The organism is Actinosynnema sp. NPDC002837, assembly GCF_040295345.1.
Classification (GTDB): Bacteria; Actinomycetota; Actinomycetes; order Mycobacteriales; family Pseudonocardiaceae; genus Actinosynnema.
Map to the genome: position 1 here is coordinate 1 of NZ_JBEOVG010000083.1, position 40378 is coordinate 40378.

The following is a 40378-nucleotide window of genomic DNA, read 5'->3' on the forward strand; positions in this document are numbered from 1 at the left end:
CCGATGATCGTCTGGTCGATGGGTCCCGTGCCGGAGCCGGTGATGCTCGCGGTGGAGAGGACCTGCTGCGCCGACCACCCGTTCGGGTTGGTGGGATCGGTCGACGTGCGGTAGCTGAACGCCGTCCCGCCCCACTGGTAGGCGAGCACCCAGATGTTCTTCGGGGCGAAGTAGAACAGCGTGGGCGCGACGGTGCTGATGTTCATGGCCTGCTGGGGCGCCGAGGCCATCTCGGACCAGTTGCCGAAGAGCCCGAAGTTCATCGAACCCCAGCGCGTCCCGAAGTCGTGCGTCGTGCCGTAGACCAGGTGCTTGCCGTTGTACGGCACGTAGGTGAAGTCCTTGAGCGACACCCAGCCCGACCTCGGGTTCGCCAGCACGCCCGACGACGACCAGCGGTACGTCGACGGGAGGGAGCACTGGCCGGGCGTCGTGGTGGTGGTGGTGGTCGTCGTGGAAGTGGTGGTGGAAGTGGTGCTGGTCGGGGTGGTCGTCGATGTCGTGCTACCGGTGCACACCACGCCGTTCAGGGCGAAACTCGTCGGAATCGGGTTGCTGCCCGTCCACGACCCGTTGAAACCGAACGACGCCGAACCGCCGGTGGCGATCGAACCGTTGTAGCTCACGTTCTTCGCGGTCACCGCGGAACCGCTCTGCGTCAACGACGTGTTCCACGACTGCGTCACCGTCTGGCCCGCGCCGAACGACCACGTCAACGTCCACCCGGTCAGCGGATCACCCAGGTTGGTGATCGACACGTTGCCGGTGAACCCGTCCTGCCACTGCGAAGCCACGGCGTAGTTCACCGAGCAGCCGGCGGCCGCGGCGCCGGCCGGCAACGCCACGAGGGTCGCAGCCGTTGCCAGCAGTGCGGCGCTCGCCACCGCGGCGCCGACATTTGCTGCTCTGAACCTGGTCGTGAAGCTGCGTCGTAGCATTGACATGACGTCTCCTCTGCGGACTTTGCGCAAGTTTTCGAACAGTGGCCGTCCGCGATCGCGTTTGTCGACGAGAACGGTCATCGGCTCAAGAAGTCGGCGAGATCGGCGGAGTGCCGATATGGCCGGGCGACCAGCACGTCGCTAAACATTTTAGCGATAGTGCTAAATATTTGAGCGCGTTCTCATGGACACCTTCCGGGCACGACGACGATACCGGCGGTTAAGCGGTTGATCTGTTCCCAGAATGGAGTGCGCAAGGCCTCGAGGTCAACAGGGCGAGCTTGACCGTCTCAATGGGCGGGCAAAGGGATCAGTCGTATTCCTCCAGTTTGCCGCGGGAGGAGAGGAGGCGGCGCAGGGAGCCCAGGCGGCCGGGGGAGGCCTCGCCGGTGCGCACCAGTTCGTCCAGCATGCAGTCCGGGTCGTCGGGCGGGCCCTGGTGACCGCAGCCCGACGGGCACTCCTCGGCCATCGCCTTCATGTCCGGGAACGCGCCCACGATGTCGTCCGGCGTGATGTGCGCCAGGCCGAACGAGCGGATGCCCGGCGTGTCCACCGCCCAGCCGCCCTCCGGCAGCGGCAGGGCGACGGTCTGCGTCGACGTGTGCCGGCCCTTGCCGACACCGCTCACCACGCCCACCGCCCGGTGCGCGTCGGGCACGAGCCGGTTCACCAACGTCGACTTGCCGACACCCGAGTGCCCGATCAACGCCGACAACCGGTTCGCCAGCCGCCCGCGCAGCTCGTCCGGGTCCTCGTCGGACCGCGTCACGACCACGGGCAGGTTCAGCTCCGCGTACGCGGCGACCAGCTCGTCCGGCGGCGCCAGGTCCGACTTCGTCAAGCACAGCAGGGGTTCCAGCCCGCCCGCCCACGCCGCCACCAGGCACCGGTCGATGAAACCGCGCCGCGGCTGCGGGTCCGCCAACGCCGACACGATCACCAGCTGCTCGGCGTTGGCCACCACCACCCGCTCGAACGGGTCGGTGTCGTCCGCCGTGCGCCGCAGCACGCTGCGCCGCTCCTCCACCCGCACGATCCGCGCCAACGTGTCCGGCTGACCGGACGTGTCGCCGACCAGCCCGACGTGGTCGCCGACGACGACCGGCGTGCGGCCGAGCTCCCGCGCCCGCATGGCGACGACCATCCGACCCGGGTCGCCGTCCATCGCGCACGTCCACCGACCCCGGTCGACCCCGACGACCATGGCGGGCACCGCGTCCGCGTGCTCGGGCCGGCGCTTGCTGCGCGGCCGGGTGCCCTTGCCCGGCCGCACCCGCACGTCGGACTCGTCCAACCGCCGCCAGTCGCCCCTCGCCACGTCAGCGCGCCCCCGGCAGCGACAGCATGGCCGCCCACATGCCCGGGAAGTCGGGCAGCGTCTTCGTGGTGCAGCCGATGTCGTCCACGGACACGCCCTCGACGACCAGGCCGATGATCGCGCCGGCGGTGGCCATCCGGTGGTCGGCGTAGGCCCGCCAGACGCCGCCGCGCAGCGGTCGCGGCGTGATGACCAGGCCGTCCTCGGTCTCCTCCGCGTCGCCGCCCAGCCGGTTGATCTCGGTGACGAGCGCGGCGAGCCGGTCCGTCTCGTGGCCGCGGATGTGCGCGACACCGCGGATCCGCGTCCGCCCGTCGGCCAGCGCCGCCAAGGCCGCGATGGTCGGCGTCAGCTCGCTCTCGTCACGCAGGTCGACGTCGATCCCGGTCAACCGGTCCGGCCCGCGCAGCACCAGACCGGCGTCGGACAGCTCGACCTCGCACCCCATGCCGCCGAACAGGTCCTGGGCCGCGCCGCCGGGCTGCGTGGTCCGCGTCGGCCAGCCCGGGATCGTCACCCGACCGCCGGTCACGGCCGCCGCAGCCAGGAACGCGGTCGCGTTGGACAGGTCCGGCTCGACGTGCCAGTCGCGGCCCTCGACGACACCCGGCTCGACCCGCCACTCGTTCGGCGACGCGTCGTCCACCACGACGCCGGCCTGGCGCATCATCGCCACGGTCATCTCGATGTGCGGCATGGACGGCACGGGCTTGCCGTCGTGCCGGATCGTCACGCCGCTCTCGTAACGCGCGCCCGACAGCAGGAGCCCGGACACGAACTGGGACGACGCCGAGGCGTCGATGGTGACCTCGCCGCCGGGCACGCCGCCCTTGCCGTGCAGCGTGAACGGCAGCGCGTCGCCCGCCACGTCCGCGCCCAGCGCCCGCAGCGCGTCCAGGATCGTGGTCATCGGCCGGGTCCGCGCGTGCGGGTCGCCGTCGAAGGTGATGTCGCCGACCGCGAGCGCGGCGGCGGGCGGCAGGAACCGCATCACGGTGCCCGCCAGACCGCAGTCGACCTGCGCCGGTCCGTGCAGCTCGTGGGGCGTGACCAGCCAGGACCCGTCCGGACCGTCGACGACGCCGACGCCGAGCGACCGCAGCGCGTCGACCATCAGGTTGGTGTCGCGGCTGCGCAGCGGCGCGTGCAGGGTGGACGCGCGGTCGGCCAGGGCGGCGAGCACGAGCGCGCGGTTGGTGATCGACTTGGAGCCGGGCACGGGTACCGTCGCGTCGACCGGGCCGTCGGCGGTGGGAGCGGACCACTGCTGAGTCATGGCTTGATGATTCCGCATCGGGTGGTCGACAGCTCGCACCGGGCTTTCCGACGTGCGACGATGGCATCGCCCGAGGGTGATCTGTGGAGAGGTGATCGGTGTGTGCGGCAGGTACGCGTCCACCAAGAACCCCGCGCTGCTCGCGGCGGAGTTCGACGCGGTCGACGGCACCGAGGGCGACGCGCCCGGCGCGGACTACAACGTCGCGCCGACCAAGCAGGTGCTCGCCGTGGTCGAGCGGCACCCGCGCGACGACGAGGGCAACCCCGACCCCGACACCACCGAGCGCAGCGTCCGCGTGATGCGCTGGGGCCTGGTGCCGCACTGGGCCAAGGACCTGTCCGGCGCCGCGAAGATGATCAACGCGCGGGCGGAGAGCGTGCTGGACAAGCCCGCCTACCGGAACTCGGCGGCCAAGCGCCGGTGCATCGTCCCGGCCGCGGGCTGGTACGAGTGGCAGCCGGGCGAGGGCCGCAAGCAGCCGTACTTCATCAACCCCGGCGACGACTCCAGCCTCGCCATGGCCGGCATCTGGTCGGTGTGGTGGCAGCAGGAGGGCGACGAGCGCAAGCCGATCATCACGTGCGCCGTGCTGACCACGGACGCGATCGGCGAGATGACCTCCGTGCACCACCGGATGCCGCTGGTGCTGCCGAAGGACCGCTGGGCGGCGTGGCTCGACCCGGACAACGAGGACCCGAAGGACCTGCTCGCGCCCGACCTGGACCTGGTCGACGCGCTGGAGCTGCGCCCGGTGTCGACGAAGGTCAACAGCATCAAGAACAACGACCCGTCGCTGATGGCGGCCGTCACGCTGGGGGAGTCCGAGAAGCCGGAGCCCACCTTGTTCGAGCTGAAATGACCTCGCGGGTGGTCGACACCCCGTACGGCCCCGCGCGGGCCGAGCTGCACTGCGCGTCCGAGAGCCGCGCCGCGCTCCTGCTGGGGCACGGCGCGGGCGGCGGCATCGCCGCGCCGGACCTGGTGGCCGCGACCCGCGCGGCGGTGGACGTCGGCGTGCACGTGGCGCTAATCGAGCAGCCGTACCGGGTGGCGGGCCGCCGCGCGCCCGCGCCCGCCAAGCAGCTCGACGCGGCGTGGCTCGCGGTGGCCGACGAACTGGGCGAGACCTGGTTCGACGACCTGCCGCTGCTGTTCGGCGGGCGGTCCTCCGGCGCGCGGGTGGCGTGCCGGACGTCGTCGGAGGGTCAGGCGGTGGCCGTGCTGTGCCTGGCGTTCCCCGTGCACCCGCCGGGCAAGCCGGAGAAGTCGCGGATGCCGGAGCTGGACGGGGTCGAGGTCGCCACCCTGGTCGTGCAGGGCGAGAACGACCCGTTCGGCAGGCCCGAGGCGGCGCACCACCGCGACGTCGTGCTGCTGCCCGGCGATCACAACCTCAAGGCCGACGTGGGCGCGGTGGGCCGCGCCGTGGGCGAGTGGCTGGACCGCGTGCTGCGCCCGCTCGAGGTGTGAGCGGACCTGACGGCGGACCCCGCGACCTGCGCCGACCCGCCCTCGCGAGCCGGGCGCGGGCGGTCAGGCCGAGATCGGTGCGACGACCGCCTGCGTGAGCCTGACCAGCGCTTCCGGTGCGATCTCGACCTCGAGCCCGCGCCGTCCGGCGGAGCAGTAGATGGTCTCGAAGGCCTCCGCCGAGGCGTCCAGCGCCACCGGCAGCCGCTTCTTCTGCCCCAGCGGGGAGATGCCGCCCGCCACGTACCCGGTGGCGCGCTCGGCCGCCGCGACGTCGGCCATCTTCGCCTTCTTCCCACCGACGGCCGCGGCCAGCGCCTTCAGGTCCAGCTGGCCCGTGACCGGAACCACACCGACGGCCAACTTGCCGTCCACGTCCGCGACCAGCGTCTTGAACACCCGTTCGGGGGCGATCCCCAACGCCTCCGCCGCCTCCAGCCCGTACGACTCGTGCCGGGGGTCGTGCTCGTAGGCGTGCAGCGCGTAGGCCACCTTCTGCTTGTCCAGCAACGCGGTGGCGGGCGTTCCACGACCGGCCATGATCGCGCACGATAGCCGAGGGAATGCGCGGCGACCTCGTCGCGTTGCTGCGAACGTGGCTACCGAGGTGATGGACCAGCAGGTCGGCAGGCAGGTCAAGGCGCGCCCACCGCGTGGCTCGGCTCACTGCCGACCCGGGGACCGCCGCGTATCCTCGACTGCGTCCCAGACAGTGCCATCCACCGCGCTGACCAGCCGGTGGGAAGGGAGCGCGGTGCCAGCCACGCGAACGCAGGACACGCCGACTGACGAGACAACGGCCGAGCGCGCAGCCAGGTTCGAGCGCGACGCGATGCCGATGCTCGACCAGTTGTACTCGGCGGCCCTGCGGATGACCCGCAACCCGGCCGACGCCGAGGACCTGGTCCAGGAGACCTACCTCAAGGCGTACGCCGCCTTCGCGTCCTTCTCGGAGGGCACGAACCTCAAGGCCTGGCTGTACCGCATCCTCACCAACACCTACATCAACGGCTACCGCAAGAAGCAGCGCCAACCGATCCAGCAGCCGACCGACGAGATCACGGACTGGCAGTTGGCGCAGGCGGAGAGCCACACGTCGACCGGGTTGAGGTCGGCGGAGGTCGAGGCGATGGACCGGCTGCCGGACTCAGACGTCAAGGAAGCCTTGCAGCGACTGCCGGAGGAGTTCCGGATCGCGGTGTACCTCGCGGACGTGGAGGGCTTCGCCTACAAGGAGATCGCAGACATCATGGGCACCCCCATCGGAACCGTGATGTCCCGGTTGCACCGGGGCCGCAGGCAGCTTCGCGACCAGCTGGCGGACACCGCGCGCGAGCGCGGCATCATCCGCGACGGTCACCAGGAGGTGGCGGGCCGATGAGCTGCGGCGAACCGCACGAGACGGACTGCTCCGAGGTCCTGTCCGAGGTCTACCTCTTCCTCGACCACGAGTGCGACGAGAGGCGCAAGGAGCTGCTCCAGACCCACCTGGAGGAGTGCCACCCGTGCCTGGAGCAGTACGGCATCGAGGAGCACCTGAAGGCGCTGCTGGCCCGCAAGTGCGGCGGCGAGCACGCGCCCGAGGAGCTGAGGCGGCGCCTGCGCGCCCGGCTCTACCAGACGGCGGACCAGACGACGGTGGAGGTCGAGGTCACCACGACGGTGACGCGGACCGAGACGTCCAGCAGCTGACCGCCGGGGCCGATCGCGGCCGGCGGGACGAGCGGTGGAGAAGGTCGAAGGCCCCGGAGCGGTGCTCCGGGGCCTTCGCACGCCGTGACGTGGAATCAGGCGTTGGGGCGCTTCCCGTGGTTCGCGCCACCCTTCTTGCGGTCGCGGCGCTTGCGGGCACGCTTCGACATGGGGTTCTCCTAGTGCTCGTCATGCTTCATCCCAGTGTGTCACGCGGTCGCCCGGGCACGGCACCGGGTCTGAATCGTGGTTGGATGGACTCGACGAAGGAGGACCATGGCCGAGGAGATCCGGGCCGAGATCGTGGCCAACGTGGCCCAGATCGCCGTCCAGGAAGGCGACGAGGTCACGCACGAGACCACGGTCGTGGTGCTCGAGAGCATGAAGATGGAGATCCCGGTCCTCCCCGAGGGCGCGGGCCGGATCACCCGCATCGCCGTGTCGACCGGCGACGTGGTCCAGGAGGGTGACCTCATCGCGGTGGTGGAGTAGCTGTCCACGCTCACCGACCTCCTCGCCGAGCACACCAAGCTCTCCGGCGGCGCCGTCGACCACCTGCAGCTCGTGGTCGCGGAGTGGCAGCTGCTGTCCGACCTCAGCTTCGCCGACTTCCTGATGTGGGTGCCGCTGGACGAGACGACGTTCCTGTGCGTCGCGCAGGCCCGGCCGACGACCGCGCCGACCGCGCACCCCGAGGACGTCGTCGGCAGCATGGTGGACGTCGAGGAGCACCCCCAGCTGCGCCGGGCCATGGCCGAGTCCCGCATCTGCCGCGAGGAGGACCCGCGCTGGCACCTGGGCGTGCCGGTCCGCCGCGAGGCGATCCCGGTCAAGCGCAACGGCGAGGTCATCGCGGTCCTCAGCCGCAACACGAACCTGGCCGTGCCGCGCGTGCCGAGCCCGTTGGAGATCTCCTACCTGGGCAGCGCCGCCGACCTGTGCCAGATGATCTCGGACGGCACGTTCCCGACCACCGAGCCGTCGCCGGACGTGCACACCAGCCCGCGCGTGGGTGACGGCCTGATCCGGCTGGACGCCTCGGGCGCGGTCGTGTTCGCCAGCCCGAACGCGCTGAGCGCCTACCACCGCATGGGCCACGCGTCCGACCTGGTCGGCGTGCACCTGGCCCCGCTGACGCGGTCCCTGATCGGCGACCCGTTCGACGCCACCGAGGTCGCGCAGCGCATCCGGTCCGCCCTGGACGGCCAGCCGAGCATGCGCATCGAGGCCGAGTCGCGCCGCGGCGCGGCGGTGCTGTTCCGCGCCCTGCCGCTGCGACCGCGCGGCAGCGCGGCGGGCGCGCTGGTGCTGTGCCGCGACGTCACGGAGGTCCGCCGCCGCGACCGCGCCCTGATGTCGAAGGACGCGACGATCCGCGAGATCCACCACCGGGTGAAGAACAACCTGCAGACGGTGGCCGCGCTGCTGCGCCTGCAGAGCAGGCGGACGAGCAGCGAGGAGGCGCGCGAGGCGCTGGCCGAGTCGGTGCGCCGCGTCACGTCGATCGCGCTGGTGCACGAGACGCTGTCCATGTCGGTGGACGAGCGGGTGGACCTCGACGACGTGGTGGACAAGGTCATCCCGATGATGTCGGACGTGGCCGCCACCGAGTCGCAGGTCGTGGTGCGCCGGGACGGGAAGTTCGGCATCGTCCAGGCCGAGCTCGCCACCCCGCTGGTGATGGTGCTGACCGAACTCGTGCAGAACGCGTTCGAGCACGCGTACGCGGCGGGTCAGCGGGGCGAGGTGGTCGTGCACGCCGAGCGCTCGGCGAAGTGGTTGGACGTCGTGATCTCGGACGACGGCCGCGGCCTGCCCCAGGGCTTCTCGCTGGAGCGCACCGACCGGCTCGGGCTGCAGATCGTCCGGACGCTGGTGGAGTCCGAACTCAGGGGCTCGTTGAGCTTGCGGAGGAGGCCCCGAGGCGGTACAGAGGCGGTCCTGCGCGTACCGCTCAGAGCCCGGCGTTAGACTGCTCCCCGTGCACACGTGACGGCCTGCCTCAGCTGGAGTCACGTGGTCATGCGGGAGGGTGTGCAACACAAGCGAAAGGCCCGACACCTGGCACGGTGTCGGGCCTTTCGTCTGCTCGTTCGAGGCGGCTCAGGCGTTGCTGCGAGCCCGGGTGCGAGCGTTGCGGCGCTTGAGGGCGCGACGCTCGTCTTCGCTCATCCCGCCCCACACGCCGGCGTCCTGGCCGCTCTCGAGCGCCCACGAGAGGCAGTCGGAGACGACGGGGCAGCGGCGGCAGACGGTCTTCGCCTCGGCGATCTGCAGGAGCGCAGGACCGCTGTTCCCCACGGGGAAGAACAGCTCGGGGTCCTCGTCGCGGCAGATCGCGCGGTGGCGCCAGTCCATTGGAACTACTCCTCAGCTAGGCGCGCGCGAAGGCGCGCCACTCGTCAGCGGTCGGTTTTGGGGTGCTTGTGAATGCTTTCACGAACGGCCGGGATGTCAAGGGTTTAGCCCCAACCCGGTGAGTGAACTCACCCGAAAGATCGACTGGGTTCACCAGGGGTTTCACACCGCGGTGTCACACCAGGTCACAACATCGCGGATGGGTACCGAGCCGGTCACGCCACGATCACACGGCGACCGTGAGCACGCCTGGCACCCCGGTGAACTCGACCTCGGTGCACGAGCCGAGCAGGTCACCGTCAACCTGCAGGTTGACGGGTTCCGGACTCGTCACGCGGACGAACTCGACGTCGTCGCGCCGGAGCAGGTTCCCGCCTTTGGGGTTCCCATCCGTGGCCAAGAGATGCGCGACGTAGCGAAGAACTGTCGGCAATCCCATCCCGTGCAGCGCGAACAAGCCGAGACCGCCGTCGAAGGACGTGCTGGGGTTGAGCCGGATCGCCTTGTCGCCGAGGTAGGTCCACGGGTCGGTGTTCGAGACGAACGCCAGCCGCACGTCCTCGAACAGCGGTTCGTCGGGAATGCGCACGGTGAGCGTCGGCGGCTGTCTGCGCTGGGTGAAGTAGCTGGTCAGCGCGGTGCGGGCGTAGAGGGTCGGTGACGCCTGGCGGCCCTTGGCGCGCTGGTGCTCGACGGCCGCGACCACGTCGGCGTCCCAGCCGACGCCCGCGTTGAAGGTGAACCAGCGGTCGTGGTCGACGTCCGCGCCGGTGGCCGCGACGTGCCCGACGCTGACCTTGCGGCTGGTGCCGTGCTCGATGGCCTGGAGCAGGCGGTAGGTGGCCTCGACCGGGTCGCGCGGCAGGCCGAGCGCGCCCGCGAACACGTTCGCCGAGCCGCCGGGCACCACGCCGAGCATGGGCAGGCCCGGCTGCGCGCCCTCGCGCAGCACGCCGTTGACCACCTCGTTGACCGTGCCGTCGCCGCCGTGCGCCACGACCAGGTCGTACCCGTCCAGGACGGCCTGCGCGGCGGCGTCGGCCGCGTGGCCGCGGTAGTCCGTCTCGACGATGTCGAGCTTCACATCGCTGGCCAGTGCGTGCGCGAGCACGTCCCGACCGGCAGGCGTGGTTGCCGTCGCCTGCGGGTTGACCACCAGAAGTGCGCGCACTCTTGCAGGGTAGGACAGCGCGTGACCTCCGACAGGTTGCGTATCACCCGGTAGGAGGCTGCAGAGCGCACGAAAGTGGCCGAGGTCTCCTTTCCGTGTCCCGAATCTTCCGGGTCCCGCGTCGTTCCCCGTCTCGCGACAAGTGCACCCCGGCCCGACCGCCGGCTCGCCGAAGAGACTCCTGTGATCATCGCTCCTGGGGCGGTCGAACGGGACACGCCAACCGGGTGGCCTACGATGCGTGACGAGTACGCACTGTGAGGAAAGGCCCAGTTGAGGGCGCAGCTGAAGGGGCGCGGCGTGTCGACCGAAGGCAAGGTCCCACCGGCGGTCCGGGCGGCGGGCGCGCTGACCGCGGTGCAGGGCCTGACGGGGCTGGCGTTCGCGGTCGCGCTGGTGGTGCGGTCGTTCAGCGCGGAGAAGTCCGGCGAGGTGCTGGGCGAGGCGGCCTACTTCGCGGTGCTGTCGGCGGGTGTGCTCGCGGCGGGCGTCGGCCTGGTGCTCGGCAGGCACTGGGGTCGCACGCCCGCGGTCGTCGTGCAGCTCCTGCTCCTGGGTGTCGCCTGGTACATGTACGGGCCCTCCGACCGCCAGCTGTGGGGCGCGCTGCTCGGGGTGTACGTCGTCGTCACGCTCGTGCTGCTGTTCACCAACCCGGTGCGCCGGTGGGCGCTCGGCGTGGACGAGGACGAAACCGACGCGTAGGCGATCCCTGGTCGAGTGGGGCCAATCGGCCGCAGACCATCGTCTGGGCGCTCGCCGACTAACGGCGGGTGGTCGCCGTCACTCAGACAGGTGACGCTGTGGGTGGTGAATTCACCACTCCCTGCGTTCGTTGAGGTGACAACTCCATGCGATTCACTCGCGCCCTGTCCGCGGTGGTCGGAGCCACTACCGCACTGCTGTCCGCGTTCGCCCTGACCGCGATCGCGCCGGCGGCGTCGGCCCAGGAGGCCGGCGGCATCGAGCCGTACATCATCGGCGGCGGCACGGCGAGCAACGCCCCGTGGGCGGCCCGCCTGTTCCGCAACGGCCAGCAGAACTGCTCGGCCACGATCATCGCCCCGCAGTGGGTCCTGACCGCGCAGCACTGCGTGGCGAGCTCGGGCACCTACACGTTCCGGATCGGCAGCCTCGACCAGACCACCGGCGGCACCCTGGCCACCGCCACCCAGATCATCCAGCACCCGTCGGTCGACCTGGCGCTGGCGCGGCTGGACCGGTCGGTCTCGGGCACGTACGCGCCGCTGGGCACCACCACCGCGGTGGCCGTCGGCCAGACCGTGCAGCTCTACGGCTGGGGCGCCACCTGCACCAACCAGCCGGAGATCAACTGCCAGTCCCGCTACCTCAAGTACGCCAACACCCGCGTGACCTCGGTCAACGGGCGCGACTACCGGGGCGGCATCGCGATCTCGGTGAGCCGGATCGACGGCATCGCCGCCGGCGGCGACTCGGGCGGCCCGATGTTCGCCACCAGCCCGGTCGACGGCCGCCGCTACCAGGTCGGCGTCGCCTCCACCAGCGACCGCTCCACCCGGTCGAACTACACCGCCGTCACCCGCTACCGCGACTGGATCCGCTCCTACGCCGGCGTGTGAGCAGCACTCCCCGGCCGAGGGGCAGGCATCTCTCCCCCTGCGCCGCCCCTCGGCCGGGGCACCACGGTTTGATCCGGGCCCACTCACCAGTCACAATCACCCTGCGTGTTCACATTTGGCGGATGGACACGAACGGAGTAGCCAGATACGGTCTGGCAGGCGTTCACGCCGCTCCGGGTGCAGGCAGGGTGAGGTGCGCAGTGCAGAACCCCCCGAGGTGGGTGTCGACCAACGGTGATGTCGAGCGCCCCAACGTGGCCCGGCTCTACGACTACTACCTCGGCGGAGCGCACAACTTCGCGGTCGACCGCGAGTTCGCCGACCGGTCGATGAGCGAGATCCCGACCGCCGCCATGGTCCAGCACACCCGCTCGTTCCTGCGCCGGGCCGTCCGGCTGTGCGTGGCGCACGGCATCCGCCAGTTCCTCGACCTCGGCTCCGGCATCCCCACCGCGGGCAACGTGCACGAGGTCGCCCAGCAGGCCGACCCGACGTGCCGCGTGGTGTACGTGGACAACGAGCCCGCCACCGTGGCCCACAGCCGCACCATGCTGCGCGACAACGCGGGCGCGGCCATCGCCGAGGCCGACATCCGGGACGTGGACGCGGTGCTGTCCGCGCCCGAGGTCCGCGGGCTGCTCGACCTGACCCGGCCGGTGGCCGTGCTGATGGTCGCGATCCTGCCGTACATCGCCGACGACGACCGCCCGGTCGAGCTGGTCCGCCGCTACCGCGACGTGATCGCCGACGGCAGCTACCTGGTGATCAGCCACCTGACCGCGGACGAGCAGCCGGAGCTGGTGCGCAAGCTGGTCGGCGTGGCCGCCGAGACGGACTCGCCGATCGTGGCCCGGTCCAGGGCGGACGTCGAGGCGATGCTCGACGGGTTCGACCTGTTCGACCCCGGGCTGGTGCTGGCGACGAAGTGGCGTGGCGAGGGCGAGCCGGCGACCAGCGCCGAGGCCGTGACCTACGGCGCGGTGGGCGTGAAGCGGCCGAACGGCTGATTTCCCTGGTCAGGTCGCCGGTCTAAGGTTCGGCAACCGCATTCGCGGTGGTTGTGGCCCGGGGGGGATCACCATGACTTGTCCGAACTGCGGCACGCCCGTGCTGTCCGGTGTGTCGAGCTGTCGCTCGTGCGGGGCATCGCTGGAGCGGAAGGCCGTTCCGTCCTACCTGGAGCCGCCGGTGGCGCAGGTGCCGCCGGTGATCCAGGCGCCCTACGCGCCGCCGATGGGCCATGCCCCGGCCGAGCCGCGGCGGTGGGAGGACGTCTCCTCGCTGCGGACGCCGCTGCTGGTGCTGCTGGTCGCGGACGCGGTGCTGGCGCCGTCGACCATGGTCGTGCCGCTGGTCGGCCTGCCGTACGCCCTGCTGTTCGTCGTGACCGCCGTGGTGTTCCTGGTCTGGCTGCACCGGGCGCGGCGCAACGCGGCGGCCGGGACGCACCAGCTCGCGCCGGGGTGGGTGTTGGGCGGCTGGTTCGTGCCGGGGGCGAACTTTCTACCTCCCGTGGCGGGTGGTGCACGACGTCGGCGTGGCCACCGTGGCGCCGGACAGGCGGGGGACGGTGACCGGGCCGGTCGCCGTGTGGTGGGTGTCCTGGGTGCTGTCGTGGGTGACCGCCTTCCGGCTGACGACGACGGAGACGGTCACCGCCACGTCGCGGTCGTCGGGGTTCTACGTCAACTTCGCCTTCGCCGCGACCTGGCTCAACGTGGCGTGCCTCGCGCTGGCCGCGGCCGCGCCGGCGGTGGTCGTGAACCGGATCACGGCCGGCCGGGAGAGGGCTTTCCGGCCTCGCTCAGCAGTCGGGTCTGCTCCTTGAGCACGGCGACCGCGCGGACCACCCAGTCCCCGATGACCTGCTGCTCCTCCGGGCTGTAGCGCGCGCCCAGCTCGGCCATCGCCGCGCTCAACCCGGCGAAGACCTGCCCGAACGCGCCGGGGATCGCGGTGATCACCACCCTCCTGCGGTCGCCGGGGTCGGGTTCGCGCCGCACCAGGCCCGCGCGTTCGAGCCGGTCGGCGACGCCGGTGACCGCGCCGGGGGTCAGGTTGATCTCCTTGGCCAGCTCGCCCGCCGACAGCGGGCCCTTGCCCGCGATGAGCGCGAGCGCGCGCTGGTCGACCGCCGTCACGCCCAGGCGCGCGCCGACGGCCTCGTGGAACGCGACGACCGCCGTGCTCAGCTCACGTCCGAAGTCCCGTCCGTCCATGCGGTCACTTTACCGCGCCCGATATTTCAGTACACTGAACTAAAATATTTGGGGAGTGAGGGGTGGCGACATGTCGGAGCTGGGGCTGGCGGTCGAGGTGCCGCGCTGGGCCGGGCGGTTCTACCTGCGGCACTGGGCGGTGATCGTCGGGTTGTCGCTGGTGGCGTCCGTGCAGCGGCTCGTGGTGGTGAACTGGGGCGACCTGGTGCCGGACGGGGTGGCGTTCGCCTCGGAGGTCGTGGTGGTGGCCGCGAGGGTGCTGCTGGTCGTCGTGATCTGGCGGTTGGCGACCAGGGGGGAGCGGCTGAGGTGGGCGAACGCGCGGTCGTTCGCGGCGCGGCACTGGCCGAGCCTGGTGTGGCAGGGGGTCCTGCTGGCGGTGGCGGTGCTGGTGTTCGACGTCGTCGCCGAGCAGGTGGTCGGCGGGCTGCTCCCCGAGTCGGCGCGGCAGACCTACCTGGCCGTGCTGCTGTTCGTGAAGAACCCGACCGTCATCGCGTTCACGTTCGTGTGGTGGGTGGGGCTGATCCGGCAGGTCGGCGTCAGCCGTGCAGTCCCAGTTGCGTGAGCGCGTCGTCGGTGAGGCGGAAGACGGTCCACTCGTCCATGGGGAGCGCGCCGAGCGACTTGTAGAAGCCGATCGCGGGCGCGTTCCAGTCGAGCACCCACCACTCCAGGCGCGCGTAGCCGCGGGCGACGCACTCCTCGGCGAGGGCTTGCAGCAGCGCCCGGCCGAGGCCGCTCCGGCGCTGGTCGGGCTGGACGTAGAGGTCTTCGAGGTAGATGCCGTGCGTGCCGCGCCAGGTGGAGAAGTTGAGGAACCACAGGGCCATGCCGACGACCCGACCGTCCACTTCGGCCACGTGGCCGAAGAGGGCGGGCGAGGGGCGGAACAGCGCCTCGTGCAGCTGCTCGACCGTCAGGTGGCACTCGTGCCGCGCGCGTTCGTACTCGGCCAGCTCTTCGACGAGGGCGACGACGGCGGGCACGTCCTCCTCGCGCACGCGGCGGATGCGGGGATCAGTCAACGTCGACTTCCCAGGCGGGCACGTTCAGCCGCCGCACCTGCGGGTCGCCGCGCTCGTCGCCGAGCACGGTGGTGCCGGCCGGGTCCAGTCCGAAGTGGACGCCCTCGCTCGGCGGCAGGTTCAGCCAGGTGGCGATGAGCACGCGGCTGAAGTGGCCGTGGCCGACCAGCACCACGTCACCGCTGAGCAACGCCTGGCGTGCCCGGTCGAGCACCTTGGCGGCGCGCGCGTGCACCTCGTCGTGCGTCTCGCCCTTGGGCACGGCGTGGGTCCAGACCGTCCAGCCCGGGTCGGTCTCCCGGATCTGGGGCGTGGTGAGGCCCTCGTAGTCGCCGTAGTCCCACTCGGCGAGCTCCTCGGTGCGCTCGACGTCGTGCAGCCCGGCCAGCTCGGCGGTCCGCCACGCGCGTTGGCGCGGGCTCGTCAGCACCAGCGCGGGCGGCAGGTCGGTGGCGCGCAGCCGGGCCAGCACGGCGCCGGCGCGGCGGGCCTGCTGCACCCCGGTCCCGGTCAGGGGAACGTCGGTCAGCCCGGTGTGCCGACCGCTCTCGGACCACTCTGTTTGACCGTGCCGCAGCAGGTAGACGTGTGAGGTCACGGCCCGAGCTTACGGACGCCGCACCCCGTCACCGGGTCGGGGCACCGGTTGCGGTCGCGGGCCGGTGCGCCAGGCGATCCGCCGCGCGCGGAGCATCGAGTACTCGACGGCGGCCAGGACGAGGGTGGTGACCAGGCCGCCGAGGGTGAGGGTCAGCCAGAGCGAGTCGGACACGCTGTTGGTGTCGGCCTCGACCAGTTCGACCGCAGTGGCGGTGACGACCACGGCGGTCGTGACGGCGGGACCGAGGAGGGGGTGGAACTCGCCGATGAAGCAGCTGCCGCGCACCGCCCACCAGGCCGCGCAGCCGACGTAGACGGCCACCCAGATCGCGTAGGCGATGGCGAGCAGGCCGCCGAAGAGCGCGAGCACCGCCGTGCCGAAGTCGGTCGGCTCCAAGGTGTCGAAGAGGTCGTTGGTGACGACGAGCACGATCGGGGCCATCGCGCCGAAGGTCGTCAGCAGGAGCAGCGCGATCTTGCCGATCACCGGGCCCAGGCGCAGCTCGGCGCGGTGCTCGCGGTGGGTGCGCAGGTACAGCAGCGCCATGGCGACGGGCACGATGGCCAGCGCGATGATCACGTTCTCGACGGCCTTGCCCCAGCCGTCCTCGTTCAGGGTGTCCACCACGCCGCGATCGCCCCGGCCGAGGACGACCAGCGTCAGCAGGCCGAGCACGGAACGCCAGGAGGAGACCCGGCCCAGCGCCGGCGAGTCCGCGGGCGGCGGCACGCGGAACAACCGGGCCGCCGCGCCCCACGGCTTCCGCACCGAGTCCTCGGAGGGGACGGGCGTGCTCATCGGGCGAGATCTCCTTGCCGACCGCCGAACGGGACCCGTCGATGGTCCCAGGGCGGGCAGGCGCCCGGACGCGCGGCGGCGCACGGTCACCCGAACAGCGCACCGGGACGGTGGCCGACCACCGCCTCGGCACGCGGAACGGCGCTGACCAGGCGAACGGTTCCGCTCGGTCAGCGCCGCGTGGAGCAGGTGATCAGGCCGCGGCCTTCGTCTCCCAGAAGATCTTGTCGATCTGGGCGATCAGGTCGAGCAGCTCCTGACCCTTGGCGGGGTCCATGGAGCCCTTCGCGCCGGACGCGCCGGCCGCCTTGGTGGCCCGGTTGAACAAGTCGTGCAGCTCCGGGTACTTCTCGAAGTGCGGCGGCTTGAAGTAGTCGGTCCACAGCACCCACAGGTGGTGCTTGACGAGCTCGCTGCGCTGCTCCTTGATCAGGATGGCGCGGGCGCGGAACTCGGGGTCCTCGTTCGCCTGGTACTTCTCCTGAATCGCCTTGACCGACTCGGCCTCGATCCGGGCCTGGGCCGGGTCGTAAACACCGCACGGGAGGTCGCAGTGCGCGGTGGCCTCCAGGAGCGGGCGGCGGAGTGAACGGATGCGCGACAGAAGTCGCATCTTTCCTCCCTGACAGTGGATGCTCCGACGTGACGAACCCTACTCCGGGGCCTCGGCGCGAGCAGGTGGAGGGGAAGCGTTGACACGGCCGGAAGCGAACCCGTTGCCGCTGGTTCGGGTGGTCGGACCCTCGATGGCGCCGACGCTGCGGACGGGGGACGTGGTGCTGGTCCACTTCGGGAAGCCGCCCCATCGGCACGATCTTGTGCTGGTCAGGTGGGCGGCGCGGCCCGGGCAGCTGTCGGTCAAGCGCGCGGTCCGGGCCGACGGCGGCGGCTGGCACGTCGAGGGCGACAACCCGTTCGCCTCCACGGACTCGCGGACGCTGGGGCCCGCGGAGGTGGTGGGCGTGGTCCGCGCCCGGCTCTGGCCCCGGCCCCGGCTGCTGCGCCGGCGGCCCGCACCGGACGGCTGAACGCCGGCCGCGGGGAGGCGGCGGGTGTCGCGGGAAGGTGAACCGCCGGCGGCCTTCGCGAAGGGCCGGCGGGTCGTCGGGCGGGATCAGGCGCGCAGCTTGGCGTACCAGGCCAGGCACTCGTCGTAGGACGGCAGCAGCCCGGCGTCGCGCGCCTCCTCGAACGTCGGCGCGGCGGCGTCCTTCGGCGACAGCACCGGCGTCACGTCGGCCGGGAAGGGCAGGTCCATCGACAGCGGGTGGATGCCGTGCTCGGCCTTCGGGTTGAACCCCTCCGAGCACAGGTACGACGCGACCGTGTCGTCCTCCAGCGCCATCAGCGCGTGCCCGACGCCCTCGGGCAGGTACACGGAGTTGAACAACCCCTCCGACAGCTCCATCGCGTCCCACTCGCCGAACGTGGGCGAGCCGACGCGCAGGTCCACCACGATGTCGATCATGCGCCCGCGCGGGCAGTGCACGTACTTGGCCTGCCCCGGCGGCGTGTCGGCGAAGTGGACACCGCGCACGACACCGCGCTTGGACACGCTGTGGTTCGTCTGGGCGATCTTCATCGGGTGCCCGACGGCTTCGACGAACGCCGCTTCCTGGTACGGCGCGACGAACATGCCGCGATCGTCGGGGAACACCGATGGGGTGAACTCGAAAGCGCCGGAAATTTTCAACTCACGTGCCTGCATGGCGCACACACTAGAACGCGGCGGTTCTTGACCGATCCTGCCTGCGGAAACTGACCGGTCGGTCCAGAAAACCGGACGTACGTTCTGTGGCACTACCTCTGACCTGCGGAAAAACTGTGATCCCCGCCGCAGACAGCCGTCGGCGTCGCTGCCATGCTTGCCCGCACACCGCCACCGAGAGCCGTCCCGCAGACCGCGTGGACGCCCCCCAGACAGGCCCCGTCGACCCGCGTGACAACGCCGGTCCCGGTGCGCCGCAGGTATCGCGCACCGCAGGAGGACTTCCGTGACCGCATTGAACGACCAGCCCCAGATGACCACCGAATTGAGTGACGAGGAAATCTTCCGCGCCCACGAAGGCGGAAAGCTGGCCGTCGGCGCGACCGCCTCGTTGGCCGACCCCCGCGCGCTCTCGATCGCCTACACGCCCGGCGTGGCCAGGGTCAGCCGGGCCATCGCGGACGACCCGGGGCTGGCCGCCAAGTACACCTGGGCCCACCGGCTGGTCGCCGTGGTCAGCGACGGCACCGCCGTGCTCGGCCTGGGCGACATCGGCCCGAGCGCGTCCCTGCCGGTGATGGAGGGCAAGGCGGCGCTGTTCAAGACCTTCGGCGGCCTCGACTCCATCCCGCTGGTGCTCGACACCACGGACGTGGACGAGATCGTGGAGACGCTGGTCCGGCTGCGGCCGTCGTTCGGCGCGGTCAACCTGGAGGACGTCGCCGCGCCGCGCTGCTTCGAGCTGGAGGCCCGGCTCGTCGAGGCCCTGGACGTGCCGGTCATGCACGACGACCAGCACGGCACCGCGGTCGTGGTGCTGGCGGCCCTGCGCGGCGCGAACACGGTGCTCGGCAAGGACGTGGCGAACCAGCGCGTGGTGATCTCCGGCGCGGGCGCGGCCGGTGTGGCCTGCGCGAAGATCCTGCTGGCCGCGGGCGTCGGCGAGGTCACCGTGGTCGACTCGCGCGGCATCGTGCACGTCGGCCGGGACGCGCTGAACCCGGTCAAGGCGCAGCTGGCCGAGGTCACCAACGGCAGTGGCCTGCGCGGCGGCATCGCCGAGGCGCTGCGCGGCGCGGACGTGTTCGTCGGCGTCTCGTCGTCCAAGGTGCCCGAAGAGCTGATCGCGAGCATGGCCGACGACTCGATCGTGTTCGCCCTGTCCAACCCGGACCCCGAGGTGCACCCGGACGTGGCACGCCGGCACGCCGCCGTGGTCGCCACCGGGCGCAGCGACTTCCCGAACCAGATCAACAACGTCCTCGCGTTCCCCGGCATCTTCCGCGGCGCGCTGGACGCGGGCGCGAAGCGCATCACCGAGGGCATGAAGCTCGCCGCCGCGGCGGCGATCGCGGAGGTCGCCGCCGACGACCTCTCGGTCGACCGGATCGTGCCGAGCGCGCTCGACCCGCGGGTCGGCCCGGAAGTGGCCGCCGCCGTGGCCTTGGCAGCCCGCGAAGACGGAGTAGCCTGACTCCAAGTCGGAGTTGGGAGAGCTCCGGCCGCATCCGTCCGTACCCGTCGACAGGCAACGAAACCGCTAACGTGTTGTTTCGTTAGCCCGTTGAGGGGTGGGCGATGACGCTCCGAAGCGCTACCGTCCCTCTCCTCGGGTGAATATTGCCCGTGGAGAGGGACGCCGTCTTTGGGTGCGGTCGGGCCGGTCATCCCTGCCGTGAACACGGGAAGGTGGGACCGTGCCCAAGCGGGTTGGACGCGCTCCGGTGGTGCTCGACCCAGCGCGTCCGCAGAACGGCGACGTGGCGCTGGACGGCATCGCGCTGCCCGAGGCGCCGACGCTGCTGTGCGACCCCAAGGGCGTCGTCATGCGGGCGAGCGCCGCGGCGGTGGCGCTGACGAAGGCGCGTTCCGCCGAGGACCTCATCGGCCGGTCGCTGGGCGAACTGCTGCTGGGCGGCCCCGACGACCTGCGCCTGCACCAGGCCGACGGCGCGCTGGTGCCGGTCCGCGTGGTGCGCACCCAGGTGCCGGGCACCGGTCTGCACGCCGTGCTGCTGGTCGACGTCTCCGACCTGGCCCAGGCCGCCGAGGACCTGCGCGACGAGCAGCGCAGGCTGCGCACCGTGCAGCGGGTCGCGCAGATCGGCTCGTGGGAGTACGACCCGGACACCGGCGTCACGGTCTGGTCCGAGTCGCACTACGAGATGATGGGCGTGCGGCCCGGCGAGGTGGTGCCCGGCGCGCAGGCCGTGCTCGACGTCGTGCACCCCGACGACTACGAGATGGTCGCCAGCTACTGGGCCAACCGGGCGCTGGACGGCAACCCGATCGACATCGTCTACCGGATCATCCTCCCCGACGGCGAGCTGCGCTGGATCCGCGGCGTGGCCGAGGCGAAGCTGAGATCCGACGGCCGGACCCAGTTCATCACCGGCTACATCCGCGACATCACCGACCAGTGGCGGTCCGACCGCGCCCTGGAGACCGAACGGGCCCGGCTGCTGGAGGCGCAGCGCCTCGCGCGCATGGGCAGCTGGAGCTACGACATCGCGTCCGGCGCGGTGCACCGCAGCGAGGTCTTCCTGGAGATGTACGCCGAGCTGGGCGTCGTCCCCGACGACGACCTGCTGTGCGGCGTGCACCAGGAGGACCGGGGCGTGCTGAAGGACCTGCGCCGCAAGCTGCTGAAGCTGGAGGACGGCGGCGGCGCCACGGAGGGCCGGACGCTCGAGGCCGAGGTGCGCAGCGAGGTCGGCGACCGCGTGTACGTGTGCCGGGCGCGGGCCGAGTTCGAGGGCGGCCACATCAGCCTCCTGCACGGCACCGTCCAGGACGTCACCGAGGCCCGCGCGCTGGAACGCCAGCTCCGCGACGACCGCCGCCGGCTCGCCGACGCGCAGAAGGCCGCCCAGCTCGGCGTCTGGGAGTGGAACCTGCAGACCGGCGACGTGGCGTGGTCGGACATGCTGACCGAGCTGTTCGGCGTGCCGCGCGGGGAGCGCATCCGCTACCAGACCTACCTCGACCTCGTGCACCCCGACGACCGCGGCTGGGTGGACGACCTGTGGCAGCAGTTGGCCACCGAGGAGGTGCCGATCCAGCTCGAACACCGGATCGTGCGCCGCGACGACGGCAGGCTGCGCGTGTTCCGCAGCTACGGCGTGGTGGTCAAGGGCCCCGACGGCCTGCCGCTCGCGGTCGGCACGGCGCAGGACATCACCGAGCAGCGCGCCGCCGAGACCAGGATGAAGCGGTCCAGCCAGCGCTTCGCCGACCTGGTGTCGCTGACCCCGGTCGGCATCGGCCTGTTCGACGAGGGCGAGCGGCTGGTCGACGCCAACGACGCGCTGTGCGACCTGCTCGGCATGGACCTGGAGCAGCTGCGCGGCATGACGGCGAGCGCGCTCACCCACCCGGACGACACGAGCGGCGGGCTGCCGTCGATCGACGAGATGTCCGCGCCGGACGCCGAGCGCACGCACAAGATCCCGCAGCGCATCCTGGTCCGCCGCGACGGCGTGCAGGTGTACTGCGAGCTGCACATCGCGCTGTCCGTGCAGGACGACGGCCGCCGGTTCTGGCTGATCGTGTTCCAGGACATCACCGAGCGCCGCCGCACGGCCGAGGCGCTGCGGCACCAGGCCACGCACGACGAGCTGACCGGGTTGCCGAACCGGGCTCTGGTCAAGGAGATGCTCGGGGAGCTGCTGGAGTCGCCGGAGCGGTCGAAGGTCGCGGTGTTGTTCTGCGACATCGACAACTTCAAGCGGGTCAACGATTCGCTGGGCCATGACGCGGGTGACGAGTTGTTGGTGGCGTTGGCGCGGCGGTTGGAGGGTGGTCTGCCCGACGGCTGCACGGCGGCTCGCCTGTCCGGTGACGAGTACGTGATCATCTGCGAGAACCTCGACCGGGTGGGCGGGGTGGACGCGCTGGCCACGAAGGTGGCGGGGTTGTTGCGCACGGCGGTGCCGGTGCACGGGCAGCTGGTCCGGGTGTCGGCGTCGATCGGGGCGGCGGTGCCGAACGGGTCGCGTGCGACGGGCAACGACCTGTTGCGCTTCGCCGATGCGGCGATGTTCGAGGCGAAGCGGTCGGGTGCGGGTCGGGTGTCGTTGGCGAGCGCGGCGTTGATCGCTTCGGCCGACCGGCAGGTGCACCTGGAGGGGCAGCTGCGGGAGGCGTTGCAGCACGACGGGTTGGCGTTGCACTTCCAGCCGGTGGTCGGGGTGGACGGCGTGGTGCAGACGGCGGAGGCGTTGGTGCGGTGGCCGCACCCGGATCGCGGGCTGTTGCCCCCGGACATCTTCCTGCCCGTGGCCGAGCAGGGTGACCTGTTGCGGGAGCTGGACCGGTGGGTGTTGCGGACCGCGTTGAAGGAGGCGTCGACGTGGCCGGAGCCGGGTGGTAGGCCGGTGTCGGTGGCGGTGAACCTGGCCGGTCTGGTGCCGGGTGACCCGGAGTTCGTGGACATCGTGGCCGACGCCATCGCCGAGGCGGGCATCCCGTGGGACCGGGTGGTGCTGGAGTTGGTGGAGACCGCGTTGGTCGACCTGCCGTCGCGGGTGCGGCAGGCGATGGGCGAGCTGGTGGAGCGGGGCATCCGGTTCGCGGTGGACGACTTCGGCACCGGCTACTCGTCGCTGGCCAGGTTGAAGGACCTGCCGGCGCAGATCATCAAGGTCGACCGGCGGTTCGTGTCCGGTGTCGGGAGCGACTCGTCGGACTTCGCGGTGGCGAAGGCCGTGGTCGACATGGCCCGGGCGATGGACCGCAAGTGCGTGGCCGAGGGCGTGGAGACCGCGACCCAGTTCCACGTGCTGCGAGGCATCGGCGTGGACACCTACCAGGGCTGGCTGTTCTCGCGCCCCGTGCCGCCCAAGGAGTTCCGCGCGGTGCTGGCACTTGGTCCGTTGCACATCCCCCGCGCCGGTTGATGGGCGATACTCCCGTTCCGATGGACGCCACGACGTCAGGTGCCGACCGGTGAACCAGGAACGGATGATCGCCGACCTCGAAGCCAGGGCGCGGCACCTGGCCGAGCGGTCCCGCGAGCTGCGGGACCGGATCCGGCGCGCGCAGGCCACGCAGCGGTCGCCGGACGGCGTGGTGACGGCGACCGTCGCGCCGAACGGGTCGTTGCGGCACATCGAGTTCTCGGCCGCGGCGGAGGAGTTCTCGCCCGCCAGGCTCGGTGAGGTGGTGATGGACACCGTGCGGCGTGCGCAGGAGCAGGCCGCGCGGCAGGCGGTGTCGATCGTCGAGCCGCAGTTCGGCGGCACGGCGGCGATGGACTTCCTGACCGGCTCGGTGCCGCCGGGGTCGGCTGGGGTTTCGCTGGGTGAGGAGGTCGGTGACGACCTGCCCCTGCCGCGGAGCCTGAGGGCGCCCGAGGACGAGCCCGGGTCGGCTCGGTGACCGGGTTCCCCGTGCTGGAGTTGACCGGGTCGGCGCCGGACACGCTCGAGGCCGACCTCGCCGTGCCGACGGCGGACGTCGACCCGTTGGCCCTGCTGGCCGACGCCGGGCTCGGGTGGTTGGTCGAGCACGTGGACTTCCTGCGCGAGCCGCTGGACTGGCTGGCGGGCCACGGCGACCGGTTCGAGGACGCGGTCGCCACCTGGAAGCAGGTCGCCACCACGTTGGACGGCATCGTGCGGCGGCGGGCGGGTGGCGGTCGGCTCACCGCGGAGATCGCCGGGATGAGCCGGCTGTGCGTGGACGTCGCGGCGCACGTGGCCGAGGTGGGCGCGATCACGGCCGCGGTCCGCGGTGTGTTCCGCGACGTGGTCGCGTTGTTCGTCCGGGAGGTCTTGGACAACGCCACCGTCGCGCTCGCGGCGTCGGAGATCACGGCCGACGGCTCGCTGCCCGCGTTCGCGGCGTGGGCGGTCGGGCGGGGCGCGGTCGTGCTGGACCGGATCAACCGGAGGTTGGCGGACCTCGGGCGCGTGATGGCGCGGATCCTGGCTGCGCTGAAGGCGTTGTTCGGCAAGGCGCGCGACATGCTCAAGGCCATCACGCGCTTCGGCGAGTGAGCTCCCCGGTCCAGCCCCCTGCCCGGTCGGCTCTATGCCCGTCAGCTCACTGTCCGGTCAGCCCCAGTGCCCCTGGGCGGGTGGGGGCGGGCCGGGAACGCCGGGCGGAGGTGGGCCGGGAACGCCGGGAGGCGGGCCACCCATCGGAGGTCCCCCCATTGGAGGTCCCCCCATCGGCGGGCCGGCCTGCTGGTGCGGCGGCGTCTTCGGCTTCGCGCCGCGCATCGCCCGACCCACCGGGGGCAGCGCGGCCACCAGACCCGCGACGAACCACAGCACCAGGGCCACCACCGGCATGATCCCGAAGGAGAGCGGGAGACCCGGCGAGACGTCGACGACGATGAGCCCGAAGCTCACCACGGCCAGCAACGAGATCGCGACCAGTCCCCACCGCACGCCGGGCACCCGGCTGAAGAGCAGCACGACGAGGATCAGCGCCAGGGCCGGCAGCACGAACGCGACGGCGGCCGCGACCTCGAAGCTCCCGTAGTTGCGGGGGAACGGTGGCACGAGGATCGTGCCCCAGAGCTCCATCGCGAACCCCGTCTGGCTCGCGAACCCGGCCGCGCCGATGAGGGCGAGGAGCACGCCCGGCAGGTACAGCAGCCCGGCGACCACGGCCATCGCCTTGCCCGGCGGCTTGGGCGGGCCCGGGTATCCGGGGTAGCCCTGGCCCGGGAAGGGCGGCTGGGCACCGGGGAACGGCGGCTGGCCGGGGAACGGTTGCCCGGGCATCGGCTGGCCCTGGAACGGTTGGCCGGGCATCGGTTGGCCGGGCAGCGGCTGGCCCGGCATCGGCTGTCCGGGCAGCGGCTGGCCCGGGTACTGCTGGCCGGGCATCGGCTGGCCGGGGTACTGCTGACCGGGGTTGGGGTGAGTCATGCGCGCGCCTCCAGGTTCGAGCTGAAAGTTACCGTCGGAGGCGGCCCGCACGGCGCGGTTCGCCGCATTCCGGCGGAAACCTCCCCCCCTACTGGGACGCCGACGCGCGGATCAGCGGCAGCAGCTCGGCGATCCGGTGCCGTGGCAGGTCGATCAGCCTCAGCTCCAGGTCCTCGTGCTCGCCGATCCGCTCCCGCGCCTCCCGCTTGGTCATCGCGCCGCGGGTGGCCGTGACCAACGCCTCGCGCCACACGTTGCCCAACTTGCCGTGCGCGCGCGTGAGCACCTCCCGCACGGCCAGCCCGCCGACGTCCAGCGTGCCCGCCAGCACCTGGTCGGCCACGACCACGCAGTGCTTGCCGTCCGGAGTGGAGCGCAGGAACCGCAGCGCGAACCTGGTGTCCACCAACGACCTCAGCTCCTGCTGACCCGCCGCGGACGACACGTTCGGGTGGTTGTTGGGCACGAGCGCCGCCATCCGGCCGGGCGAGCACGCCAGCAGCGTCCGCAGCAGCCACGGCCCGGGGTCGCCGGACAGGTCGACCGCCAACGACGCCGCGCCCTTGCCGATCGGGTCGGCCCACCCCGGCGCACGCGGCTTCGGCGGCGGCGAGGACTCCGGCCGCGGCGCCAGGTCGACCAGGGCGGCCAACGCCGTCGAACCCGGCCTGGTCGCCTCCACCGACTGCGGACCGTGCGTGTAGATCGCGGTCTTCGCCGAAGCGGGTGACACCGAACGGCGGGACGTCGGTCGGCACACGTACAGGTCGGCCGCGCTGCCGATGGCCTGCGCGCCGTCGAACCGGTGGAACGCGGGCAGGATCGCCTCGAACACCAACCCGAGCCGCTGCAACTCCTGCTGCACCTTCAGCCCCAGCGCGGGCGTCCGGTCGCTGAACCCGTACGCGAGCAGCACCCGTCCCCGACCGAGGTCGGCCAGGCACTCGACCGCCCGCGCGGCGAACAGCCCCATGCCCTCCGGCGTGTACGGCGGATCGCTGAACACGAGGTCCGCCGACTCCAGCACGGCGGGAGGCAGGCCGAACCGGAAGTCCGCGTGCACCGTCCGAACCGACCACCCGCGCTCACGGGCACGGGTCGAGATGTGCTCCAGCAGCCGGTCGTCCACGTCCACCACGACGACCTCGACGGCCGGGTTCACCGCGCACACCGCGAGCGAGGTCAGGTCGTGGTCGCCGAGGCACAGCAGCGTGCGCCCGGCCAGGTCGTAGGTCGTGTCCAGCCACAACGCGCGCTTCAGCGCCGTCTCCGCCGTCGCCTGCACGTGGTCGAGCGCGGCCAGCGGCGGCGGCACGTCCGCGATGTCGGCCAGGATCGACCGCAGGTGCTCGCCGTGCCGGGGCACGAGCGCGTCCACCGGGTCCACCAGGTCGTCACCGGCGCGGAACCCGGCGTAGTCGGCGGCCTTGGCGGGCGCGAGCCGGAACCGGTCGCGGCTGGTCTCCAGGTCGTCGCCGACCGCGGTCAGCAGCTCCTGCACGGTGCGCCGCGGCACAGCGGGAAGCCGAACCAACTCGGCCAGCGTGTGCCAGTCGTCGCACAGCAGGTCGACCACGCGCCGCAGCTTGCGGGCGTGCGGGCCGCGTTCAGCGAGGAGTGCTCGCACCAGTTCGGTTGCCACAACCGGTGCAGCCTACTGACCGGATGGTGAAACGCCGTGCCACGGTCGGACTGACGGGCTAGGGTCGTTCGACGCTTGATGCCCATCGGCAGGAGGATCCACGGGTGATCGAGTTCCGCGACGTGACCAAGCGGTTCGACGACGGGACCACCGCGGTGAACGGCCTGGACCTCGTGGTCGAGGCGGGCACGATCACCGTCTTCGTCGGACCGTCCGGGTGCGGCAAGACCACGTCCCTGCGCATGGTGAACCGGATGATCGACCCCACGTCGGGCACCGTCCTGGTGGACGGCGCGGACGTGCTGGGTGTGGATCCGCCCACACTGCGGCGCGGCATCGGGTACGTGATCCAGCAGGCGGGCCTGTTCCCGCACCGGACCGTGCTGGACAACGTGGCCACGGTGCCGCTGCTCATCGGCTGGACGCGCCGCAAGGCCAGGGAGCGCGCCGCCGAGCTGCTGGAGCTGGTCGGCCTGCCCGCCGAGCTCGGCCACCGCTACCCCGTGCAGCTGTCCGGCGGCCAGCAGCAGCGCGTCGGCGTGGCGCGCGCGTTGGCCGCGGACCCGCCGGTGCTGCTGATGGACGAGCCGTTCAGCGCGGTCGACCCGGTGGTGCGGGAAGGGCTGCAGGACGAGCTGCTGCGGCTGCAGGCGGAGCTGGACAAGACCATCGTGTTCGTCACGCACGACATCGACGAGGCCATCCGGATCGGCGACAAGGTCGCGGTGATGCGCACCGGCGGCTTCCTCGCCCAGTACGCGCCGCCCGCCGAGCTGCTGACCCGGCCCGCGGACGACTTCGTGGCGAGCTTCGTGGGCAAGGACCGCGGTTACCGCAGTCTGTCCTTTGTGGACTCGTCCGGGGTTGAAGTGGCGGAGGTGCCCACGGTCGTCGAGGGCGCCGAGGTCGAGTCCTCTTCGGACTGGCGGCTCGTGGTGGACGCGGAGGAGCGGCCGCAGGGCTGGGTCGCGCCGGACGCGTCGGTCGTGCCGGGCGGCTCGCTGTACGAGGTGGGCGCGTCGATCCGGGGCGCGCTGGACGCCGCGCTGTCCTCGCCGTCCGGGCTGGGCGTCGCCGTGCGCGGTGACGGGCGGTTGGTGGGCGTGGTGACCGCGCGCCAGGTGCTCGACGTGATCGAGAGCCGCCGTGGGTGACATAGCGAAGTACCTCAGCGACGCGGGCACCAGGGCGGCGCTGCTGGACATGCTGCTCGACCACGTCTACCTGTCGTTGGTGCCGCTGGTGGTGTCGGTCGTGCTGGCGATCGTTCTCGGGTTGCTGTGCCACCGGTTCCGCCAGGTCAACGCGGCGCTGATCGGGCTGTCGAACGTGGTCTACACGATCCCGTCGCTGGCGCTGTTCGCGATCATCCCGGCGGTCATCGGCACGCAGGTGCTCGACCCGTTGAACGTGATCCTCGCGTTGACGGTCTACACGACCGCGCTGCTGGTCCGGCCCGTCGCCGAAGCGCTGGCCGCGGTGCCCGCGCACGTGACCGCCGCCGCCACCGCCATGGGCTTCCGGCCGCTGCGCCGGTTCTTCACGGTGGAGCTGCCGCTGTCCGTTCCGGTGCTGGCCGCCGGCGTGCGGGTCGGCTCGGTGAGCAACATCAGCCTGGTGAGCGTGGGCGCGTTGATCGGCACGGGCGGTCTGGGCACGTTGTTCACCGACGGTTTCCGGCAGCGGTACCTGGCGCCGATCATCATCGGCATCGTGCTCACGCTGGTGCTGGCGCTCGTGGTCGACCTGCTGCTCGTGCTGCTGCGCAACCGGTTGACGCCGTGGGCGCGGGCGGGTGGTGCGCCGTGATCTTCGCGGACGCGTTGGCCTGGCTGGTCGACCCGGCCAACTGGTCGGGCGGCAAGTCGATCCCGGTGCGGGTCGGCATCCACCTGCTGTACTGCTTCGGCGCGGTGCTCGGCGCGGCGCTGATCGCCGTGCCGCTGGGCCTGTACGTCGGGCACACCGGGCGTGGTGGGGTGGTGTTGGTCGGCGGCAGCAACGCGCTGCGGGCGTTGCCGACGTTGGGCCTGGTCACGTTCCTGTACCTGGTCGCGGGCGGTGGCACGACCGGTGTGCTGATCGGCCTCGTCGTGCTGGCCGTGCCGCCGATCCTGGCCGGCACCTACGCCGGCATCCAGGACGTGGACCGAGGTGTGGTCGACGCGGCGAGCGGCATGGGCATGACCGGCGCGCAGCGGTTGTGGCGGGTCGAGGTGCCCAACGCGCTGCCGCTGCTCGTCGGTGGTCTGCGCAACGCCATGTTGCAGGTGGTCGCGACCGCGTCGGTGGCGGCGTACGTCGGTATCGAGACGTTGGGACGTCCCCTGCTGGACGGCCTGCGGGTGTTGGACTACGGGCAGTTCGTCGGCGGGGCGATCCTCATCGCGCTGCTCGCGGTCGTGCTGGACGTGGTGCTCGCGGGCGTCGGCAGGCTGGTCGTGCCCGCGGGTTTGAGGCTGTCGGCCAAGGCTCGTCGCGCGGGGAGTGGGAAGGCGCGGTCGAGCGGGTCGCGGTCGAGGCGTCGGGGAGAGCCGGCGCCCGTCGAGTCTGGAGGAAGTACGGCATGAAGCGCACGTTGGCCGTTGTCGTCGCGGCGACCGCCCTGGTCGTCTCCGCGTGCGGGTCCAAGGAGGACCTCGGCGGGGGTGGCCAGCAGGCCGCGTCGGGTGAGGTCGTGGTCGGTTCGGCCGACTTCACCGAGAACAAGATCCTGGCCGAGATCTACGCCGGTGCGCTGAAGGCGACCGGCGCGAACGTGACGGTGAAGGCCGGCATCGGAGCGCGCGAGCTGGTCGTGAAGGCGTTGCAGGACAAGTCGCTCGGCGTGGTGCCGGAGTACACGGGCAACCTGCTCAACTACTTCGACAAGACCAACACCACCACCGAGGCCGAGGAGGTGTACACGGCGCTGAAGTCCAAGACGCCGTTGGGCCTCGAGGTGCTGGAGAAGTCGGACGCGGAGGACAAGGACGTCCTGGTGGTCACCAAGGCCACCGCGGACGGCGGCGTGAAGTCGATCGCCGACCTCGGTTCCGGCAAGTACGCGCTGGGCGCGGCCGGTGAGTGGGCGCAGCGCTGGGAGGCCAAGATCCAGGAGCTGTACGGGGTCAAGTTCACCGAGATCAAGACCACCGACACCGGTGGCCCGATCACGGTGGACGCGCTGAAGGACGGCACCGTGCAGGTGGCCAACCTCTACACGACGTCGGCGGACATCAAGGCGAACGACTTCGTGGAGTTGGACGACCCGAAGGTGATGTACCCGGCCCAGAACGTGGTGCCGCTGCTGCGGTCGGACGCGGTCGACGCGAAGGGCAAGGACGCGCTGAACAAGGTGTCCGCGGCGCTGACCACGGAGAAGCTGGCCGATCTCGTCAAGCGGGTGGACGTGGACAAGGAGACGATCGCGAACGTGGCGGCCGACTTCCTGAAGTCCGTCACGCTCTGAGCCCGCGATCGCGACTCCCTCGGCCCGGCCGCCCGTTCCAGGGTGACCGGGCCGAGTTGCGCCAGGACGCTCGCGCGGCGGGGTCGCGCTGCCACCGTTCGCCTGCCACCAGGCGAGACCGGTGGTGAGCAGTCCGCCGGCAGAGCCGGCGACTTGCGACGAGCCCAGGGTGCGTTCAGTACTAGCCCATGTTCACCGAAAATGAACATGAGGCAATTTTGAACACACGCTTGACCGAGTTGCGGGAGTGGCTGCGTCCGCTCGGCCTCGAGGCCGACGTAGGTGACCGGACCGCCGACGAGTGGGTCGACCTGGTGGCTCGCGTCAGCCGGGCCTCGGGCGCGACTCGGACGTACGCCGTCCTGGTCAAGCGCGCGGTGCCGGCCGAACTCGCGACGGCACTGCACCCGCACGCGTCACTGCCCACCCTGGTCGTCGCCCGCTCGATCACCGAGCAAGCCGCGAACCTGCTGCGTGCGCGGGGCATCGACTACGTCGACGAGGCGGGCAACGCCCACATCGCGTGGGATGACGTGCTCATCGACGTCCGAGGGCGTCGTAAGGCCGGCGGGCGCCCCGGCGGTCCCCCGCGCGGGAGCAAGGCGTTCGGCCGCGCCGGCCTGCAGGTCGGGTTCGTCCTGCTCAGCCGGCCGTCGATGGCCGGGGAGCCGCTGCGCGCGCTCGCGCGCGCCGGCGGCGTCTCGCTCGGCACGGCTCAGGCGGTCGTCGATGACCTCGCCAGGGCGGGCTACCTGTACGAAGTGGCGGGCGAACGCAGGCTGACGAGAGCGGGTGAGTTGCTCAACCGCTGGTCGGAGGCCTACTCGACCAGGCTCTCGCCAACGCTGGCCCTCGGCGACTTCGACGCTCCCGACCTCTCGTGGTGGCGCGATTCGGAGGAGGAGTTGACGCAGGCCGACGTCCAAGTGGGTGGCGAAGCCGGTGCGAGCGTCCTCGACCCGCACCTCATCCCGGCGACTCTCACCCTCTACGCCGCCGAACGGCCGCGCTCGCTCATCGGCAGGCACCGGTTGGTGCGCGCCGAACGAGAAGGCAACGTCCACGTTCGACGGCGGTTCTGGACGGCCGACCGGCAGTCGTGGATCGTGCCTTCCACGCTGATCTACGCTGATCTGCTCGCTTCCGGCGACCCTCGCCAACGCGAGCACGCGGACAGGATGAGAAGCAGTGACGATCGACTTGCGAGCCTCGACCGACTATGAGGTCCTCAGGGCCGCCGAGGTGCTGGCGCGAATCGACGAAGTGGCGCACGAAGCGCGGGTCGACTACCTGGTCGTGGGTGCGCTCGCTCATCTCGCTCATCTCGCTCGGCCTGCTCGGCAGGAGTCCTGACCGACGTACCCGGGACATCGACATCGCGGCCGAGGTCGAAGATCTTCGCCTGGCGGGATCGGCACCACGACGACCGTCGCGACGCCCTCGACCTGGCGACGATGATCGCGTGGTACTCGTCCGGGAAGTACGAGGACCGGCTCTACGCCGAGGATTACGACGTGTTCGAGAAGTCCGACTACGACCTGTCGGCAGCCGGAGCACGGCTACTGGGGTCGCACCTGCCGGCTTTGCTCGATGGAGGCGGTACCGCCGAACTGCTCCGCATCCTGGACGACCACGAGTTGATGGGGCGGTTGGCGAAAGACATGGGTTCCGCTCGTGCCGCGGTCATGGTGCAGGCCTTGAGCCGAGGTGCTCGCGATGTCATCGACGAGACCACGCGGACCTGACCCGGATGACCGACGTGGCAGGCGCCTTCAGGGCCGGCCGCCGATTCGGGTGGTCAGCTCGTCCGCTGCCCGCCGGGCCTCGGTGGCCAGTTCAGGCCACGTCTCGCCGCACTCCGCCTCGCACACGTGCCGGAAGGTCACGGTGATCGCGGCGATCGGCCGTTGACCGTGGTCGAAGACCGGTGCGGCCACGGAAGCGAAACCGGCGGTCACGTAGCCGTCCTCCACGGCCCACCCGCGTCGCCGTTCGACGGCCAGCAACCTCCGCAGCGCGGGCAGGTTCTGCGGCCCCCGGCCGGTCCGATCGACGAAGGGGCCCGGGAAGAGGGCCCTGACCTGCGCGGCGGGCAGTCGGCCCAGCATCGCCCGGCCCGACGCGGTCAGGTGTGCGGGTAGCCGCACGCCCACGTCCGACACGATCGTGGTCGGGTGGCGGGGTTGCTCGCGCACCAGGTACAACGCCTCCGCGCCGTGCAGCACGCCCAAGTGCGCGGTCCGGCCGACGGTGTCGACCAGGCGCCGGAGCAGGGGCCGGGCCAAGCGCTCCAGCGGATCGTGCCGGAGGTAGGCCGACCCGAGCTCGAACGCCGCCACGCCCAGCCCGTAGCGTCGCTCCTCGGGGAAGTGGGTCGCGAACCCGGCCGCGGTCAGCTCCGCCAGCAGGTGGTAGGTCGTGGACCTGGGCAGACCCAGCTCCCGGGCCACCGCGACCGCCGACAGCGGACCGGGCCTGCTCGCCAGCAGGCGCAGCACGGCGAGCCCCCGGCGCAACGCCGGCACGTCGCTGCTGCCTCCCACGGAACCCATTCTCAACAAATCCCGGTCGGGGCGCATTGGAGGGGTATGAGCACCGGCTTCGAGGAGTTCGCCGCCGCACAGGTGACCCCGCTGCTGCGCTACGCCACCGTGCTGACGGGGGATCCGCACCTGGCCCAGGACGTGGTCCAGGAGGTCCTGATCCGGGCACAGCAGAAGTGGTCGCGCATCGGCTCGGTCGAGGTGCCGGCCGCGTACCTCAAGCGGATGGTGACCAACGAGTACCTCGGTTGGCGCCGCCGCCTCAAGGCGCACCTCCCCCTCACGGGCGTGGACCCGCCCCAGCCCGACCCCACCGACCACTACGACGAGCGGGAGGCGATGCTCCAGCGCATCGACCGCCTCCCGCGCAAGCAGAAGGCCGCCGTCGTCCTCCGCTTTTACGAGGGCTGCGACGACGCCGAGATCGCCGCCGTGCTGGGCTGCGCCCAGGTCACGGTCCGCAGTCACATCTCCCGCGCGCTGGCAGTCCTGCGCGCCGACGAACGCGTGAGGCAGTCGCTGTGAACGACACCACCGAAACCCTGATCACCGACGCCCTGCGCCACCGGGCCGAGCGCACGCCGCCGCCCGGAGCGGTGCTCGCCGCCCTGCACCGGCCCCGCCGGACGCGCAAGCCGCTGCTCCTGGTGCTCGCCGCCGCCGGCACGACGGCCGCCGCGGCGGCGTTGGTGGTGACCACCGTGAACGCGCCGGTCGTGGGCCAGGCCCCGCCCGCCCGGCAGCTCACCACCACGGCCGCGCCCACCCCGGTCGCCGACGTGCCCACCCGGGCCCTCGAGTACCGGCCCGGGGCGATGCTCGACGGCTACACCGAGCGGGAGCGCACGATCGCCGGCTGGGGCACTTCCCGCATCTACGCGCCCGGCTCGACGAACCCCGGCTCGCCGCTGGTCCGCTTCTCCGTCTTCACCGCCATCACGGACGACATGGCACCGAAGGTCGCGAACGCGCCGGTCGGCGACCGCACGGCGGTCGGCGGCGCCACCGCAGCCTGGTTCGGCGAGAGCCTGTACTGGAACGCCGCCCCCGACCGCGTCCTCAGCGTCAGCCTGGAGAACGTGACCGGCGTGGACGTCCGGGCGCAGGTGCGGCGGATCGCCGACTCCGTCACGGCGGACCCCACGTCGATGCGCGTCCCGTTCTCGCTCGACGGGCACTCGTACGTCGTGGTGAACGGTCCGAGCGCGACCGACTGGGCGATCGCCGGCACGAGCCACCTCGATTACGTCCGGTACGACGTGGAGCTGCTGCGGACCGCCGAGGCGCCGGCCGGCTCCACCCCCACCACCGTCGACGGCAAGCCCGCGCACTACTCCGCCGACGGGTTCGGCCTGCTCGCCGTCCAGCTCGCGCCGAACTTCCAGGTGCGCGTGACGCCGAGCGAGTTCAAGGTTCCCGGCGGCAAGCCCGTGCCGTCCGGTGCGGAGACCGAGCACGCCCCGGTCGACGTGCTGGCGCGCGTGGCGGCGGCGCTGGCGGTGGACACCAACCCGGACGCGGCCTGGATCGGCACCCGCTAGAGGTCCGGCAACCGGCACGCGTCCTGCCGAGGGTGGGCGCTCGACCCCAGAGCGCCCACTCCACTCCCGAGGCCCACCCCGCTTCAGCCGCCGAACTCGATCGTCCCATCACGCCGCCCGCGCCGGACCATCCGGTTGAAGCTCACCGCCGCCACGGCGATCCACGCCGCGCCGACGCACACCTCCAACCCGAGCTGCACGAGCACGGTCGACGCGGGCCCCTCCGCCACGAACGCCCGGATCGCGGCCAGCCCGTGCGTCATCGGCAGCACGGACGTGACCGCCCGCAGCCAGTCCGGCCAGAACGACGTCGGCACGTTCACCCCGCAGAACGTCATCAGCACCAGGTAGCTGACGTTCAGCGCCAACCACCGCGCCGACGGGAACCCGAGCACGAACGACGCCACGCACGTCCCGTAGCAGTAGCACGACAAGCCGACCACGAAGATCATCAGCGGGATCAGGCCCGCCTTCGGCCACGGCAGGTCCACCCCGAACAACGGCGGCAGCACGAGGAACGCCGTGGTCGACGCCGCCACCCCCGACCCGAGGTTCACCAACCCCCGCCCCAGGTACACGGTGAGGTGAGTGGACGGCGCGGCGACCATCAGCGCCAGCGTGCCGGACTGCCGCTCGCCGACGGCCAGCAGGATGACCACGGTCGCGTCGATGGCCATGATCGCGACCACGTTGCCGATGAGCAGGTAGTCGACCTGCTGCTGCGACCCGAGCATCCGCCCGATCAGCGCGTAGAAGCACGCCTGGATCAGCAGCCGGGACAGCCACATGAACGTCCACGTCTTCCACGTCTGGAACGCCGAGAACATCGTCCACGAGGCGATCAGCCCGTGCTTGAGCACCCGGAGCTGGTCACGCATACGTCACCACCCCCAGCTCGCGCGCCCGGCGCAGGGTCGCCGCCAGCAGCACCCGCCCGCCGACCAGCGCCGCGACGCCGAGCCCGGTGATCGCCAACAACCGCCAGCCGGCGCCCGTGACGGGCCCGGCGGCCATGGCGTCCCGCATCAGGTCCGCCGACCACGACAGGAAGATCACGTGGGAGAGCGGTTGCAGGAACTCCGGCAGGTAGTGCACCGGGACCATCACGCCGGACAGCAGGTAGATCGGGAAGCTGAGGAAGTTCAGGTAGTTGTTGCTGTTCTTGGTCAGCAGCATGGACGCCGCCAGCAGCAGGCTGGTGCCGACCATCGCGAACACCGACGCCGCCATGGCCGCCCAGAACACCCACGGGTGGTGCACCGCCGGCGTCACGCCGAACAGGAGCTTGCCCAGCAGCCACGTCTCGCCGAGCGGGACGACGCCCAGCACCATCACCGCCGAGATCCGACCCAGGTAGACGGAGTGCACGGCGCCGGGCGCGGCCATGCCCAGCTCCAGCGTCCTGGTCCAGCGCTCGCCGACGAGCACGACCGTCGCCAGTCCCGTGGCGAAGCCCCACAACCCCATCAGGGTGGGCGCGAGGAACGCGTTGGCGACCAGGTCGGGCCGGACCGCGTGCATCACGACCGACAGCATCATCACCACGGTGAACGGGATCGTGCACAGCGTCAGCAGTTCGTCGGGCTGCCTGCGGATCAGCCAGAACTGCGTGCGCACCCCGGACAGGAACAGGCGCACCGCTCAGACCTCCATGCCGCGACGGCCGATGAGGTCCAGGTAGACGTCCTCCAGCCGGGGCGGCACGGCGTGCACCGAGCGCACACCGCGGTCCAGCAGGAAGTCCAGCACCGCGCGCGCCGCCCGGTCGTCGGTCGTCTTGACGCGCAGCACGCCGTTGCGGGTCTCGGTGTCCACCACGCCGGGGATGCCGGTGACGTCCAGCGACGTCTCCGCCTCGACCCAGCGGTGCAGGCCGGACATCGCGGCCAGGCCGCGCGGCGACTCGGTGGCCAGCACGCGCCCCTTGTCGATCAGCGTGACGCGGTCGCAGACCTCTTCGGCCTCGTCCATGTCGTGGGTCGTGATGAGGATGGTGCGGCCTTCGTCGCGCAGCTCGCCGATGAGCGTGCGGAAGGCGCGCGCGGCCACCGGGTCCATGCCCGTGGTCGGCTCGTCGAACAGGATCAGCTTCGGGTCGCCGATCAGGCCGCGGGCCAGGTGCACGCGCTGCTTCATGCCCCGCGAGAACGTCTCCACGAGGTCGTCGGCCTTGTCCGCGAGACCCAGGCGCGCCAGCAGCTCGTCGGTGCGGACCTTCGCCCGTGCGTCCGGCAGCTTGTAGAGCGCGGCCCAGTAGCGCAGGGTCTGCCGCGCGGTCAGCTTCCCGTACAGGCCGCGCTCGCCGCCGAACACGATGCCGATCAGGTGCCTGATCTCGGCCGCGCCGGTCACGACGTCGTGGCCGAGCACCTCGGCGCTGCCGGAGGTCGGCAGCAGGATCGTGGACAGGATCTTGCACAGCGTGGTCTTGCCCGCCCCGTTCGGGCCGAGCAGGCCGTGGACCTCGTTCGTGGGCACGTCCAGCGTGAGCCCGGCGAGCGCGGTCACCTCCTCGCCCTTGGGCCGCCAGCCCTTGCCCTTGCGGAACGTCCTGGTCAGGTCCTGCACGCGGACACTCACGGTCACCCCCATGGTGGTTTTCCGAAGCTACCGGTGGGGAGGGACGCGTGAGGAGTGATTTCGGTTGGCCGAGTCGTCTCGGATACCAGACACGATCGGCGGATGTCGGGTCGTGCGGATCGGGCCGGCGGGTTGAGATGGGCACATGCAGCAACCCGTGCAGCTGGGTCCGAAACCGCTGACCCGCGACGACGTCCACGCCGTCGCCCGGGGCGACGCGCCCGTGGAGATCACGGAGGCGGCCCGCGAGGCGGTCACCACCGCCCGGGCGCACATCGAACGCCTGGCCACGGCCGAGCAGCCGACCTACGGCGTGTCCACGGGCTTCGGCGCGCTGGCGGTCCGGCACATCCCGCCGGACCGCCGTGCCGCCCTCCAGCAGTCCCTGGTCCGCTCGCACGCGGCCGGCGCGGGTCCCGAGGTCGAGCGCGAGGTCGTGCGCGCCCTCGTCCTGCTCCGCCTCAAGACCCTGGCGAGCGGCCACACCGGCGTGCGGCTGGAGACCGCCGAGGCGATGGCCGCGATGCTCAACGCCGGCATCACCCCGGTCGTGCACGAGTTCGGCTCGCTCGGCTGCTCGGGCGACCTCGCGCCGCTGTCCGCCGCCGCCCTCGCGCTCACCGGCGAGGGCGACGTCCGCGACGCCGACGGCAACCTGGTCCCCGCCGCGCAGGCCCTCGCGAAGGCCGGCATCCGGCCCGTCCGCCTGGCCGAGAAGGAGGGCCTGGCGCTGATCAACGGCACGGACGGCATGCTCGGCATGCTGGTCCTGGCGGTCCGGGACCTGAACTACCTGCTCGACGTCGCCGACCTGACCGCCGCGATGAGCGTGGAGGCCCTCCTCGGCACGGACCGCGTGTTCGCCGCCGACCTCCAGGCCCTGCGCCCGCACCCCGGTCAGGGCCGCTCCGCGCGGCGCATGGCGGAGATCCTGCGCGACTCCGAGATCATGGACAGCCACCGCGGCCCGGACTGCACGCGCGTGCAGGACGCCTACTCGCTGCGCTGCTCACCCCAGGTGCACGGCGCGGCGCGGGACACCGTGGCCTACGCCGAGACCGTCGCCGACCGCGAGCTGGCCTCGTCCATCGACAACCCGGTGGTGCTGGCCGACGGCCGGGTCGAGTCCAACGGCAACTTCCACGGCGCGCCGATCGCCTACGTGCTGGACTTCCTCGCCATCCCCACCGCGGACGTGGCGAGCATCGCCGAGCGCCGCACCGACCGGATGCTGGACGTGAACCGGTCGCACGGCCTGCCGCCGTTCCTGGCGCACGACCCGGGCGTCGACTCCGGCCACATGATCGCCCAGTACACGCAGGCCGCGATCGTCAGCGAGCTCAAGCGCCTGGCCGTGCCCGCGTCCGTCGACTCGATCCCGAGCAGCGCGATGCAGGAGGACCACGTCTCCATGGGCTGGTCCGCCGCGCGCAAGCTCCGCCAGGCCGTCGACGGCCTGCGCCGGGTCCTCGCGATCGAGTTCCTGACCGCCGCCCGCGCGCTGGACCTGCGCAAACCGCTCAACCCCGCACCCGCCACCGCGGCGGCCGTCGCGAAGCTCCGCGAGCACGTCGAGGGCCCCGGCCCGGACCGCCACCTCGCGCCCGAGATCGCCGCCGCCGAAGACCTGATCCGGAAGGGAGCCCTGTGATGGTGCGCGCCGCCCGAGGGACCGAACTGACCGCGCGGAGCTGGCCGACCGAGGCCGCGCTGCGGATGTTCCACAACAACCTCGACCCGGACGTGGCCGAGCGCCCCGAGGACCTGGTCGTCTACGGCGGCACGGGCAAGGCCGCGCGCGACTGGCCGAGCTTCCACGCCATCAGCCGCGAGCTGGCCCGGTTGGAGGACGACGAGACGCTGCTCGTGCAGTCCGGCCGCCCGGTCGGCGTCATGCGCACGCACGAGTGGGCGCCGCGCGTGCTCATCGCGAACTCCAACCTCGTGCCGGACTGGGCGAACTGGCCCGAGTTCCGCCGGCTGGAAGCCGAGGGCCTGACCATGTACGGCCAGATGACGGCCGGTTCGTGGATCTACATCGGCACCCAGGGCATCCTCCAGGGCACGTTCGAGACGTTCGCCGCCGTGGCCACCAAGCGGTTCAACGGCACCCTGCGCGGCACGCTCACCGTCACGGCGGGCCTCGGCGGCATGGGCGGCGCGCAACCGCTTGCGGTCACCATGAACGAGGGCGTGGCCCTGTGCGTCGAGGTCGACCCGCAGCGCGCCCGCCGCCGCGTGGAGACCCGCTACCTGGACGAGATCGCCGACGACCTCGACGACGCGATCGCCCGCGTGCTGGCCGCGAAGTCCGAGGGCCGGGCGCTGTCGGTCGGCCTGATCGGCAACGCCGCCGAGGTGCTGCCGGAGCTGCTGCGCCGCGACGTGCCGGTGGACGTCGTCACCGACCAGACCTCCGCGCACGACCCGCTGGCGTACTGCCCGAAGGGCGTCGCGGTCGAGGACTGGCCCGACTACGCGGCCAAGAAGCCCGACGAGTTCACCGACCGGGCGCGGGAGTCGATGGCCGACCACGTCGAGGCCATGGTGGGCTTCCTGGACCGCGGCGCCGAGGTGTTCGACTACGGCAACTCCATCCGCGGCGAGGCCAAGCTGGGCGGCTACGAGCGGGCGTTCGACTTCCCCGGCTTCGTGCCCGCCTACATCCGGCCGCTGTTCTGCGAGGGCAAGGGCCCGTTCCGCTGGGCCGCGCTGTCCGGCGACCCGGCCGACATCGCCAAGACCGACCGGGCGATCCTGGAGCTGTTCCCCGAGAACGAGCAGCTCGCGCGGTGGATCAGGATGGCGGGCGAGCGGGTCGAGTTCCAGGGCCTGCCCGCGCGGATCTGCTGGCTCGGGTACGGCGAGCGGCACCTCGCGGGCCTGAAGTTCAACGAGATGGTGGCCTCGGGCGAGCTGTCCGCGCCGATCGTGATCGGCCGCGACCACCTCGACTGCGGCTCGGTCGCGTCGCCGTACCGGGAGACCGAGGCGATGGCCGACGGCTCGGACGCGATCGCCGACTGGCCGCTGCTGAACGCCCTGGTCAACACCGCGTCGGGCGCGACCTGGGTGTCGCTGCACCACGGCGGCGGCGTCGGCATCGGCCGGTCCATCCACGCCGGTCAGGTGACGGTCGCGGACGGCACGCCGCTGGCGGCGCAGAAGATCGAGCGGGTGCTGACCAACGACCCGGCCATGGGCGTGATCCGGCACGTGGACGCCGGGTACCAGAGGGCCGTCGACGTCGCTGCGTCGAAGGACGTCCACATCCCGATGAGCGCCGATTCTCAATGAAGTTGTCAAGATGATCACGTCAGGCGGCGGTGGTGTGTGGTGGCGGCGACTCGAAGCAACGCTGGTCGGGCAGGAGTGCCCACACGACGTCGACCCGGCGGCGTGCGAGAGCGAGGACGGCCTGGACGTGGCGTTTGCCTTCGGATCTCTTGCGGTCGTAGAACATTCGCGATGGTTGGTGGCAGCGGATGCTGATCAGCGCGGAGGTGTGGAGGGCTCGTTGCAGGCCGCGGTGGTAGCGGCGGGGGCGGTGCAG

At 71.6% G+C, this 40378-nt stretch carries 45 protein-coding genes and 2 pseudogenes; 27 read left to right on the plus strand and 20 right to left on the minus strand.

Features of this window, described 5'->3' with window-relative positions:
• The 3 genes from ABTZ99_RS35695 to aroA all read right to left on the minus strand — a co-directional run.
• Nucleotides 1-944: non-reducing end alpha-L-arabinofuranosidase family hydrolase (locus ABTZ99_RS35695; protein ID WP_499617688.1), on the minus strand; the 944-nt coding region annotated here is incomplete at its 3' end.
• Nucleotides 945-1251: 307 nt separating this feature from the next.
• A complete protein-coding gene (rsgA, locus tag ABTZ99_RS35700; protein WP_498786361.1) occupies nucleotides 1252-2262 on the minus strand; it encodes a ribosome small subunit-dependent GTPase A in 1011 nt (336 codons plus the stop codon).
• 1 nt (nucleotide 2263) lies between these two features.
• Nucleotides 2264-3538 (minus strand): 3-phosphoshikimate 1-carboxyvinyltransferase, encoded by a 1275-nt coding sequence (gene aroA, locus ABTZ99_RS35705; RefSeq protein WP_499617689.1) that lies wholly within the window; start codon nucleotides 3536-3538, stop codon nucleotides 2264-2266.
• A 100-nt stretch (nucleotides 3539-3638) separates the two neighbouring features.
• On the opposite strand from aroA, the gene ABTZ99_RS35710 reads away from it, so the two are divergent.
• Both ABTZ99_RS35710 and ABTZ99_RS35715 read left to right on the plus strand, forming a co-directional pair.
• Entirely contained in the window at nucleotides 3639-4400 is a 762-nt protein-coding gene (locus tag ABTZ99_RS35710) for an SOS response-associated peptidase (RefSeq protein WP_498786357.1), read from the plus strand.
• Nucleotides 4397-5011, plus strand: a complete 615-nt coding sequence (locus tag ABTZ99_RS35715; protein WP_499617690.1) for an alpha/beta hydrolase family protein — start codon at nucleotides 4397-4399, stop codon at nucleotides 5009-5011. Before ABTZ99_RS35710 ends, ABTZ99_RS35715 begins: the two co-directional genes overlap by 4 nt.
• A gap of 63 nt (nucleotides 5012-5074) precedes the next feature.
• Here ABTZ99_RS35715 and ybaK read toward each other — a convergent pair whose 3' ends face one another.
• Nucleotides 5075-5551 carry a Cys-tRNA(Pro) deacylase gene (gene ybaK, locus ABTZ99_RS35720; RefSeq protein ID WP_498786353.1) on the minus strand — a complete coding sequence of 159 codons (477 nt, stop codon included), beginning with the start codon at nucleotides 5549-5551 and terminating at the stop codon, nucleotides 5075-5077.
• 214 nt (nucleotides 5552-5765) lie between these two features.
• On the opposite strand from ybaK, the gene ABTZ99_RS35725 reads away from it, so the two are divergent.
• Both ABTZ99_RS35725 and rsrA read left to right on the plus strand, forming a co-directional pair.
• On the plus strand, nucleotides 5766-6392 hold the full coding sequence (locus ABTZ99_RS35725) for a sigma-70 family RNA polymerase sigma factor (RefSeq protein WP_053719537.1): 627 nt from the start codon (nucleotides 5766-5768) through the stop codon (nucleotides 6390-6392).
• On the plus strand, nucleotides 6389-6703 hold the full coding sequence (gene rsrA, locus ABTZ99_RS35730; RefSeq protein WP_498786350.1) for a mycothiol system anti-sigma-R factor: 315 nt from the start codon (nucleotides 6389-6391) through the stop codon (nucleotides 6701-6703). The genes ABTZ99_RS35725 and rsrA overlap by 4 nt, the downstream gene beginning before the upstream one ends.
• A gap of 95 nt (nucleotides 6704-6798) precedes the next feature.
• On the opposite strand, the gene ABTZ99_RS35735 is transcribed toward rsrA, so the two are convergent.
• Nucleotides 6799-6873 carry a 50S ribosomal protein bL37 gene (locus ABTZ99_RS35735; protein WP_096498094.1) on the minus strand — a complete coding sequence of 25 codons (75 nt, stop codon included), beginning with the start codon at nucleotides 6871-6873 and terminating at the stop codon, nucleotides 6799-6801.
• Between the two features lie 106 nt (nucleotides 6874-6979).
• On the opposite strand from ABTZ99_RS35735, the gene ABTZ99_RS35740 reads away from it, so the two are divergent.
• Nucleotides 6980-7195, plus strand: a complete 216-nt coding sequence (locus tag ABTZ99_RS35740) for a biotin/lipoyl-binding carrier protein (RefSeq protein ID WP_498786348.1) — start codon at nucleotides 6980-6982, stop codon at nucleotides 7193-7195.
• Complete coding sequence (locus ABTZ99_RS35745) at nucleotides 7196-8674, plus strand: histidine kinase N-terminal domain-containing protein (protein WP_498786367.1); 1479 nt, start codon at nucleotides 7196-7198, stop codon at nucleotides 8672-8674. It begins immediately after the preceding gene.
• Between the two features lie 132 nt (nucleotides 8675-8806).
• Here the strand turns inward: ABTZ99_RS35745 and ABTZ99_RS35750 are convergent, their stop codons facing one another.
• Complete coding sequence (locus ABTZ99_RS35750; protein WP_053719541.1) at nucleotides 8807-9061, minus strand: WhiB family transcriptional regulator; 255 nt, start codon at nucleotides 9059-9061, stop codon at nucleotides 8807-8809.
• Nucleotides 9062-9287: 226 nt separating this feature from the next.
• Nucleotides 9288-10232, minus strand: coding sequence for a diacylglycerol/lipid kinase family protein (locus tag ABTZ99_RS35755; protein WP_498786346.1), 945 nt, complete (start codon nucleotides 10230-10232; stop codon nucleotides 9288-9290).
• 273 nt (nucleotides 10233-10505) lie between these two features.
• Here ABTZ99_RS35755 and ABTZ99_RS35760 point away from each other — a divergent pair, with 273 nt between their 5' ends.
• The 5 genes and pseudogenes from ABTZ99_RS35760 to ABTZ99_RS35780 all read left to right on the plus strand — a co-directional run bounded on the left by ABTZ99_RS35760 (nucleotide 10506) and on the right by ABTZ99_RS35780 (nucleotide 13661).
• On the plus strand, nucleotides 10506-10937 hold the full coding sequence (locus ABTZ99_RS35760; protein ID WP_498786344.1) for a hypothetical protein: 432 nt from the start codon (nucleotides 10506-10508) through the stop codon (nucleotides 10935-10937).
• A gap of 146 nt (nucleotides 10938-11083) precedes the next feature.
• Nucleotides 11084-11833, plus strand: coding sequence for a S1 family peptidase (locus tag ABTZ99_RS35765; RefSeq protein ID WP_498786342.1), 750 nt, complete (start codon nucleotides 11084-11086; stop codon nucleotides 11831-11833).
• Between the two features lie 200 nt (nucleotides 11834-12033).
• Nucleotides 12034-12840, plus strand: a complete 807-nt coding sequence (locus ABTZ99_RS35770; protein WP_499617691.1) for an SAM-dependent methyltransferase — start codon at nucleotides 12034-12036, stop codon at nucleotides 12838-12840.
• A gap of 73 nt (nucleotides 12841-12913) precedes the next feature.
• A pseudogene (locus ABTZ99_RS35775) lies at nucleotides 12914-13264 on the plus strand (zinc-ribbon domain-containing protein); the annotation flags it as partial.
• A 115-nt stretch (nucleotides 13265-13379) separates the two neighbouring features.
• Entirely contained in the window at nucleotides 13380-13661 is a 282-nt protein-coding gene (locus tag ABTZ99_RS35780) for a hypothetical protein (RefSeq protein WP_499617708.1), read from the plus strand.
• On the opposite strand, the gene ABTZ99_RS35785 is transcribed toward ABTZ99_RS35780, so the two are convergent.
• Entirely contained in the window at nucleotides 13603-14052 is a 450-nt protein-coding gene (locus tag ABTZ99_RS35785; protein WP_498786336.1) for a MarR family transcriptional regulator, read from the minus strand. The two genes, ABTZ99_RS35780 and ABTZ99_RS35785, sit on opposite strands and share 59 nt — an antisense overlap.
• 70 nt (nucleotides 14053-14122) lie before the next feature.
• Here ABTZ99_RS35785 and ABTZ99_RS35790 point away from each other — a divergent pair, with 70 nt between their 5' ends.
• On the plus strand, nucleotides 14123-14620 hold the full coding sequence (locus ABTZ99_RS35790) for a hypothetical protein (RefSeq protein WP_498786334.1): 498 nt from the start codon (nucleotides 14123-14125) through the stop codon (nucleotides 14618-14620).
• Here the strand turns inward: ABTZ99_RS35790 and ABTZ99_RS35795 are convergent.
• The 4 genes from ABTZ99_RS35795 to sodN form a co-directional block, all read right to left on the minus strand.
• Nucleotides 14595-15080 (minus strand): GNAT family N-acetyltransferase, encoded by a 486-nt coding sequence (locus ABTZ99_RS35795; protein WP_499617692.1) that lies wholly within the window; start codon nucleotides 15078-15080, stop codon nucleotides 14595-14597. The genes ABTZ99_RS35790 and ABTZ99_RS35795 overlap by 26 nt on opposite strands.
• Nucleotides 15073-15678, minus strand: a complete 606-nt coding sequence (locus tag ABTZ99_RS35800) for a histidine phosphatase family protein (protein ID WP_498786330.1) — start codon at nucleotides 15676-15678, stop codon at nucleotides 15073-15075. The genes ABTZ99_RS35795 and ABTZ99_RS35800 overlap by 8 nt, the downstream gene beginning before the upstream one ends.
• A 9-nt stretch (nucleotides 15679-15687) precedes the next feature.
• The gene (locus tag ABTZ99_RS35805) at nucleotides 15688-16479 is read right to left on the minus strand and encodes a hypothetical protein (protein WP_499617693.1); all 792 of its coding nucleotides are present in this window, start codon (nucleotides 16477-16479) and stop codon (nucleotides 15688-15690) included.
• A gap of 193 nt (nucleotides 16480-16672) precedes the next feature.
• Nucleotides 16673-17092, minus strand: a complete 420-nt coding sequence (gene sodN / locus ABTZ99_RS35810; RefSeq protein ID WP_073891370.1) for a superoxide dismutase, Ni — start codon at nucleotides 17090-17092, stop codon at nucleotides 16673-16675.
• Nucleotides 17093-17171: 79 nt separating this feature from the next.
• Here sodN and ABTZ99_RS35815 point away from each other — a divergent pair, with 79 nt between their 5' ends.
• Nucleotides 17172-17507 (plus strand): S26 family signal peptidase, encoded by a 336-nt coding sequence (locus ABTZ99_RS35815; RefSeq protein WP_499617694.1) that lies wholly within the window; start codon nucleotides 17172-17174, stop codon nucleotides 17505-17507.
• Between the two features lie 86 nt (nucleotides 17508-17593).
• On the opposite strand, the gene ABTZ99_RS35820 is transcribed toward ABTZ99_RS35815, so the two are convergent.
• The gene (locus tag ABTZ99_RS35820) at nucleotides 17594-18187 is read right to left on the minus strand and encodes a dTDP-4-dehydrorhamnose 3,5-epimerase family protein (protein ID WP_498786323.1); all 594 of its coding nucleotides are present in this window, start codon (nucleotides 18185-18187) and stop codon (nucleotides 17594-17596) included.
• Nucleotides 18188-18500: 313 nt separating this feature from the next.
• On the opposite strand from ABTZ99_RS35820, the gene ABTZ99_RS35825 reads away from it, so the two are divergent.
• The 4 genes from ABTZ99_RS35825 to ABTZ99_RS35840 all read left to right on the plus strand — a co-directional run bounded on the left by ABTZ99_RS35825 (nucleotide 18501) and on the right by ABTZ99_RS35840 (nucleotide 24186).
• Entirely contained in the window at nucleotides 18501-19661 is a 1161-nt protein-coding gene (locus ABTZ99_RS35825) for an NAD(P)-dependent malic enzyme (protein WP_499617709.1), read from the plus strand.
• Nucleotides 19662-19884: 223 nt separating this feature from the next.
• The gene (locus ABTZ99_RS35830; RefSeq protein ID WP_499617695.1) at nucleotides 19885-23085 is read left to right on the plus strand and encodes a sensor domain-containing protein; all 3201 of its coding nucleotides are present in this window, start codon (nucleotides 19885-19887) and stop codon (nucleotides 23083-23085) included.
• A gap of 49 nt (nucleotides 23086-23134) precedes the next feature.
• Complete coding sequence (locus tag ABTZ99_RS35835) at nucleotides 23135-23566, plus strand: YbaB/EbfC family nucleoid-associated protein (protein ID WP_498785736.1); 432 nt, start codon at nucleotides 23135-23137, stop codon at nucleotides 23564-23566.
• The gene (locus ABTZ99_RS35840) at nucleotides 23563-24186 is read left to right on the plus strand and encodes a hypothetical protein (protein ID WP_499617696.1); all 624 of its coding nucleotides are present in this window, start codon (nucleotides 23563-23565) and stop codon (nucleotides 24184-24186) included. Before ABTZ99_RS35835 ends, ABTZ99_RS35840 begins: the two co-directional genes overlap by 4 nt.
• Nucleotides 24187-24243: 57 nt before the next feature.
• Here ABTZ99_RS35840 and ABTZ99_RS35845 read toward each other — a convergent pair whose 3' ends face one another.
• Both ABTZ99_RS35845 and ABTZ99_RS35850 read right to left on the minus strand, forming a co-directional pair.
• On the minus strand, nucleotides 24244-25068 hold the full coding sequence (locus ABTZ99_RS35845; RefSeq protein WP_499617697.1) for a hypothetical protein: 825 nt from the start codon (nucleotides 25066-25068) through the stop codon (nucleotides 24244-24246).
• A gap of 88 nt (nucleotides 25069-25156) precedes the next feature.
• Nucleotides 25157-26710: a bis-aminopropyl spermidine synthase family protein gene (locus tag ABTZ99_RS35850; protein WP_499617698.1), complete on the minus strand. Its 1554-nt coding sequence runs from the start codon at nucleotides 26708-26710 to the stop codon at nucleotides 25157-25159.
• Nucleotides 26711-26814: 104 nt separating this feature from the next.
• On the opposite strand from ABTZ99_RS35850, the gene ABTZ99_RS35855 reads away from it, so the two are divergent.
• The 6 genes from ABTZ99_RS35855 (at nucleotide 26815) to ABTZ99_RS35880 (ending at nucleotide 31906) form a co-directional block, all read left to right on the plus strand.
• Nucleotides 26815-27864 (plus strand): ABC transporter ATP-binding protein, encoded by a 1050-nt coding sequence (locus tag ABTZ99_RS35855; RefSeq protein ID WP_499617699.1) that lies wholly within the window; start codon nucleotides 26815-26817, stop codon nucleotides 27862-27864.
• A gap of 49 nt (nucleotides 27865-27913) precedes the next feature.
• Nucleotides 27914-28519: an ABC transporter permease gene (locus tag ABTZ99_RS35860; protein ID WP_498785741.1), complete on the plus strand. Its 606-nt coding sequence runs from the start codon at nucleotides 27914-27916 to the stop codon at nucleotides 28517-28519.
• A complete protein-coding gene (locus tag ABTZ99_RS35865; RefSeq protein ID WP_372470781.1) occupies nucleotides 28519-29280 on the plus strand; it encodes an ABC transporter permease in 762 nt (253 codons plus the stop codon). The genes ABTZ99_RS35860 and ABTZ99_RS35865 overlap by 1 nt, the downstream gene beginning before the upstream one ends.
• Nucleotides 29277-30161, plus strand: coding sequence for an ABC transporter substrate-binding protein (locus tag ABTZ99_RS35870; RefSeq protein ID WP_499617700.1), 885 nt, complete (start codon nucleotides 29277-29279; stop codon nucleotides 30159-30161). Before ABTZ99_RS35865 ends, ABTZ99_RS35870 begins: the two co-directional genes overlap by 4 nt.
• 218 nt (nucleotides 30162-30379) lie before the next feature.
• Complete coding sequence (locus tag ABTZ99_RS35875) at nucleotides 30380-31384, plus strand: type IV toxin-antitoxin system AbiEi family antitoxin (protein WP_498785722.1); 1005 nt, start codon at nucleotides 30380-30382, stop codon at nucleotides 31382-31384.
• Nucleotides 31385-31615: 231 nt separating this feature from the next.
• Nucleotides 31616-31906, plus strand: coding sequence for a hypothetical protein (locus tag ABTZ99_RS35880; RefSeq protein ID WP_499617701.1), 291 nt, complete (start codon nucleotides 31616-31618; stop codon nucleotides 31904-31906).
• Between the two features lie 27 nt (nucleotides 31907-31933).
• On the opposite strand, the gene ABTZ99_RS35885 is transcribed toward ABTZ99_RS35880, so the two are convergent.
• Nucleotides 31934-32704 (minus strand): IclR family transcriptional regulator, encoded by a 771-nt coding sequence (locus ABTZ99_RS35885; protein ID WP_499617702.1) that lies wholly within the window; start codon nucleotides 32702-32704, stop codon nucleotides 31934-31936.
• A 45-nt stretch (nucleotides 32705-32749) separates the two neighbouring features.
• On the opposite strand from ABTZ99_RS35885, the gene ABTZ99_RS35890 reads away from it, so the two are divergent.
• Together ABTZ99_RS35890 and ABTZ99_RS35895 are read left to right on the plus strand one after the other, a co-directional pair.
• Entirely contained in the window at nucleotides 32750-33229 is a 480-nt protein-coding gene (locus tag ABTZ99_RS35890) for a SigE family RNA polymerase sigma factor (protein WP_499617703.1), read from the plus strand.
• Nucleotides 33226-34245 carry a hypothetical protein gene (locus ABTZ99_RS35895; RefSeq protein WP_230572206.1) on the plus strand — a complete coding sequence of 340 codons (1020 nt, stop codon included), beginning with the start codon at nucleotides 33226-33228 and terminating at the stop codon, nucleotides 34243-34245. The genes ABTZ99_RS35890 and ABTZ99_RS35895 overlap by 4 nt, the downstream gene beginning before the upstream one ends.
• A gap of 83 nt (nucleotides 34246-34328) precedes the next feature.
• On the opposite strand, the gene ABTZ99_RS35900 is transcribed toward ABTZ99_RS35895, so the two are convergent.
• The 3 genes from ABTZ99_RS35900 to ABTZ99_RS35910 are packed head-to-tail and all read right to left on the minus strand — an operon-like array spanning nucleotide 34329 to nucleotide 36825.
• Nucleotides 34329-35123, minus strand: coding sequence for an ABC transporter permease (locus ABTZ99_RS35900; RefSeq protein ID WP_499617704.1), 795 nt, complete (start codon nucleotides 35121-35123; stop codon nucleotides 34329-34331).
• Nucleotides 35116-35883 carry an ABC transporter permease gene (locus tag ABTZ99_RS35905; RefSeq protein WP_498785710.1) on the minus strand — a complete coding sequence of 256 codons (768 nt, stop codon included), beginning with the start codon at nucleotides 35881-35883 and terminating at the stop codon, nucleotides 35116-35118. The genes ABTZ99_RS35900 and ABTZ99_RS35905 overlap by 8 nt, the downstream gene beginning before the upstream one ends.
• A gap of 3 nt (nucleotides 35884-35886) precedes the next feature.
• A complete protein-coding gene (locus ABTZ99_RS35910) occupies nucleotides 35887-36825 on the minus strand; it encodes an ABC transporter ATP-binding protein (protein ID WP_499617705.1) in 939 nt (312 codons plus the stop codon).
• A 145-nt stretch (nucleotides 36826-36970) separates the two neighbouring features.
• On the opposite strand from ABTZ99_RS35910, the gene hutH reads away from it, so the two are divergent.
• Nucleotides 36971-38476 (plus strand): histidine ammonia-lyase, encoded by a 1506-nt coding sequence (gene hutH / locus ABTZ99_RS35915; RefSeq protein ID WP_499617706.1) that lies wholly within the window; start codon nucleotides 36971-36973, stop codon nucleotides 38474-38476.
• Nucleotides 38476-40122 carry a urocanate hydratase gene (hutU, locus tag ABTZ99_RS35920; RefSeq protein WP_499617707.1) on the plus strand — a complete coding sequence of 549 codons (1647 nt, stop codon included), beginning with the start codon at nucleotides 38476-38478 and terminating at the stop codon, nucleotides 40120-40122. Before hutH ends, hutU begins: the two co-directional genes overlap by 1 nt.
• Nucleotides 40123-40141: 19 nt before the next feature.
• Here hutU and ABTZ99_RS35925 read toward each other — a convergent pair.
• Nucleotides 40142-40378, minus strand: a pseudogene (locus ABTZ99_RS35925) (IS110 family transposase); the annotation flags it as partial.

Coding starts and splice junctions, on each gene's coding strand:
- ABTZ99_RS35845 (WP_499617697.1), bottom strand. CDS start 25,068: ATGACTCACCCCAACCCCGGTCAGCAGTACCCCGGCCAGCCGATGCCC.
- ABTZ99_RS35785 (WP_498786336.1), bottom strand. CDS start 14,052: ATGGACGGACGGGACTTCGGACGTGAGCTGAGCACGGCGGTCGTCGCG.
- ABTZ99_RS35860 (WP_498785741.1), top strand. CDS start 27,914: ATGCTGCTCGACCACGTCTACCTGTCGTTGGTGCCGCTGGTGGTGTCG.
- ABTZ99_RS35715 (WP_499617690.1), top strand. CDS start 4,397: ATGACCTCGCGGGTGGTCGACACCCCGTACGGCCCCGCGCGGGCCGAG.
- sodN (WP_073891370.1), bottom strand. CDS start 17,092: ATGCGACTTCTGTCGCGCATCCGTTCACTCCGCCGCCCGCTCCTGGAG.
- ABTZ99_RS35805 (WP_499617693.1), bottom strand. CDS start 16,479: ATGAGCACGCCCGTCCCCTCCGAGGACTCGGTGCGGAAGCCGTGGGGC.
- aroA (WP_499617689.1), bottom strand. CDS start 3,538: ATGACTCAGCAGTGGTCCGCTCCCACCGCCGACGGCCCGGTCGACGCG.
- ybaK (WP_498786353.1), bottom strand. CDS start 5,551: ATGGCCGGTCGTGGAACGCCCGCCACCGCGTTGCTGGACAAGCAGAAG.
- ABTZ99_RS35880 (WP_499617701.1), top strand. CDS start 31,616: ATGATCGCGTGGTACTCGTCCGGGAAGTACGAGGACCGGCTCTACGCC.
- ABTZ99_RS35765 (WP_498786342.1), top strand. CDS start 11,084: ATGCGATTCACTCGCGCCCTGTCCGCGGTGGTCGGAGCCACTACCGCA.
- hutH (WP_499617706.1), top strand. CDS start 36,971: ATGCAGCAACCCGTGCAGCTGGGTCCGAAACCGCTGACCCGCGACGAC.
- ABTZ99_RS35820 (WP_498786323.1), bottom strand. CDS start 18,187: ATGCAGGCACGTGAGTTGAAAATTTCCGGCGCTTTCGAGTTCACCCCA.
- ABTZ99_RS35870 (WP_499617700.1), top strand. CDS start 29,277: ATGAAGCGCACGTTGGCCGTTGTCGTCGCGGCGACCGCCCTGGTCGTC.
- ABTZ99_RS35750 (WP_053719541.1), bottom strand. CDS start 9,061: ATGGACTGGCGCCACCGCGCGATCTGCCGCGACGAGGACCCCGAGCTG.
- ABTZ99_RS35740 (WP_498786348.1), top strand. CDS start 6,980: ATGGCCGAGGAGATCCGGGCCGAGATCGTGGCCAACGTGGCCCAGATC.
- ABTZ99_RS35890 (WP_499617703.1), top strand. CDS start 32,750: ATGAGCACCGGCTTCGAGGAGTTCGCCGCCGCACAGGTGACCCCGCTG.
- ABTZ99_RS35825 (WP_499617709.1), top strand. CDS start 18,501: ATGACCACCGAATTGAGTGACGAGGAAATCTTCCGCGCCCACGAAGGC.
- ABTZ99_RS35790 (WP_498786334.1), top strand. CDS start 14,123: ATGTCGGAGCTGGGGCTGGCGGTCGAGGTGCCGCGCTGGGCCGGGCGG.
- hutU (WP_499617707.1), top strand. CDS start 38,476: ATGGTGCGCGCCGCCCGAGGGACCGAACTGACCGCGCGGAGCTGGCCG.
- ABTZ99_RS35900 (WP_499617704.1), bottom strand. CDS start 35,123: ATGCGTGACCAGCTCCGGGTGCTCAAGCACGGGCTGATCGCCTCGTGG.
- rsrA (WP_498786350.1), top strand. CDS start 6,389: ATGAGCTGCGGCGAACCGCACGAGACGGACTGCTCCGAGGTCCTGTCC.